This window comes from Chlorobium sp. KB01 (genome assembly GCF_001975465.1).
GTDB lineage: Bacteria > Bacteroidota > Chlorobiia > Chlorobiales > Chlorobiaceae > Chlorobium.
The window spans coordinates 1-56,992 of sequence record NZ_MPJE01000070.1; the positions used below are offsets into that span (position 1 = coordinate 1).

The window sequence follows — 56,992 nt, forward strand, 5'->3', positions numbered from 1 at the left end:
ACTTATTTTTGGAATGCAATACCCCCAATTTTGGGCGTCATGAATTATTGAGGTTATGTCATAAAAAAAAAGAAGAATTGCTATATTAGAGCGCATTGGACAAAAAGCTCAATTATCAGTTAAATCCGGATGGTTATGAATACAAGATTGAAGAGCGGGATCAGCAAATTTTTTAATACAGCACTGTTTTGTCTTCTGCTTCTTGCCGGAACCGGAGGAGATGCGTTTGCTGTCGCTCCTGTTGCGGCTCTTAATACCCCGGCACCAGCATTTTCAGCAGTTACGCTTGATGGCAAGGCGATTGGATCAGCGCAACTGGCAGGCAAGGCCTATATTGTGAATTTTTTTGCATCGTGGTGCCCCCCATGCAGAGCAGAGATTCCCGATATGGTTGCCCTGCAGAATCAATACAGTCGTAATGGATTTACTTTTATTGGTATCGCAGTCAATGAAACCTCCCCGACCATCAAGTCATTCATAACAGGGAACAGGATCAGTTACCCTGTTGTCATGTCTGATGACCAGCTTCTTGGCTCGTTTGGCAGATTTGTTCCGGATGGCCAGATCAAGGCTATTCCGACCTCCTTTGTTGTGAACGCATCAGGACGGGTGACCCAGGTCATTACCGGGGGTAAAAGTAAAGCGGAATTTGAGCAGATCATTCTTGCTGCACTCAAAAAGCCCGTAAAAGTAAAATAATACCTGACTTTATGAACAAGGGTTTTGGTGTCCGGCTCTCTCTCTATCCGGACATATTCAGTTTCTCCTCTCCACGTCCGCATTCAGTGTTGAATGCGGACGTCTTTTTTTATAACGATTAGTCTCCAAAAGAAAACAAACAATGACTTTTATGCAGATCAATGCTCCGGACTATGTGAAAAACAAAAAACTGCTCCAGTGGGTTAAGGAAACCGCTGAACTGTGCCGTCCGGGTGCCATATCCTGGTGTGATGGCTCCCAGGAAGAGTATGACCGCCTCTGTACACAGATGGTTGAGAGCGGCACCTTTATCAAGCTCTCAGAAGAGAAGCGTCCGAACAGTTATCTCTGTCGTTCAGATCCGAGCGATGTCGCCAGAGTTGAGGACAGGACCTATATATGCAGCATTCGCCGACAGGACGCAGGCCCAACCAACAACTGGGTTGCGCCAAAAGAGATGAAGGCGACTCTCAACGGGCTTTTCAGCGGCTGCATGACCGGCAGGACCATGTATGTCATTCCTTTCAGCATGGGACCGCTCGGATCACCTATTGCCCATATCGGCGTTGAAATATCCGACTCCCCCTATGTGGTCACCAATATGCGCATCATGACGCGTATGGGCCGCCAGGTTATGGATCTTCTTGATGAGCACAGTGACTTTGTTCCCTGTCTTCACTCCGTCGGAGCTCCGCTTCAGCCGGGAGTGAAGGATGTTGCCTGGCCATGCAGTGACACCAAATATATTGTCCATTTCCCTGAAGAGCGCTCTATTGTCTCTTTCGGCAGTGGCTATGGCGGCAATGCCCTTCTCGGTAAAAAATGTTTCGCACTTCGTATCGCATCCTCAATGGCTCGTGATGAAGGGTGGCTTGCCGAACACATGCTTATTCTGGGTGTTGAATCTCCGGAAGGCGAAAAAACCTATGTCGGCGGAGCCTTCCCGAGTGCATGCGGAAAGACCAACTTTGCCATGCTTATTCCTCCGGAATCGTTCAAAGGGTGGAAAGTGACTACTGTTGGTGACGATATTGCATGGATCAAGCCCGGTCCGGATGGCCGCCTCTATGCCATCAACCCGGAATACGGATTTTTCGGCGTAGCTCCCGGTACTTCGGAGAAATCAAATCCGAACGCCATGGCCACGCTGTCTAAGAACTGTATTTTTACCAATGTAGCCATGACTCCCGATGGAGATGTCTGGTGGGAGGGCATGACCGACACTCCTCCTGCAGAGCTTATTGACTGGCAGGGAAAAGCCTGGACTCCCGACTGCGGAAGGCTCTCGTCACATCCGAATGCACGGTTTACCTCTCCGGCAAGTCAGTGCCCTTCCCTTGATCCCGATTGGGAAAATCCGAAAGGTGTGCTTATCAGTGCCTTTATTTTCGGTGGACGACGGGGCGATACCGTTCCTCTTGTTTACCAGTCAGCAAACTGGAATTTCGGTGTCTACCTTGCAGCAACGATGGGTTCGGAAAAAACTGCTGCTGCGGCAGGTACGGTCGGCGATGTGCGTCGCGACCCCTACGCCATGATTCCTTTCTGCGGTTACCATATGGGCGACTACTTCAACCATTGGCTGCATGTAGGCCGAACACTCACCGAGCTGCCGAGAATTTTCGGTGTCAACTGGTTCCGCAAGGACGAAAACGGCAAATTCCTCTGGCCCGGTTTTGGTGAAAACATGCGGGTACTGAAGTGGATTGTTGATCGTGTGCACGGTGATGTTGCTGCCGTTGAAAGTCCGCTGGGATGGATGCCGAAGTACGATATGATTGACTGGACAGGTCTTGAGGATATGACGGAAGAGAAGTTCATCAAGCTGATGTCGGTAGACCGTGAAGCATGGAAGACCGAGCTCCTTTCCCATGAGCAGCTTTTTGAAATGATCTACGACCGTTTGCCAAAAGAGTTTCCTCACATCCGTGAGCTGATGCTCTCAACGCTCTGGCTCTCTCCAAGGCATTGGTCGCTGGCGCCGGAAATCTATGAGGCGGAATAACTTCCGGAGAGGATTCCTTGATCGATTAACGCAAAAAGGCGCCGGAACCGGCGCCTTTTTGCGTTTTTAAAAAAAGGCGAATCACTCCTCGTCAAGGGTGAAGCCGATTTTTACGGTAACCTGCCAGTAGGCGACCTGCTGGTCAGAGATATGGCAACGGGTTTCAAGAACCTCAACCCAGCGGATGTTTCTGATGGTCTCGGCTGCTTTTGCAACTGCATTTTTTACTGCCTCTTCAATGCTTGTCGTTGAAGAGCCGACAAGTTCAATTTTCTTATAGATGTGATCACTCATGGTGTGTAATGGTTTTAGTCCTTGAAAAAAAATCTGTTACTGATCCGGCTGAAATTTATACCTATTCAGCACTCATATTAGCAAATCAGGCGAAATCTGCAAAACCATCCTCATTCTGGTGAAGACGAAACCTCTTTATCCTGTTCGGTCGTTAGTCTGTTGATCATGGTTTCGGCAGAAAGGGAGTTGCGTGCATAGATTATCTCCATCGTCTTTACAAGGTTTTTTGAAGATCGCCAGTATTGAATTGAACCGAGGCGCTTTATCATTGTTGCTTCTACTCTTGGCGAAGAAAAGAGCATCGAAGGCTCTGGCAGGGTTGTATATTCCCAGAAGTCGCCATGTTCCGTTGGAAGTGGTTCCGGCAGAACAGCGCTCTCTTCACCACCTTCCACTGGATGCTGATATCCTGTCTGCTTGAGAAGCTGATCCCTCTCTATTCCCCGTAATGTCAGCAGCAGAAAGGGGTCACTGTCAAAAGCCTCTGCCATAAGGTAAAAAACAGCCGCGATATGCTTGCAGGGGTTTGAGTAATCAGGGCATGAACATTTGGAGCGCAGATCGTTAAATTTATATGGAAACAGAGGCGCCCCTGCTGTTTTCAGTGTGCGATCAAGGTTTTCCGGCATCTGCCCACTGATGAGTTGTGCAATGTAGATTGGTTTTGATGCGAGTTTTTCAGCAACAAGCTTTTTCTCACTTTTTGACCAGGGTGTCAGTATGATTGAAACTTTGTAGGGATTGGCTCTTGAGCCCTGAACTTTAGCTGAGACACCGTTGTCGGCAGATATGACAAGGTCGGTTACCTGGCCACTTCGGGCATAAGTTTTTCCACGGGTAAGCCTTGTGTTGGAATGAAATTTTTCAAGGGAAGTTAGCCACTGTTTTCCCCACCAGGTTTTGCCAAATGCGCCGCGTTTGTTCTGTGCCTTTATGCCGCCGGTAACTGCTTTCGGGGCGGCTGGAATATATCGCATAAACCATTCGTAAGCCATCTGTCATTATTCTCCTGTTGCGTCCTGACTCAGCATAATCAGTTTGCGCAGATCATTGTTTGAAAGTTCGGTCAGCCACTGCTCCCCTGCACCGAGAACCTGGCCTGCAACGGTTGTTTTTTTCTCAATCATCTCATCAATGCGCTCTTCAAGTGTGCCCGATGTGATGAATTTATGCACCTCAACGTTTTTATTCTGCCCGATACGGAATGCCCTGTCAGTTGCCTGGTTCTCTACTGCAGGGTTCCACCACCGGTCATAATGCATGACGTGGTTGGCTCCTGTCAGATTCAGACCTGTTCCGCCAGCTTTCAGTGAAAGTATAAAGATTGATGATGAATTGCCTGTCTGCTGAAAGGTTTCAACCATTGCATCCCGCTTTTTTTTGCTGATGCCACCATGCAAAAAAAGCACCTCTTCGCCGAAGAGATCCTGAATGTAGCCCTGAAGCATGTTTCCCATTTGGGTAAACTGGGTAAAGATCAGTGTTTTTTCCTCAGCTTCGCGAATCTCTGTAAGCAGTTCTGTAAGGCGCTCTATTTTTCCTGAGCGTTTGTTTATGGGTGAGTTATCTCCAAGGAGCTGTGCCGGGTGGTTGCAGACCTGCTTGAGTTTCAAAAGCAGTGCAAATACCAGCCCGCGCCGGTCAATGCCTTCCGCACTCTCAATTTTTCCCTGAAAGTCATCTACGACAGCCTTATAGAGTGATGCCTGCTCTTTGGTAAGCGTGCAATACTCTTTCATTTCAATTTTGTCCGGCAGGTCAGAAATAATCGATTTGTCGGTTTTCATTCGGCGTAAAATAAATGGGCCGGTCAGAGATTTCAGACGGGTCGATGCCTCTGTGTCGCCATACCACTGAATTGGCGTGTAAAAGTTCTGCTTGAAATAGTGCTGTGTGCCGAGAAGCCCAGGATTGAGAAAATCCATTACAGCCCAGAGGTCGCCGACATGGTTTTCGACCGGAGTTCCCGTAAGGGCAATACGATAATCCGCGTGAAGTGCCCTTGCGGCTTTGGATTGTTTGGTTTCAGGGTTCTTGATGTTCTGGGCTTCATCGAGAATAATACCTGACCATGAGATTTTTGAAAAAAGTGCAATGTCGCGCTGCAACAGTCCGTAGCTTGATATGACAATGGCGGAGGTGTTCGTTGCCTTGCGAAAATCTGTAATTTTCATTCGGTCAATTCCGTGATGTACCAGAATTGAGAGCTCAGTGGTGAATTTTTGTGCCTCTTTTCGCCAGTTGTTGATTACTGAGGTCGGGCAAATCAGGAGCACCGCCCTTTTTTCACCCATCTCCCGCTCTCGCTGAACCAGTGCAAGTGTCTGGATGGTTTTGCCGAGACCCATATCGTCCGCAAGGCAGGCGCCCAATCCCCATTTGCGCAGAAATGAGAGCCATGAAAAGCCGCGCTCCTGATAGGGGCGAAGTGTTCCTGTAAAGTGTTCTGATGCAGTGAGCAGCTCAAACTGAGCTTGGCCCGACAGTTTTTCGAGCAGTTCCTGTAGCCACCCGTCAAATTCAACGGAGCGAATCAGGATGTTCTCCTCTTTTTTTTGGGCGCCAAGCGCTGTTGAGAGCATCTCTCTGGCTGAAAGCTCTCCTGTCGGATGGGTTTCAAGAAAACGCAGAGCATTCGAAAGCTCCTTGCTATCAATTTGTGTCCACTCTCCGCGTACTCTCACCAGAGGAGCTTTCAACTTTGCCAATGTTTTCAGCTCCTCCAGATCAAGCTCTTCGTTGCCGAGAGCTGCGGCATAATCGCATGAAATCATGCTGTCAAGCGTAAGGCCGGAGCCGCTTGATTTCATGGCGGGCAGTTTGGCTTTTGTTTTGATCCCGATTCGGTTAACCCCTCTCTGACCAATCCACCAGGAAGGCAGCATGACCACAAACCCTGCGTTGCGCAACAGTTCAGCATACTCAAGCAAAAACCGGTAAGCACCAACGGTATCAAGGTCAAAGCCGCTCGGATTTTTCCTTTTCAGGCTTTTGGTGACTGCCGGGTAAAGGCCTGACGCCTCTCCCAGAGCCGTAAGCATAAACTCGGAGCACTCTCGGGTGAGCGATTTAGCATGTTGAGATGCTGTGCTTTCCGGTTTCCAGAGATCTTTGGCCTCAAGAATCAGGCTTGGGTCGGTTTTCGATTGCAGCAGGTAAGCCACATGCCAGCGTTCCTGTTTCGCGCCTTTCAGGGGTGGCTCTGTAAGCTGAAAGCAGAACTTGAATGGTGACCGGTTGTGGATATCAAGCGGGCGACGCCAGGCGCTGAGCTGGCGGGCAAACTCCTCAATCTCTGGTTCTCGATCCCATGCTATTTTTGGAGGATTGTTGCTCAATGCGTAAATCCATGCGTCATGGATGCTCTCAAAAGTAAAGCCTTTGATTACTTCAGATTTCTCTGCGGGACGCAGGAAAGCATTGAGTGTAAAAGCAAGAAGCTGTTTAAGAGCCAGTTGTTTTGGCAGTTCCGGTGGGGCTTGCGTTACGGTTTTACCAAGAGTGCGGCATACCGCAGGTATGGTTTCTGCAAGTTTTTCAATCGCCAGAAATGTTGTGCTGTCGGGCACAGGCAGCCATGTTGCCTCCCAACATGAAGCGGTTCTGATGATTGAGGGTAGAATCGATTGGCTACGGATAAGGTTCAGTGCAATTTTTACAACCTGCCGCATCCAGATAACAGAACTCCCGAAGATGATGCCACTTCCGGGAACGTTTCCCTTTTCGGAGAGGAGGGTCAGCTCAAAAAGCGAATTGGCGTTAAGGCGAAGTGCGGTAATCGGGAATTGATAAAGATTTTCCTTTTCGATGGTATCGCTTTTATGACCGACAAGCGGAGATGACGGGATAGCTGTTTCTCCGTTGCTCGGCAGCCAGACAGAATACTCTTTGGTTGTGTTGCCGCGCAGGCTGAACATGCCTATACCCGCCATTGCCAGCCGCAACTCTTTCAGCATACCGATCTTTTTTCCCTCACTCCAGAGGATTGGAACTCCCTCTCTCAGAGAAATATGCAGGGCAATCATGGTCATGGTTTTTCGAGTGGCAACGGTTTCGGTTCCGTCATCAGTTTATGGTTACGGGATGAAAAAAGTGTTATCAGTCGAGTTATTCATGACAGAAACTGCTGACAAGGGCGTAAAATAAACAATGGCCAGCTTAAATTCCTGCTTTTGCGGAATTCCGTGTAGTTTCTATCGTCATAAAAAGGGGGATGTAGAGCGTGCGGTTCGTGCCGCCCGAAACACTCCGTCATTTCAGGGGAATGTTTCGGGCAATCGGAGGGAGGCTCACATGCCGAGGGAGTGCATGAGGAGCGGTACGGCACAGAGGCCGATGGCCACGTTTGTTGCTCCGCAGATTTTGGTGATGATGGCGTTCTGCCTGTACCAGGCAAACGGGAGCAGAATCGTCAGCACATTAATAAGCAGCAGCACGGTGGCCAGTGGCCAGATTTTGCCGAGCAGGACGGCTTTGTAGCTGAAGAGTGTCGTAATGAAAAAGATCCCGAGAAACAGGTGCGCATAGACCTTTTTGTCGCCGGGATTGTAGAAATGCATGGCGACAACAACCCAGAAAAGCCCGTAGGTGGCAAAGATGGTACCCAGATAGATTCTCAGGTCAGCAGGCAACCCCATGTCGAAGAGAAACATGCACAGGGCAGTGAAAATCTGTGCGACCCCTCCGAACCAGAGGGCGACATGTCCAAGATTCCGCCCCAGCTTTGCATGATCGGTCTCCTTGTCCAGTCCGAACCCCAACTGTTCGAGACCGAACACCCAGACGGTGACGATGAGCCCGAACAGACCGATAGCTTCCGGATTTACTGCATTCATCGGAAGAACTCCTTGCTTTTTGTTGTTGATGAAGTTTACATTCAAGCTCCTTCAGGCGAATTCAGCCTGCATGAGCTGGCTGAATGTACGGCTTATTTATATCAATGAGTGGCACCTTTTCCTCCCTTTTTGTATCTGTAACCATCTCTGTATTCCAGGCGAAAAACAAAGGAGTTTTGTGCGCTATTATGTTGCAAATCCTGGGGTGGTATGGTTTGATCTGCCGCGAGGACGATGATTGTGTGCTTATGAAGATGCGCATAACTCCATGCGGGAATTCCCGCTTGATTTTAATACCTTGGAGCTGTCAGAAGAAGAATAACTGAAGACGACCTGCTGTAATGACGCTGCCTGCTGAAGACGCAACATCAAAAAATACGACACGTTCCGGGCTTCAAAGAGAGCGTTCACTATCGGGACGCCTCCTGATGGCGTTTCCGGCGTTTCAGAGTCCTGATTTCTGCCGCTACTTTCCCGGACAGATAATCTCCATGATCGGCACCTGGATCCAGATGGTGGCCCAGGGGTGGCTGGTGCTTGAAATTACCGGCTCAGCGTTTGACGTGGGTCTTGCAGCCGCAGCCTCAACCCTGCCTACTCTTTTTCTCTCCCTCTTCGGCGGCGTGCTTGTTGATCGCTATCCGCGCAGAACCATTCTGCTCTGGACGCAGTCATCGGCTATGCTGCTGGCTTTTGTACTTGGATATTTTGCCTTGACCGGCACCGTCACCATCGGCATCATCCTTCTGCTCTCTTTTCTGCTCGGATGTGTCAATGCCCTGAATGTTCCGGCTCTCCAGGCTTTTCTGAGTGAAATTGTGGAGCGGGAGCATCTTGCGTCGGCCATTGCGATGAATTCGGCGATCTACAACGGTTCGCGGGTGATTGGTCCGGCTATTGCGGGTTTTCTGATATCGGCAACCGGAACGGGCGGCGCCTTTCTGCTTAATGGTGTGAGCTTTCTTGCGGTTATTCTCTCACTCATCTCCATGAAAGCATCGCCTAAAAAGGGAGGCGCGACCATTTCAGGCAATCCTGTGCTGGCGATCAGGGAGGGGCTGAGCTACTCCTGGCAGCATCCGGTGATCCGCACCGCTATTTTATTTATTGCCGTAATCGCCATTTTTGCATGGTCCTATGTTACCATGCTTCCGGTTATTGCCAAACAAACATTCGGCATGGGAGCAACAGGTCTTGGCTATCTCTACGGGGTGTCTGGTCTTGGATCGGTTATCGGGACCGTGCTTGTCTCCATCTTCTCCGGAAGAGTTGACCGGCTTGTTTTCATTGCCGGTGGAACCATTCTGTTCGCTCTGGCACTAATCGGGTTTACCTTCTCTGTTTCACTGCCGGTGGCGCTTTTTTTCCTTTTCCTTGGCGGGTTCGGTCTTGTGGCAGCCGTATCCACCCTGAGCGCTACCATCCAGGGCACGGTTGATGACCGTTTTCGTGGCCGGGTGATGAGCCTCTACATGATGGTCTTCATGGGGTTTATGCCGATCGGCAACCTGGAGATCGGCTATCTCTCGGAACACTTCGGTACCGGGATTGCCATCCGGGCAGGGTGCATGGTAACCATTCTTGCTGCGATAGTTCTCATCTACACCAACCGCAGTGTCCGCAACGCTTACAGCCGTTACAACTCATCGGAAGGGGCGCAGTAATAACGGACCCTTCATATTCAGTGGGCGGAGGAGAGGTCTGCTTTTTCGCTTTTGTTGATTTTAATGAAAAAAAGCAGCGGCAGTGCAAGCGCAAAGAGCAGGGCGATCAGCATGAATGCATCCATATAGGCGAGATGGTGGCTTTGTATGGTAACCGTGCCTTCAAGAGCCTTCAGGGCTACAAGCTCCGATTCGGAGGGTGAAACACCGGCCCTCATGGTTGCGGCCTGCTTAATGGCATCAATTCTTGCCACTGCGGCTGGATCGTAGGGGGAGAGATGGCTCAGCAGTTCTACCCGGTGAGCGGCAACCCGTTTGGCGATATAGGTGTTGGTGATGGCGATGCCGAACGAGCCGCCAAGCTGACGCACCATGTTGTTGAGCCCGGTTGCTTGGCCGATGTCTTTGCCGTGCAGCCCTGCCACCGCGAGCATGGTGACCGGAATAAAGATGAAGCCAAGGGCTACACCACGCAGGAGCAGTACCCAGAAGAAGTTTTCAGAGCCCGACTGCATGGTCTGCTGGCCGAGGTTCCAGCAGAAAAAGACAAATGCGCTCATCCCGAAACTCATAAGCAGTTTTGGTGATGCACCCCTCTGAAGGGCGATGCCGAGCGGGAGTGCGATAATTCCCGTTACCAGGGCGCTTGGAAAGAGCACTGTTCCAGTCAGCAGTGCGGTGAAACCAAGCAGGCGCTGCACAAAGACGGGAAAGACAAAGAGTGATCCGTAGAGGCCGTATCCGACGACAAAGGTGAGCACAGCAGCAATAGCAAGGTTGTTGCTTCGGGCAAGCACTCGCAGGTCAACGGCGGGCTCTTCGGTGTGCAGTTCCCACCAGATAAAAGCAAGCAGCGCAACCACGGCGATAATGGTAAACAAGGTGATATAGGGGGTTTCAAACCAGTCTTTTGATTCTCCCCGTTCAAGAATAAACTGCAACGAGCCGATACCGACAGCGAGAAATCCGATTCCGGTCCAGTCGATATTTGAGACGGTATGCTTGACCTTCGGTTCCTTCAGGAAGATGTAGGATGACCATGCTGCCAGCAGTCCGACCGGAATGTTGACAAAAAAGCACCACTCCCACGTCATATAGTCAACCAGAAAACCGCCAAGCAGAGGGCCGAAAGTTGGGCCGAGAACCAGTCCCATCGAAAAAATACCGGTTGCTTTGCCCCTCTCTTCCGGGCGGTAGGTTTCGTAGAGTATTGCCTGGGAAGTCGGAAGGAGCGCCCCTCCTCCGAGTCCCTGCAGAAAGCGGAAAAAGACCAGAGCCCAGATGTTTGGCGCCATGCCGCAAAGCAGCGAAGCTGCCGTAAAAAGCAGTATGGAACCGATATAGTAGTTTCGCCGTCCGAGAAGGTTTCCCAAAAAGCCTGAAAGAGGAATGACGATAACATTGGCGATAGCATAGCTGGTGACCACCCAGGCAACATCCTCGATGCTTGCACCAAGGTTGCCGCTAATCTGCGTAAGCGCTACGTTGACAATGGTTGTGTCGATCAGTTCAAGCATCGCTGCAACGATAACCGTCAGCGTTATAATGACTTTCTTTAACCCGGTTTCATAGGCATGAGCCGGATTCTGCAGTATTGGGGCAATGGAGGTCATTTTACCTTCACCTCAACCACCACGTTCATCCCAGCTGCCAGCTTCTGCGCTTTGTCCGGGGTTTCGGTAAAAACAATTTTCACAGGAACCCGCTGGGCTACCTTGATGAAGTTTCCGCTTGCATTGTCGGGCGGCAGCAGAGAGAACTTTGCTCCGGTACCCGATGAGATGGACTCAATTTTGCCTTTGAACTTACTGTCTGGATAAGCATCAACATGGATGATGACCGGAAGTCCGGGAGTGATTTTTTGAAGCTGAGTCTCCTTGAAATTTGCCACAACCCATAATTTATTGCTTCCCACAATTGCTATGAGCTGCTGTCCTGGGGCTACGTACTGCCCCGGTTGAACACTTTTTCTTGATATATGCCCTGAAGCCGGAGCGGTTATGGTGGTGTAGGACAACTGGAGTTCGGCATTGCGCAGTTCCGCCTCACGCATTTTAACCTGTGCTGCGGCGGCACCACGCTGGCTTGTCGCTGAAGCATACTGGGCTTTCGCTGCGTCAGCACCGGCACGGACCGCATCGAATTCCGCCTGTGATACAACGTCCTGCCGCCGAAGGTTGTTGTTGCGCCCGAGATCGGCATTGAGCTTGCGCTCGGTTGCTGCAGCGGCATTTGCATTTGCTTCTGCTGCCAAAACGGAGGCGCGGGCACTCTGCAGCGCAGCCGATGCAATGTCTCGGCGCACTTCATAATCCGCAGCTTCAAGCCGGATCACTGTTTCCCCTTGTTTTACTATCCGGTTATCATCTACGAGAACATCCTGAACCTTTCCCGGAATGCGCGATATGACCGGATAGAGATCGCCCTCAATCTGGGCGTTATCCGTTTCAACATAGAGGAACGAGTGGTAGAGTCGGGCGCCGCCCCAGATCACTCCCGCAGCAAGCAGAACTACGACAATAATGATCCGCATCGGGTTTGATGCCTTTAACGTGCTGTTTTTTTCGGCAGGAGTGTTCTCTGGCATTGTTTTCGGTTCAGGTTGTTCCATGGTTTTTTGGGTTATTGTCGGGTGTTTTGAGTACCATAACCGGGCAGTGCGCATGACGCATGACCGTTTCCGCAGTGCTTCCCACAAGAAGGCGGGTAATGGATGTAGTTCCGTGCGAGCCGAGCAGAATCATATCCGCCTGCTGCTCGGCTGAATAGTCGAGAATGCAGGATGCCGGCTCCCCGTGCTGCAGGGCAAAGCGGCAGTCCGAACTGTGCTGCTCAAGGATATCGCTGTAGCGCGAAAATTCATGCAGGTGCATGCCGTGCAGACCCTTCTTTTTATCCTCTTCAGCTGCGACATGCAGTACAATGAGCTCCCTGCCTGCGCTGTGCATCTCTGCAGCATAGCGAACTACAGCGTCGGAAACAGCGGAAAAATCCACGGCACAGATGATTTTTTTGAGTGTGGATGCCATCTTACCAGAAAACCTCCCCGGTTGCCCGTTTCAGTGTGTAGCTGTTCATGATATACTCATAGGTGGCGTTCAGTCTGGCAAGTTCCGCCTGGGAAAGTGAAGCTTCCGTGTCGAGAAGGTCAAGCGTGGTTGCCATACCGTTTTCGAATCGTGCCCGGGCATGTTCGGCAGCGAGTTTCGCCTGATTTACCTGGGCATCGGTAGTCAGGAGCTTTTTCGATGAGGTCTGAACTCCGTCAAGCATCTCTTCGACTTCGTTTTTTACCTGCTGCTCGGTATCAAGCCTGCGCAACGTGGCGGCATGCATGAGCGCCGTGGCCTCCTGTCGTTCAGCACTGTTACGGAAGCCTGAAAAGATGGGGATTTCAAGATGAAGCCCGGCGGCAATGTTATTACGCATCGCCTCAATATCGGGCTGGTAGCCATTGCTCCTGCCGTAGGAGGCACTTCCGGTAATGACCGGCATCCCCTCTTTTATGGCGATGGATCGCTTTTGGCCGGCACTTTTTTCGTTTTCAATTGACAGTTTCACCTCCAGCCGCTGCTGTAACGCCTGAGCCACCAATCCGGTTTCTTTTGCTGCGGATGGCGTGACGGAAAATGAGCCATTGAGGGTTAACGGTCCGTTATCAGCGATGCCCGTCAGGCGCCGAAGGGCCAGTTCGTTCCGGCGCAGGGCATGTGCCAGATCAAGCGCTCTGCTCCGGGCGGCAGCGATACGCACTTCGGTGGAGAGGAGATCAAACCGGGTTGCTGATCCTGCCTGGTATCGTTTTGTCGAGAAGTCGAGAGCCTTGTTCAGCGCAGCAATCTCCTTCTGTTCTACCCTTATACTTTCGTGAAGCAACAGATTTCCGTAAAAGAGCTGGATACTCTGCCAGGAGAGCTCCCTGCGGGAAATTTCGAGTGCGTGTTCGGCCGATCTTTTCCCTGAGAGTGCAAGCTCGACACCGTTTCCCCGTTTTCCGAAATCAAATATTGTGGCCCTTGCGGTGACTTTGGCGTCGTAGTTGTTGTTGGGCATGAATTTGATCGGAGCGCTGCCGCCAAAACTCATTTCCGAGACCGGATCAATATAGGTGTACCCTGCACTTGCCGTTATCTGAGGGAACCAGGTGCTTCTGCTTTTGGTAACCCGGGCATCGGCGGCAGTGATCTCTTCGGCGGCGGCTTTCAGGGCCGGGTGGTTTTCACGAACAAGTCCGATTGTTTTTTCAAGTGTCAGTACCCCTTCGGGGGATTCTCCTCCGAGAGCACTCCGGCATGGCATTGCAAGTATCATTGCTGCGCCTGTCCAAACGGCAACTCTTGTCAGTATTCTCTTCATTATTTCCCGGTGATTTCGGGCCGCGCTATAAATGTATTCTCCCGACACATTCGGGACTCAAACCGTGCACAACAATGTATAGTGGAGCCCTTTATTCTTTTACCCAAGGTGTTCTTTCCTGTTATTACTTATTAAGGCAATTCGTATGCCAGAAGGAAAAGGGAGGTAAAAGAGAGTTAACATGTTATTGATAAAGGATTTAGTTTCTTTTCTCTTTTTGTTTGTTCTGAAATAATAAGAATATTCTCTATTTTGTATTCCTATTATTCAGGAATATCATCTTTCTTGAGATCCTATGAGTATCTCTTCATCCCATGAGGCACATATGCTTATGCAGTATATAAGCGATGCCGTCGGTTCCATTCGCGATCCCCAGGAGCTGTTCCGGACAGTTACAGACAAACTCCGTCTGGTATTTGAGTTTGATTCCGTCGTTATTATCACCTTTGACAAGGATCGGCGCTACAGCAGTGTTTTTTTTGAAATGCTTCGCTTTCAGCTTCCTGATGGTGTCGAGCGTAAAAAGCGGCCGATAGCCGGCTCCTGGATTGAACCCCATCTGGGAGATGTGACGGTATCCGTGCTGAATATCGGAGAGTCGATCGGCAGTTTTCCTGCGGATTTTCCTGTTCCCCAGGTGCTCTATGAACTCGGTATGCGCCAGGTTGTACTTGCTCCGCTGCGAACCGGCGGAAAGGTTATCGGCTTTCTCTGTTTTGTTTCCAAGGATGACAAAAAAAAGTGGCTGGAGAGCGAGAAGGGGCTTCTTGTAACCCTTTCTTCCCCGATAGCGGTTGCCGTCAGCAATGCGCTGGCCTACGAAGAGCTCCGGCAGCGCGAAGCGCAGACCGCCATGCAGCTTGCCGTCAACAATGCCCTGCTTACCATCAAGGATCGCAACCGGATGCTGCTTTCAGTCTGCGAGCAGATCGACAAGCTCATGTCCTGCACCTTTCTTGGCATAAGGGTTATGGGTGAGGATGGCTTTTTTCGTGTTTATGACAATTTTATGCACGAGAACAATAGCGGCTTTTTGCAGGTCACTTCGAATGAGCTGCTTGGGGTTGTCGATTCCGAAGCGATAGCACGGGAGAGTTTTTCGCTTATCACTACTCCCGGATGCTATAGCGGGGAAAGTTTTCTTCAACTCTGTTCTTCATACCGTATTCTTGCGCTTGTCCGTGAAAAATTCGGCATCTGCTCCCTGCTTACCGTTCCGCTCTGGGATATGCCGGGAAGCCGGGCAGGATTGATTATCTCCGATACCTCACGTGCTTTTGATGAGCAGGATCAGGCAATGGTCCGGTTGATTGTTCCCCAGCTCTCCCTTGCCCTGCAGAACTATCTTGCGTTCGAGGAAATTGATGAGCTCCGCAGGAAGCTTGAGGGGGAGCGGACCTGCCTTCTTGACGAGATCAAGGCGGGGCATAATTTTGAAGAGATTATCGGCAGGAGCGCCTCTCTTGGTGCAGTACTCCGGCGGGTAAGCCAGGTCGCGCCGACTGATGCCACCGTACTTATTCAGGGAGAAACAGGTACCGGCAAGGAGCTGTTTGCCAGGGCATTGCATAATCTCTCCTCCCGAAAGCAGCGCACGCTGATCAAGATCAACTGTGCAGCACTGCCGGCGCCGCTGATTGAATCAGAGCTGTTCGGCCATGAAAAAGGGAGTTTTACCGGTGCTACAGAGCGGCGGATCGGTAAATTCGAACTGGCAGAGGGGGGGACGATTTTTCTTGATGAAATCGGGGAGCTGCCGCTTGAGCTGCAGGCCAAACTGCTTCGTGTGCTTCAGGAGCGTGAGTTTGAGCGTCTTGGCGGAAGGCAGATCATCAAGGTTGATGTGCGTGTTCTTGCCGCTACCAATCGTGATCTCGCAAAAGAGGTCGCCGAGGGGCGCTTTCGCGAGGATCTCTTTTTCCGCCTCAATGTTTTTCCGCTTGTTATTCCTCCACTCAGTGAACGAAGGGATGATATTGCGATGCTTGCTGCCCATTTCGCCGCCAAATATGCAAGGGAGTTCGGCAAACCGCTTCGTCTGTTTAAAGAGAGTGATATGAAGCGTCTTGTTGAGCGGGAGTGGAAGGGCAATATCCGTGAACTGGCTCATCTCATTGAGCAGGCGGTTATCGTTTCTGACGGAGCATCACTGGATTTCTCCTCGATTTTATCTCCGGCGCAGCCTGTCGCGGGGCGACCTTCCGGGGGAGCGGTTAAAACCATGCAGGATTTTGAACTCGATATTGCCGTACTGGAGCGGGAACTGATACTTGACGCCCTTGATCGTTCAAAGGGCAGGGTGAGCGGCATCGGCGGCGCCGCCGAACTGCTTGCAATGCACCCTAAAACGCTCTACTCCCGAATCGACAAGCTCGGTCTCAGGAAACGGTATCAGTAGGGAAACGCTATATACCCTTTTACGTGATTCAATGGAATCGCTTAAGGCCTTTAACAAAGGACTGAAAAGACATCAAGGACATCAAAGACAGAGAGAAAATACGGCACATCGCTCAACTCTCTTTTCCCCCTTTTGTCGACTTGAGTCCACTCTTTTGTCCACCATTTTCGTGTCCACTTCTGTTCACTTTCTTCCACTTTTATCCGCAGATTTGCCGTATGGCGCGGGCGACAATCGGGATCCCTTCGGCAATCTGATCCGGGGTGTTGTTACAGTAGGAGAGCCTCAGCGTATTGTTGCGCACAACCGAAGGCTCCGGGTCAAAGGTGCGGCCTATGACGAACACCGCACCGCCTTCAATGGCAATTTGCAAAATCCGGGAGGCATCACACCCTTGCGGAAGGGTAAGCCAGATATAGAATCCGCCCCTGGGTTCGTTCCACTCTACATAGTCGGGCAGGTGCTCCCGGAGAGCGGCAACCATGGCGGAGGCCCTCCTCTTATACTCCTGGCGGACGCTGGCGATATAGCTGTCAATCTGGCCGGAGCGGATGAAGGTGTCGGCGATCACCTGGGTGAAGCTCGGTGAACAGGCGTCGGCAGACTGCTTGATCAGTTCACATTTATTGTAAATCTCTTCAGGTGCAAGCATCCAGCCGAGTCGAAGTCCCGGCCCGAGAATTTTGGAGAACGATCCGGTGTAGCAGATATCAATTCCGCCGGGATTGATCGACTTCATCGGCTGGAGGCGCAGACGGTCCTCTTCAAAAAAATAGAGATCCCCGAATGCATCATCCTCAATGAGCGGAATCTCCTCTCCCTGGAGTGCAGCAACAAGCGCCTCCTTGCGATTCTGAGTGTAGAGCAGGCCTGCAGGATTGTGGAAATATGGCGTGATGTAGAGAAATTTTGGTTTTACGCTGTGTGCGATTTCCTCTTGCAGCGCCGCTATCGAAATGCCCTCGCGATCAACCGGCAACCCTTTGAGCTCGGCTTCATGGGCTCGGAATGCCGACAGCGCACCGATAAAACAGGGGTTTTCAACCAGCACGGGGTCCCCCGGATCTATAAATGCCTTGGCAAGCAGGTTGAGGGCCTGCTGCGAGCCGGTAGTGATGAGCAGCCGGTTCTCCTTTACCGGCAGCCCCTTCTTTTCAAGAAACCCTCCCAGTGATTCAAGGAGCGTTGGCAGCCCCGGTGTAGGGCCGTATTGAAACGCGGACTGTTTCGTTTTTTCGCTGAGCTTTGAGAAGAGCTCTTCGATCTCTCTGACAGGAAAGAGGTCGTTGCCGGGCATACCGCCGGCAAATGAGATGATGTCCGGTCGAGAGGCGAGCGTCATAAGATCCCTGATCTCGGAAGAGCGGAGTGATGAAACAGCTTTGGAGAATCTTGGCATTATAAATCTTATCGTTTGGGAAACTAATAAAAAACGTCGAGAGCGGTTTGAGTACAAGGCAGTCGGAGCGCAGGAACCGGAGTGTACACGCAAGTACATGAGAATTCCGAGCACCGCCTGACGACGCAATCGAATCGCGCAACAGTTTTTTATTAGTTGCCTGGTTACACCTGATAAACATCCCCTTCCTGCAACAACTCCATCTTATGCTCCACCAGGACATCGATAATTTTTTGGAGTGATTCAGCCCTGATCACAACGGTTGCCTTGCACTCTCCGGAAGCGAAGGCGTACATATAGTCAATGGCAACGTTGTTGCTCGACAGCAGCTCAAGCGCCTTGTGCAGACTGCCGGGACTGTGCGGGATGATCATGCCGATGACATCGGTGATTTTGACGGCAAATCCCTGTTTTCGGAGAATCTCGGCCGCCGGTTCGGGACGCCCGACAATCATGCGAAGAATGCCGTAGTCGGCGGTATCGGCAATACTGAATGCCGAAATGTTGATGTCATTTTCTGCGAGGATGCCGGTCAGTTCGGTCAGCCGTCCGGTCCTGTTTTCAAGAAAGACTGACAGTTGTTTGATGATCATGGCCACTCCTGTTCGTTATTGAAGTTTGCGTTTGTCAACCACCCGCTGCGCTTTGCCCATGCTTCGCTCGATTGTGCCGTGTTCAACCAGGCGGATCGTTGCACTGATGCCGAGTGTGCTTGCTATATTTGCCCTGATCCGCTGGCGGAGAGCTTCAAGCTCCTTCACTTCATCGGAGAAGAACTGCTCATTGATCTCTACCTGAATCTCAACCGTGTCGAGGTTGTTTTCACGGTCTACAACAAGCAGGTAGTGGGGTTTGGTTTCGCTCATCTCAAGCAGCACCGCTTCTACCTGTGACGGGAAGACATTGACCCCGCGGATGATAAGCATGTCGTCGGAGCGTCCGACGCACTTTTCCATTCGAACCAGTGTGCGGCCGCAGTCGCATTTTTCGGCATGCAGCCGGGTAAGGTCGCGGGTGCGGTAGCGGATCAGCGGCATCGCCTCCTTGGTTGCCGGGGTGAAGACCAGTTCACCAAGCTCTCCGTAGGGGAGCACTTCACAGGTATCAGGATTGATGATTTCCGGAATGAAGTGATCTTCAAATACATGCATGCCCTTCTGGCAGTGGCACTCCATCGAGACGCCGGGGCCGATAATTTCACTCAGTCCGTAAATATCATAGGCCTTGATGCCGAGAAGCTGCTCGATTTGTGAGCGCATCCCTTCGGTCCATGGCTCGGCGCCGAAAACTCCGGCTTTGAGCTTGATGTTGCGGCGGTCAATTTTCTCTTCAGCAAGGGCTTCGCCGAGGTATGCGGCGTAGGATGGCGTACAGGCGAGGACCGTAGAGCCGAAGTCTTCCATGAGCTGAAGCTGTTTTTTGGTGTTGCCGCCGGAGATCGGAATGACCGAGGCTCCAACCTTCTCTGCGCCGTAATGCAGGCCGAGTCCACCGGTAAAAAGCCCGTAACCATAGGCAATCTGAATGATGTCGGAGTTGGTTACGCCTGCCATGGTGAGTGAGCGGGCAACCACTTCACTCCACATCTGAATGTCGTTATGGGAGTATCCGACAACGGTTGATTTGCCGGTAGTACCGCTTGATGCGTGCAGCCGGACGATGTCGGTCTGGGGCAGGGTAAAAAGACCGAAGGGGTAGTTGTCACGCAGGTCCTGCTTGGTGGTAAAGGGGAGTTTTTTTAGATCATCAATGGTGTTGATGTCACCGGGTTCGATTCCCGCTTCCTGAAGTTTTTTCCGGTAGAAAGGGACGGTGTCGTAGACCCGTTTAACCATTGATTTCACCCGTTCTCCCTGAAGTTTCAGAAGCGCTTCGCGCTCCATGCACTCATACTGCTTGTTCCAGATCATGTCGCTCATGCTTGAGTTTGTGATACTTCCTCTCCTTTTCTGAATGCCCTGATATTCATGGCTACAATATCAGCTCCTTTTGCCTGAAAGAGCCGCTCTATGGAGCTCTCTATCTCTTCTGAAGCAATGCCGATAAACGGTGATGCCGCTCCGAGCATGACCATGTTGGATACTCTTGTGTTGCCTGTCTGGCGGGCAAGTTCTGCGGCGTTGATCAGCACCGGTCGGTTAGTACGGTCAAGCTCGGCGAGAATCTCATCCATAGCCGGATAGGCTGCCATATTGACAAAGGGTTCTGTCGCGGTTACCACCCGCCCGTGCGGGGCAAGCCAGGGGAGGTAGCGGAGCGCCTCAAGCGGCTCTACCGAAAGGATCAGGTCGGCGGTGCCCCCGGCAATAAGATCGGAGTAGATCTCCGTATCGGAAATGCGGAGATGTGACTGCACCGCACCTCCTCGCTGGCTCATACCGTGCACCTCAGCCTGCCGGACAGTGAGACCGCCCTGCAGGGCCGCGTGATCGATTACGGCAGCGATGCTCAGTATTCCCTGACCTCCGACTCCGGCAAGAATGATGTTGATCTGCATGGTTTTGTTAAGGCGTTCCTTTCCGGTTACGTTTTTTTCGGGCAGCGGCTTCAATACACTCCCTGTATGCCAGCACGACCGACACGCCATCCCATGCAATCTCCTCCCTGAGGATGGCGATGTTCTCTTCAAGTCGGGATTTCAGTGGAATAATGGTTCTGATATGCTGTTCATCAACGCCGATTCCCCGGCAGATTGCATGCAGTTTCGAGCCTGTTGCTGAAGAGTTCTGGCCGCCGGTCATGGCCGTAGTGTCGTTATCAGCGATGATAACCGTGATCGGTGCCTGGTCGTTGACCGCGTCGAGCAGTCCGGTCATGCCGGAGTGCGTGAAGGTGGAGTCACCGATTACCGCTACAGCCGGTCGGAGCCCTGCGTCTGCCGCACCCTTGGCCATAGTGATCGATGCGCCCATATCGACACAGGTGCTGATCGAATTGAAAGGCGGGAGCGCTCCGAGTGTATAGCAGCCGATATCTGAAAATACATGGCGCTCACTACAGGTGCTCATCACTGTGTTGAGTGCTTCATAAAGATCACGGTGCCCGCACCCCTTGCAGAGTGCCGGGGGACGGTTTGCCACAATCTCAGGCACCGGTACGAGCTTTTTCGGAGCAATTCCGAGAGCTTTGGCTACGCTGTCGGTGTTGAGCTCTCCCGCCCTCGACAGTGTTCCGTCGAGGCGTCCCCTGATATTCCTGCCGCCGAAATAGCCTCTTAGCAGCTCTTCACAGACCGGGTAACCCTCCTCGGCAACAAGCACTGTTTCGCAGCGGCTGAAGAGATCCTCGATCGCTTTTCTCGGCATCGGATAGCAGCCGGTTTTGAGAACAGGGAACTCCATACCGTAAGCCTGCCGAACCTCCATGACATAGTTGAATGCAATACCGAAGGCAAGTACGCCTGTTGAGCCCGTTCCGGGAATCAGGCGGTTCAGCCATGACTGCTCTGAATAGGCTTCAAGTTTGTTCTGCATGCCGAGCAGGTGGTTATACTGACGGCGGGCATTATGCGGCATCAGGACAAAGCGTTCAGGAGCATGGATGGCGTTGAGTCTGTTCTGCGGGCGCACCTCCCGCTCTTCGACTCCTGCGCGTGAATGCGCAAGCCTTGTCGTAAGCCGGAGCAGTACCGGAAGTCTGAAGGACTCCGAAAGATCAAAAGCCTCTCGTGTAGCATCGTAGAGCTCCTGCTGAGAGGCCGGTTCAAGCACCGGCAGCATGGCGAATTTTCCATAAACCCGGCTGTCCTGCTCGTTTTGCGAGGAGTGCATCGACGGGTCGTCAGCTACGGCAACAACGAGTCCGCCATTTACCCCGGTAATGGCAGAGTTGATAAAGGCATCGGCGGCAACATTAAGGCCGACATGCTTCATGCAGACCAGACTCCGTTTGCCTGCATAGGACATACCGAGAGCCGCTTCATAGGCGGTTTTTTCGTTCGCAGACCAGGCAGAGCGCACCGGCTCTTTCCTTTGATGGCTGTTCTTCTGGATGTATTCGGTGATTTCGGTCGAAGGGGTTCCGGGGTAGGCGTAGACGCCGGATATTCCGCCGTCAAGAGCACCGAGAGCAATAGCTTCTGCGCCCAGTAAGAGTTCTTTTTTCATGCAGCAAACTTACGGATTATCATCGAAGATCAGAAATTTTTCGTGCTGAAGTGATGGAAAAGGGAGGGTTCTGACTCTTTTGTGCAATGTGAGCAATGCATGCTTTTCTCAGCTCTTCAAATCGACAGAATTCGGCTCTCTTTTGTTAAAAAACGAAGCAGTATGCGCGTAAATCAATCCATTTGCGGCATAGAGAATACCGTGTTTTGGGGATTTCCGGTTCGCCCATCCTGTCAGATATTGTCAATAGTCAATCGGGAGGAGCATGATTTCGGGAGCATTTCCCGGAAGGCTTCTTTGCCCCTGTGAATCAGAGGTGCCGGACGCAAGAGGCCCTCTTCATAGAATTTCAACCTTTTCACGCAATCAGGAGACGCCATATGAAAACGAATCAATTACAGAGCGCTATCGCTTCCGCATTCACTATTCCGGGAGTCATAAAGAGCATCAGCCGCTCAAAACGGTTTCAGGCAGCAGCACTTTGCGCGCTACTCTGCGCTTTTGACGGGCCGGGGGTGGCGTTTGCCGCAGATGCTCCTGCTGAAGCAAAGTCGCCGGTTAGCGTTACGATTGACGTTCCGGTATTGTCGGCCTACGTCTGGCGTGGCCAGGTGATCAATAATGAGTTTGTCACCCAGCCATCCCTGACGGTGACAAAGGGGGGATTTTCCGTCAATGTGGTCAACAATGTGAACTTTACCCATGCATTAACAGCAAAAGCTCCTGAACTCACCGAAACCGATCTTACGCTCTCCTACACAACGAAAATCCGTTCTCTTGCAACAACGTTTGGATGGATTGAGTACCAGTTTTCCAACCAGACCGTTCTTGATGCAGGCGGAAATGTAAAAGCTCTTCCGGGAACCAGAGAGCTGTTTTTAAATGCCGGACTGCCTGATCTGCCCGGCACACCGGCAGTTGCGCTCTACCACGACTTCGATGAAATCAAGGGCACCTATTTCGTCGCAAGCAGCGGATACAGCCACGCATTTGAAAAAGAGGGAGTAACCGCAGCCATATCAGGAGCAGTCGGTTACGGCACAGCAGGCTACAACAAGGGGTACTTCGGAGTCAACAGTGCGGCATTCAATGACCTGACCCTGACGGCTTCTGCAGCGATAAAAGCCGCAGATAATCTTACGCTTACACCGGCGGTACAATACGTAAGCCTGCTTAACCGCGATATCCGAAATGCAGCAAAGAGTGTTTTCAAGGATAACCATCAGGCGGTTTACAGCCTCAAGCTCAGCTACACCCTTTAATCAATCAGCTTAACACAGGAGATACTCATGAGCAACAACGATATAAAACAGGGAGCAGCTTCGCACCGGGGAAAGGAGTCCTACGGGTTGAAGAGCTCCTCACTTTCTCCGCTGGAGACCCTTGGCCAATCCATTGCAAACATAGCACCGACGGCAACGCCAACCGTCGTCATTCCGCTGGTTTTCGCTGTATCGGGAGGGGGGACGTGGCTGGCATATCTGATCGCCACAGTCAGCATTCTGCTTGTCGCATCAAGCATCAACCAGTTTGCCCGTCGTTCAGCCTCGCCGGGCTCATTCTACACATACACGATTGAGGGTCTCGGCTCCTTCTGGGGAGCTGTAACCGGCTGGGCGCTGCTTATCGCCTATATCGGTTGCGCATCAGCCGTAACTACAGGATTTTCCAATTATGCGAATGTCCTGTTTGAGAGTGTTGCCGGAATCAAAATTCCCGCAGTGATTTTCATAGCCTTCAGCGTGCTGGCTGCGTGGTATGTTGCCTACAGGGATATCAAGCTCTCGACACGTCTGACGCTTATCCTTGAGTTTGCAAGCGTCTCTTTTGTTCTGCTTCTGGTTGGAGTGACTCTTTACCATTACGGGTTCAAGCTTGACCTTGATCAGCTTGCCCTTAAAACAACCAGTTTTGATGCGCTGCGCGGTGGTCTTGTTCTGGCCCTGTTCAGTTTTACCGGTTTTGAAAGTGCAGCGACGCTCGGTTCCGAGGCCAAAAACCCGTTGCAAAGTATCCCCAGAGCGATTCTGAGAAGTGCCCTGATTGTTGGTGCGATTTTTGTTCTCTCCTCCTATGCCCAGGTCATCGGCTTTCAGGGACACAGCGAAACGCTCGACAAGAGCTCCGCACCCCTCAATGTTCTTGCCGACCGAGCAGGTCTCTCCTCTATAGCTCTTCTTATCAATATCGGCGCCATCATCAGCTTTTTTGCGTGCGTCCTTGCAAGCATCAATGCTGCAGCGCGCATTCTCTTTCTGATGAGCCGTCACGGTATCTTTCATGCTTCTGCCGGTGATGCGCATGACACCAACGAGACCCCCCATAAAGCCGTAACGATAGCAGCCATTATCGCCTTTATTCCGGCAGCAATTCTCTCGGTAAGGGGTGCGGGCGACTTTGATATATACGGCTGGGTCGGAACGGTTGCGACACTCGGTTTCATTACAACCTATATTATTGTCTCTGTTGCAGCTCCGGTCTATCTGAGGCGCCTTGGTGAGCTCAAGGTTACCAACATCATTACCTCCGTTATCTCTATCGCTATTCTCGGGCTTGCCATTCTCGGCAATATCTACCCGGTGCCTCCGGCACCATACAACTGGCTGCCCTATCTCTTTTTTGCCCTGCTCCTTGGCGGTGTAGCGTGGGTTCTTGTGATCCACAGGTTCCATCCGCATGTCATTGATGAAATTCATCGTGAGACAAAATTCAACAGTGATCGTTTCAGTACGCAGACGCAGGGCTGAGCAATCGGTAACCATTATGTAAAAAGGCACGCATGAGTAAGCAATTTGTAACAGCAGCTCAAGGTCAACAGGAGAGCCAAAAATCGACGATTGTTCTTCAGGACCGCAGCAGCCTGATCCATCCGCAGCATCATCCAAGTGAGCATCTGGATCCGCAGATCTGGGAATCCGGCGAGGGGGTGATGCTCCGGAACCTTGAGGGTGAGGAGTATATTGACGGTCTCAGCGGCATGTGGAATGTCTATGTCGGTCACGGTCGCAGGGAGCTGGTGGATGCGGCCTCAGAGCAGATGAGCAGGCTGGCATTTTCAACCGCCTATGCCGGTTCATCCCACAGACCGGCAGTAGCGCTGGCGGAAAGACTCAAAGAGGTGGTCTATCCCTGCATTGAGGCATTTTATTTTACCCTTGGAGGTTCCGATGCTACGGATACCTCTGTCAGAACAGTCCGTTTTTACTGGGGAGCACAAGGCCGTCCGGAAAAGTTCAAGATCATCTCGCGCAAGCTCGGTTACCACGGTTCAACCATCGGTGCGGCTGCTGCGACAGGTGTCGAGGAGTTTTCAGCAGTTTTCGGGCCGAGGGCCAACGGGTTTCTGCAAATCGATTCTCCTTACCCTTACCGGTTTACAACCTCAAGAACCGATGTTTCTGCGGGCGTTGCCGCAGCCGATCTGCTTGAAGAGGCGATTCTTCGTGAAGGGCCGGAGAGTGTTGCGGCTTTTATTGCCGAACCGGTTCAGGGTGGGGGCGGCGGTGTTCTTATCCCTCCGGCAGACTATTTCCCCCGTATCCGGGAGATCTGCGACCGGTACGATGTTCTCTTTATCAGTGATGAGGTTATTACCGGTTTTGGCCGCACCGGCCGCTGGTTCGCGCTTGAGCACTGGGGTGTTGTGCCGGATATTGTCCAGTTTGCCAAAGGTATTACAAGTGGCTACTTCCCTCTTGGCGGTGTCGGCGTTTCCGGTGCCATCAAGGATGTTATGGACCGGGTAGATCCGGCAAAGCGCTGGATGCACGGTTATACCTGTTCGGCACACCCTGTTGCCTGTGCTGTTGCACTTGCCAACCTGCGGATTATCAAGGAGGAGGGTCTTGTTGAGCGCTCATTGCGGCTCGGAGAGCGGCTGCTTGAACGGCTGCAACCGCTGGAGAGTACAGAACATGTCGGGGAGGTACGAGGCCTCGGCCTTCTTGCCGGAATTGAAATTGTTGCCGATAAAGCAACCAGAGCCCGTTTTCCGGAGAGCGCCGGCATCGGCAAAAAAGTTCGTGACAAGCTCCTCTCTCTCGGGCTCTGTACCCGCGTAACCGATGACATTATCTGTCTTGCTCCGCCCCTGGTCATCAGTGAAGAAGAGATTGATCGCATTGCCGATGTAGTGTGGACGGCTGTTGCTGAAACGGTCGGACTGTAACAACAGGCCACCGGTTTCGGTGCCGAATGATCATAAATAATTTCAAAGAACTGTTATGTCACGAATTACCAAAGTCAACCATGAAACAGCTTCTCCTGAAGTTCAGGAGGAGTATAACCGTGTACTTGAAAAACATGGTTCGATCTCAAACATGAAAGCAACGCTCCTGCACTCCCCTGAGGCTTCGCGTGCAGTGCTTGAGTGGTACACCCTGTTTGAGAAGGTCAAGCCTGTTATCGGTTTGCGGCTGAGCATCCTCTTCTGCAATGCCATTTCAAGGGAGAATGCCTGTACTCTCTGTGCAACCTACATGAACAAGGAGATTGTTTCCAAGGGGGAGGATCCTGATCACCTGCTCCTTGATGACCGCGACAGGACCATTATTGAGTTCGGGCGTCAGCTTGCTGCCGATCCCAACCGGGTGTCGGATGAACTGTTTTCCAGACTGCGGTCCACTCTAACGGAAACCCAGATTGTAGAGCTTACGGTGTTCGGTGCGTTGATGATTGTCAATAACATTGTGAACAGTGCACTGCGCGTTGACCTGGATGAAGCACTCTCCGCTTATGCCGTTGATCCGGAAGTTGCTTTTGCTGGCTCATCACATTTTCAGAAAAGCAGGGAGGTTTTATGAGCGAGAGAACATTGCATTTCGATACCCTGCAGGTTCATGCAGGGCAGGTTCCTGATCCGGCAACCGGTGCCTGCGCAGTCCCGATCTATCAGACGACCTCCTTTGTTTTCAAGAACTTTGAGCAGGCAAAGGCTATCAGTTCGGTTGAAGAGTTCGGGTTTGATTACACCCGCATCACCAATCCGACCAATGAAGTCCTTGAAAACCGGATTGCCATTCTTGAAGGCGGCAGCGGAGCGCTCTCTGTGGCATCGGGCTCGGCAGCCACAGCATACTCCGTCCTGAACATTACCCATGCCGGTGATGAACTGGTTGCCGCAAAAACCCTTTACGGAGGCAGCTTCAATCTCTTTCAGAATACCCTGCCGAAACATGGGGTACGCACGCATCTCGTTGACGCAGTTGACCCGGAAAATTTCAGGAAGGCGATCAATGAAAAAACCAGGGCGGTCTTTATCGAGACCATCGGCAATCCCGATATCAACATTATTGATTTTGAAAAGGTGGCGCGCATTTCCGAAGAGAACGGTATTCCCCTCATTGTTGACAACACCTTCGGTACGCCCTATCTTTTTCGGCCTTTTGACTACGGGGCCAATATCATTGTGCACTCTGCTACCAAGTATATCGGAGGGCATGGTACCAGTATCGGCGGTCTGATTGTGGACGGCGGCAATTTTGACTGGTCCAAAAGCGGCAAGTTTCCGGACTTCACCACTCCGGACCCGGCCTACAACGGCTTTATCCACTGGGATCGGTGGGGGAATTACCCCGGTGCGGGTAACATTGCCTACATCATCAAGGTCAGGCTCCAGTATCTGCGTGATCTTGGCGCCTGCATGAGCCCTTTCAATGCATTTCTTTTTCTACAGGGCCTTGAAACCCTCTCTTTCAGAATATCCCGTCAGGTGGAGAGTGCCCAGCGGATTGCGGAGTATCTGGAGAGCCACCCGGATGTTGCCTGGGTCTCCTATCCGGGACTCAAAAGCAGCCCGTACCATGTTCTCGCCAAAAAATATCTGCCGAAAGGTCCGGGCGCTATCCTTGCGTTTGGCGTCAGGGGAGGCTTTGAGCGTGCGAAGAAATTTATTGAGGCCATGAAGGTTTTCTCATTTCTGGCCAATGTCGGCGACTCAAAATCACTGGTTGTGCATCCTGCCACCGTTACCCATGGTCAGCTGACCGAAGCGGAACAGCGGCTTGCCGGGGTCAAGCCCGAACAGATCCGCTTTTCGGTGGGGACAGAGTATGCCGAAGACCTTCTCTGGGATATTGCCCAGGCGTTCGAAGCCTCGGCGCTGTGAAGTTAATGCTGTTCATTTCTCTCTCTTTTGGCTGGCTGCACATTGGTATTTATCCGGAGTCCACTCTGATTTGAATGGGCCATATTTGTTCATAAGTGCAGGATATGGTATACTTAAACTATGCGCAGCTTCGGCGCATAGGCGCGCTGTACCGCAATCAAACTTCTTATCACCGCAGGAGGTGCTCTATGAATAAACGTGCAGAAGAACTGCAGGCTAAAGCAGAAAAGGTATTTGCCGAACTTAAGGAAATTCATGCCGAATCGCTTGAACTTGAATCGGCACTTTCCGCTGATCAGGATGTGCTTGATAGGGTGAGGGGTATAAAAGCAGAGCTTGGCCTCCAATCCGGTGCAACAACCAAGGTGCCCACATGGCCGATTCAGGGTCCGGGGAGTGCTTCATGCGGATGGTGCACTGCGGGTAGCGGACGATAGGTTTGCCTGCTGCTATAGAATCGATCACCCGGGGTAACGGATGGCGGCACTGAGTAATTCTACATGGTTTAAAGTGCAGCAAGAGGAACGCCGTTTTCTTGTTCACATTATCATGACAGAGCGCTGCAACCTCAAGTGCGCCTATTGCTATCAGAAGAAGGGTCGTGAGGGCGGTGATCTTGATGTCGAAAGGGCATTGGAGACTCTTTTTGCCATCATTGACGGCATCGATCCCTCGACCGATACGTCCATCCGTTTTTTCGGTGGAGAACCGCTGCTTGAGTTTGAGAAGATCAAACAACTCACCAAGGTCGCCCGTACCTACTGGCTCAAAACAGCACGGGATCCCGCAAAGCTTGTTTTCGGTATTACAACCAACGGGACCCTCCTGAATGAGGATATCAGGAACTGGCTGCTTGAAAATCCCGATGTCTCGCTTGCTGTAAGTCTGGACGGTACACCGGAGATGCATAACGCCAACCGTTCAGATTCCTACGCTCTGATTGAACCGCATCTTGAGTTTATAAAGCGTTATCGGGTTCCTGTGAAAATGACCATCGGACCCGCCTCTATCCGGCGTTGTGCAGAAGGGATCATGTTTCTTGATAACCTGGGATTCTCGTGCCAGGCGAACCTGGTTTTTGAGGATGTGTGGGGTGGAGAGGCAAGCCGTCACGCATATCTGCAATCCTTCGGCAGGGAGCTTGACAATCTGGTGCGTTACTATTCCGACAATCCGGTCATTCCACGAACAACACTTCTTATTCCGCTTGAGGCAAGCCTGCCGCTTCCTGAAAACTACCACTTCCTTGAATCCTATCTGTGCGGTATCGGCAAAAATATGGCAACCATCGGCACCGATGGCAAGCAATACACCTGTGAACGGGCAATCCCTTTTTCCAGGGACGGATCAGAGGCTTTTTTTGATCTTTCACGCAAGAAACTGAAGCCCGAAACATGTGCAGCATGTCCGCTTCTGCCGCTTTGTCCTGAATGCCGCGCCTATAATTTTGAGCACTATGGCGACGCAAACCATAAAACCACCTATCACTGCGAATTTCTTCAGCTTCAGCTCCGGGCGTCAGCGTTGCTGCTTTTTAATGATGTGTGCCGGATAAAAAAAACAGGCGAGATGCTCTCACTTGGTGAAGAGGAGATCGCACTGCTTCAGCGGCAGATCGATACCGCCCTTTTTATTGAACAGTTTACCCGACCACTTCACGACCGGCTTTTTGGCCGGTGACGGATGCATCAAGGTTTGTCCATGCTGACGGTTTTGCCTGATCATTTGTGTCAAGGCAGTTATACTGGAAAGTGAAAAGCATCCGTATTCCTTATATTGACGAAGATACCCACACAATAAGGATTTTACTGAGAGTCCGGTTAAAAACATCAATTGATGATCGGGCTTATGGGCACCTCTATTTATTGTCGTGAGAAGCCCGAGTACATGAGGATTTCGGGCACCACCCAACGAAGTAATCGGGTTTTGGAATAAATAAATAGAGGTGCCCTTATTTGAAATTATTGATTTAGCAGCACTATGGCAGATGACAGTTCAAGGCATTCGTACAATGGATTTAACTTTCTGGTGACGTTTGATGCTGTAACTCTTTCCTTTCAGGAGGTCACCGGCCTTGACATGGAGACTGAGCCCATCGAATACAGGCAGGGCGAAAAACCTCCCGTCACATCAACCTTTGCCACGATCAAGATGCCCGGAATCCGTCGAGGTCATGTGATCCTGAAAAAAGGGGTATTCAGGGGTGAGCGCAGCCTTTTGAGCTGGTTTGATGATAGCAAAACGAACACGATCAAGCGTAAAGCAGTCACCATCACCTTGCTTGATGAGCAGGGAGAGCCGGTTATGGTCTGGAAGATGAGCAACGCATGGCCGGTTAAGATCGAGGGTCCCGGTTTCAAGGCTTCAGGAAACGAAGTGGCGATCGAGAGTATCGAGCTGGCCCATGAGGGAGTAACCATCGAATGATTTTTGCGCATGCCGAAGATTGAACCCATCCGTTTTCAGCGCGGTAGCCCGATGCTTCTTTGCGGGTTGAGGCGCTATCACCTTTACACGGAATCTTCACGGAGTATTCCTGAACAGTGGGAGGTGTTTCGTTCACTTGGCAAAATTCCCGGTCAAGTCGGCTCAAATTGTTATGGTGTGATGTGCGGTCATGATGCCGGCGGCATTGAATATCTGTGCGGTGTCGAGGTTGACTCGTTTGCCGGAGTGCCTGCCGAACTGGGCAGAATGCACATTCTGGAAGAGGAGTATGCGGTTTTCGGCCATAGCGGTCAAATTTCGACCATCAGGACAACCTGGGAGCGCATCCTGCACGAATGGTTTCCGAACGGTGGTTACCGGTCGGCGAATAAGCCCGATTTTGAGGTTTATGATCAGCGATTCGATACCCGCACCGGTTCGGGAGATGTCGAGATATGGATAGCCATCGAGAAAGAAAATCGTCCGGACGCTTAACCTTTTTGCCTTCAAAATCTGAAACATGAATACCGGCAGGCAAAGCAAGAGATCCACAATCCGCAATCTGTGGATTTTTGCATTTATCGCACTATCAATCGGGTGGATCGGCCGGGGGCTGGATTTGGTATCGGGAACTCCCGAAGGGTCGGAAGGGGTGGGCCAGCTCCTCTGGATTGCTGCTCCGCTTTTGACCGCACTGCTTCTGCGAAGGTTTGGCGGTGACGGCTGGAAGGATTTCGGTTTCTGGCCGGAGCTGAAGCAGCGAGCTGTATGGTATTTTCTGGCTCTTGTGCTGTTTCCCCTTTCTGCTGCACTTATTCTTTGTATCGGTATGGTTACCGGGCTGACCACGTTGCCGGATCTTTCTTCAGCCGGAGCAGCTCTTTTCCTGCATCTTTTTCTGGTTACTCTCGCCCCTTCATTTGTCAAGAATATTTTTGAGGAGTTTGCCTGGCGCGGCTATCTCGCCCCGAGGCTCTCTTCGCTGGGAGTGCATGATCTGGCCGGGCATTTTCTGGTGGGCGGGGTCTGGGCGGCATGGCATATTCCCTACTACCTCTTCTTTCTGGACCGGGCCTCCTTTACGGCCTATAGCTCACAGGGGCCAATGCTCTTTTTTTTCATGCTCTTTGCCGGGGTTATCGCCATGTCACTGGTTTACGGGGAGATCAGGCTCTTGACCGGCTCAGTATGGCCTTTGCTGCTTCTGCATACGGTCAGCAACGCGGTCGGAAACCCGCTGCTGCTTCATGACTTTATCCGTATAGCTCCCGGTGCGGATATTGTCGTTTCTCCGGCTCCGGGCTCCATTGTCAGCATTGTGCTGAACTGCGCTGTCGGGTTTGGTCTGTACCGATTCAGAAAGGGAAAGGGAGAGCGCCTGTAGGTCTTATGGGACTTATAGTACCTATAGGCGTTATGGAAGATGAAGAGTCGATTGGAGAGTTGTGCTGGTAGTTTCAGGTAATCTTTCAAAGAAACTCAACAATCTCTTCCAGCGCTTTGCGGTTTTTTTGCATGGGTAGAGCATCAGGTGCGGGATAGCCGAGTGGGGTGAAGGCAAAGATCTCATCGCTCTCGTCCAAATGAAGTGCTTCATGAAGGATTGCGGGGTCAAAGGCGGCAATCCAGCAGGTCCCGATACCTTCCCATGCGGCGGCAAGGATCAGGTGATCCATGGCTATGGTGAGGTCGGTTTCGAGGGAGTTGTAACCATCTTTGCTGCGCACCCATGCCTGATCGCGCCTGCCGGTAACAATGAGCAGTGCTGGTGCGCTCTGGATCCAGTCGCGGGGATAGGCCGGGTAGATTTTTTGGAGCAGTTCCAGTGATCTTACCACAAGAAAGCGCCATGGCTGAAGGTTTTTAGCCGAGGGAGCCACTCTTCCGGCGTTGAGAATTCTGCGGAGTACCTCTTCGGGAATGGCTTTATTGCCGTCAAAGCTTCGGATACTGCTGCGCCGGGTAACGAGGTCATAAAAGTCCATTGGCCGTTCTCCTTCTTATAGATGCACGATTTTTACAAAGTCTTTTGATATGGCGCTGAATATCCGGTTTGTGGAGGTCTGCATAATCATGGACATACCTGCGTTGATCATGGAGCGGGTGATTTTTTTCGGGATGATCCGGAATGCAGGGTAGAGCAGAAAGCGGACATCAATCTTCAACTCAAAGTGAACTCTGGTTTTATTGCCCTCCTGGCGATGCATATCAAGCATACCGGAGGCTTTGCCCACGAAGAGGTAGTTCTCGGGATCATCAGCCTGCTTCGGCATAGGGTAGTGCTTCCAGCGGACCTTTCTTCCGACAGTATAGCGTGAGATCACTTCATCGGTCAGATTGTTCGGGTCGGAGCACTCCATATTGTCCGGTAGTTCTACGAGCAGTTCATCGGTCTGTTCGACATAAAAGATGACATCGAAGGGGTTGTTCTGGGGGTCGGTAACACGGAAATGCCATCGGTAGACATTTTCAATATCGGTATGCTCAACGCTGTGGCAGAATGGGTTGAATCCGAGTATTTTTTTCTGGTCGGAAAGATAGGCAGCTGTCCGGTCAAAATCCCCGTAAAAAATCCAGTTGCCTTTGCTGATTCCAGTTGCATCCATTTCCATTGTCAGAGTCCCACAGGTTTTGTTTGGTTCAGAGTGCTGATGCTGTTGCTGCCGGGAAGCATCCGGAAAAATACAAACAGTTGAGATGAAATCTCTATTCGCTCAATTGCTGATTACTCAGAGGAGTTCAGCTTTCAGTCGTTCGGCCTGGTCATGCATTTTGAGGGCATCGATAATGTCCTGAATTTCACCCTGCAGAATCTGCGGAAGCGCATGACTGGTAAATCCTATCCGGTGATCGGTTACACGCGATTGCGGATAGTTGTAGGTGCGGATCTTGGCGCTTCGGTCACCGGTTGTGACCATTGAGCGGCGAAGGTCGGCCCGTTGTTGTACCTGCTCGGCAAGCAGGATGTCGTAGAGTTTCGTGCGGAGCATTTTCATGGCCCGCTCCTTGTTCTGGAGCTGGGAGCGCTCCTCCTGGCAGGCAGAAACAATACCGGTCGGCATATGCGTGATCCGGACTGCGGTCTCCACCTTGTTGACGTTCTGACCTCCTTTCCCCCCGCTTCTGTAGGTATCGAAACGGAGATCCTCCCTTCGGATCTCTACATCGACCTCTTCGGCCTCAGGCAGTACAGCAACGCTTACCGCCGAGGTATGGATACGCCCCTGCGTCTCCGTGTCGGGGACGCGCTGCACCCGGTGCACTCCGCTTTCGTATTTCATGGTACCGTAGACATCGTGGCCGCTCACTTCGAGCGTGATTTCGCGGAATCCTCCCGGCATGGAGCTTTCATTGTAGTGCAGCACCTCACACTTCCAGCCCTGTTTTTCGGCATAGCGCTGATACATTCGCAGGATATCAGCTGCAAACAGTGCAGCCTCCTCACCACCGGTACCGGCTCTGATTTCGACGATAACGTTACGTGAATCTGCTTCATCTTTCGGCAGAAGCAAAACCTTCAGATGCTGCTCAAGTTCCGGCAGTTTTTTCTGGAGTTCGCTGATTTCCGCCTGGACAAGCTCCCGCATCTCCGGATCGCTTTCGCTGTCGAGCAGCTTTTTCGATTGATCAAGCTCTGTTTTTGTCTGGCCGTAGGCATCATAGGCCTGCACGATCTCCCGGAGGTCGCTGTACTCCTTGTTGAGTTTTCTGAATCGGGCCTGATCAGTTGCTGCATTCGGATCAGCCAGCAACTGTTCAAGATCGAGATGTTTTTCTTTTATGGATTGCAGTTTATCAAGCATCGGGTCGGGCTGTCAGGCTCAGGGATTGAAAATATCGTTTATGAGAATGAATGCAAAGAGTGCCAGCAAAAGTGCCATGCCGATCTGCTGGATACGCATCTTTGCCTCGAAAGGTAATTCCCGTCCAATAATCCCTTCCACGGCGTTGAGCACAAACTGGCCTCCGTCAAGCGCAGGAACCGGAAGAATGTTGATGATAGCAAGCGAGATCGAGAGCATTGAGAGAAAATAGAGGAAGCTGACCGGGCCCTGTTCAGCACTTCTGCTCGCTATTTTGGCAATCTTGATGGGGCCTCCTACCGATTTGCGGAAATCCTCCTCACCGGAGAAAATTTTTCCAAATCCCTGGACGGTCATGACGCTCATTTTCCAGCTCTGGTTGATACCGCTGAGTATTGAGCCGCCGACACCGAGTTTTCTTCGTTCGCTGGCGATTGTCTGTTTGAGTGAAATACCTATTTTTCCGGCTTTGCTCGGTACAACAGTGGTTACAAATGCGCGGCCTTCAGTGCGGAGTTTTTCAGCACTGATCTCTCTGCCCTGCACAGGCGCCATATAGTACCAGGTAATGCTGATGGGTTTGGAGGCATTTGCGGAGATGATTCCGACAACTTCGGTCCAGTCTGTTACCGGGAATCCATTGATGGCGGTAATGAGTCCTCCGGATTTTATTCCTGCCAGACTGGCAGGCTGCTGCGCCAGCGCTTCATCAATGACCGGCGGAATGGTTGGTCGTATGCCGAGCCCCTGCTGATCGTTGATGCGCGACATGATGTTCGACGGCGCATTGATCGTGATGTTTTTCCCGTCGCGATCAATCGTATAGGCGAGTGTTCGGGCGGTCAGCAGTTCAGGATCAAGCACCTCCTCCCAGCTTGGCAGGGATTTGCCGTTCACAAGAACAAACCGGTCGCCTGTTTTCATGCCCATCGTTTCAAAAACCGAGCCTTTTTCAACGAAAGCCGGGCTTTTGATGCTTGTTCTTGATTCACCGAGAACAAGGGTAAGGCCGATAAAGATGAGGGTAGCAAGAATCATGTTCATGGCTACTCCGCCTGCAAGCACAATCAGACGCTGCCAGGCTGGTTTGGCACGGAACTCCCATGGTTCCGGCTTTGTGTTCTGAAAGTCTGTATCGAGGCTTTCATCGACCATACCGGCAATCTTGACATAGCCGCCGAGAGGGAACACGCCTACTCCGTATTCGGTCTCACCGATCTTCTTTTTCCAGAGCCGCATGTCGAAAAAATCGAATCCGATGTAGAATTTGTCGACCCGCATGCCGAAGAGTTTCGCCGTCAGAAAATGACCGAGTTCATGGGCCGTTACCAGAATGAAGATGGCGAGAATGAAAAAAAATGCCGTACTCAGATTGTCCATAGGTAGCCTTCGTTTCAAGAGAGCACACCATTCGCCCCTCGTTTATGGGCGAATGGTGTGCTCTTGTTGGTTTGCTCGGTTATGAGATAAATTTGGTTGCCGTATCCCTGGCCCAGCGGTCAGCCATCAGGTACTCGTCAAGTTCGACCGGTGTGAATGCATCGTGGGCCTGCATGGTTTTTTCGACCGTGGCGGCAATATCGACAAAAGCGATTTTCTTGTCAAGAAATGCGGCTACGGCAATCTCATTCGCAGCATTCAGTACTGCCGGGTAGGTCCGGCCGGCTTTCAGTGCGTCAAATGCGAGTCGAAGAGCCGGGAATCGAACCATATCGGGTTCCTCAAACGTCAGGGTTCCGATTTTTATCAGGTCCAGTTTCTGGATGCCGCTTATGCACCTTTCCGGGTATGAGAGGGCATAGGCAATCGGAGCGCGCATGTCGGGTGCACCCAACTGGGCAATGACGCAACCGTCTATATATTCAACCATGGAGTGAATGATACTCTGGGGATGAACCACAACACCGATCTTTTCCGCAGGCATGTTAAAGAGCCAGTGAGCTTCAATCACCTCAAGGCCTTTGTTCATCATGGTTGCGGAGTCAATGGTGATTTTTGCGCCCATGCTCCACTGGGGATGTTTCAGCGCCTGTTCGAGGCCGACGTTTTTCAGCTCTTCAGCTGATGTATTCCGGAACGGTCCCCCTGAAGCCGTCAGAATGATGCGTTCGACATCCTCGGTGCGGTGACCTTCAAGCGACTGGAAAATGGCTGAGTGCTCACTGTCAACAGGCAGAAGCTGCACCTTATGCTTTTTTACAAGATCAGATACCAGCTGCCCTGCAACCACAAGCGTCTCCTTGTTGGCCAGAGCGATATGTTTTCCGGTCTTTATGGCGCTTACCGTAGGCAGCAGGCCTGCTGCGCCGACAATAGCCGAGACCACCATATCCGGTCCGTCTGCGGAGGCAATGGCTGAAGCGCCGTCACTTCCTGACAAAATAGCAGGTTTGTACTCCCCCAGAAGGGCATGCAGTTTTGCTATGGACTCTTCATCCCTGACGGAAACTGCTTCAGGTCTGAACTCCCTGATCTGTTCAGCAAGCAGAGTGATATCCCGGCCAGCGGCAAGACCGGTTACGTTGAATTTATCCGGGTGCTGCCTTACAACATCAAGGGTACTGACACCGATGGAGCCGGTAGAGCCGAGAATGGCTATTGATCGCATAATGATGAAGAAAAAAGGTTGCCGCTGTATGCTGGTCCTGCAATTTATTTGTTCTGCACGTCGAATGCTTCATGCTCCCAAGAATGTCAGGATGCATGATAATAAACAGGGGGACCCTTGAGTAATAACATGGTTGGCCTGAATTTATGCTTTTTCGTGAAGGCATACAAATTGCCGGAATGGAGAGCTTGCTTTGAGTGATTTTTCTGTTTGTTCTTCCGGGGAATTTATACTATACTTATGACCTTTCACGGGTTCCTAGCTCAGTTGGTTAGAGCGGCTGGTTTACACCCAGTAGGTCGGGGGTTCGAATCCCTCGGGACCCACACACATCACTACATGATAAAAAAGGCAGGTGATCTCCTGCCTTTTTTATTGCCATTTTTTCTGATCGGTTACATTAAAACGGTAAAGCCGCAAAACGAGTGGTCCGGAGCCATCTCCATTCGTTTTATTCCGGTGACCCGGGCGCGGGATGGCCCTTTTTCTGCCCGTCTGAACAGCTCATCAAGCGTTTCCTCTGCTCCCTGAACCTCGATTTCAACGGTGCCGTCGGGCCTGTTTTTTACCCACCCATCCAGATGCAGCTCATTGGCAACCCGGTCAATGAACATTCTGAACCCTACACCCTGTACAAGACCGGACACGGTCAAATGCATCCTTTTCTGCATAAACCTGAATGCTCAGTTTTCAGGTATGTTTCGAGCCTCTTTGAGTCGTGCGACAGCGGCTTCAAGTTCAGCCTGCTCGGTATCGCTGAGAGGCGCAGAACCATTTGCAGGCGATTCTTTCGGATCGGTTGCTGTTTCAGCGCTCTCTTCATCAATGTCCGGGAGTGGCTCCTCTTCGAGATGAACAGGAAAAAGTCCCTCCGGTCGTTTCCCGAGAATCTCCTCAATCTGACTGTACTGCAGCATCTCCTTCAGCAGCAGTTCAGAGGCGAGCTTTTCAAGTTTTTCGCGGTTCCGGGTAAGGAGCTCGGTGACTTTGATACGGGACTCTTCGATGATAGTCATGACCTCCCTGTCGATAAGTCGTGCGGTCTCTTCACCGTACTTTTTGTCGATGCCGGGGCTGCCGTAGTAGGGGTTGTTGCTCTCAAAGAAGGAGAGGTTGCCGAGCTTGTCACTCATGCCGTAAACCATCACCATGTTGTAGGCTATACTGGTGACCTTTTCAAGGTCATTCTGCGCTCCGGTCGAGATTTCATTGAAGATGATCTGTTCGGCAATGCGGCCTCCGAGCAGACTGCATATTCGCGCAAGAAGCTCGTTTTTCGTCATGAGATAACGATCTTCAAGCGGGATATTCATGGTATAGCCGAGTGCGCTCATTCCTCGCGGAACGATGGATATTTTCTGCACCGGATCGTTCTCCGGCATCATCCAGCCGACAATGGCATGGCCGGCTTCATGATAGGCTACGATCTGCTTTTCACGCGGGTTGATCACCTTGTTCTTTTTCTCAAGTCCGGCCACAACCCGTTCTATGGCATCTTCAAAATCTTTCATTTCAATGCTCTGCTTGTTTCGGCGTGAGGCAAGCAGGGCAGCTTCGTTTGCAGCATTGGCAATTTCCGCACCGGCAAACCCCGGAGTCTGCGAGGCGAGTGCCTTCAGATTGACATCTGCAGAGAGCGAAAGCTTTTTGGTGTGCACCTTGAAAATATCGATACGTCCTTTCAGATCCGGTTTATCGACCATGATCTGACGGTCAAAACGGCCGGGCCGGAGCAGGGCGGAATCGAGCACGTCAGGCCGGTTGGTTGCAGCCATCAGGATTACCCCCTTGTCGGTTGCAAATCCGTCCATTTCGACCAGCAGCTGGTTGAGGGTGTTCTCCCTCTCGTCATTGGCGCCCATCATGGCACCTTTGCCCCGGCTGCGGCCCACAGCGTCAATTTCATCAATAAAGATGATACAGGGGGCTTTCTCCTTGGCCTGCTTGAAAAGATCGCGGACTCTTGCGGCACCGACACCGACAAACATCTCAACAAAATCCGAGCCGCTGATGCTGAAAAACGGTACATCGGCCTCTCCGGCTACGGCCTTGGCAAGAAGGGTTTTTCCGGTACCGGGAGGGCCCACAAGCAGTACCCCTTTCGGCAGCTTGCCGCCGAGCGTGGTATACTTTTTCGGATCCTTGAGGAAATCGACTACCTCCATGACTTCGGCTTTTGCCTCATCAAGTCCGGCTACATCCTTGAATGTTATGCGGGTATGCTCATCCAGGTTTTCATAAAGTGCAGCCTTGTTTTTGCTGATATTCATGAACTGTGAGCCTGGTCCACCCATACGACGGAATACAAAAAAGTAGATGCCGAGAAGCAGGGCGAACGGGAGAATCCATTGCAGCAGTTCGCTGATCCAGGTGCTGCTTGGCAAACCCTGGTATTTGATTCCCTTGCTTTCGAGCAGTTCAATCAGGCCGTCATCGCGTACCGGATTAACGAAAATTTCATCCGGCTTCGATGATGACTGGGGCAGGATCCCCGGCCCCTCTTTTTTCGGCTCCTTGACTGCAACACCGGTAACCGAACCCGGTTTGAGCTTGACATATATTCTTTCCGGCGCTATCTTGACCGATTCAATCTTGTTTTCAGCGATAAGTTTGCGGAATGTGCTGTAAGGTATTTCCTGTGTGGAGCCTGACCAGAAAAAGGCAAGCTGAATTCCGATGAGAAGAACAATAACAACCACATAGTACATTATCGAGAATTTCGGCCGCGGCAGGTTGCTTTCCGGTTCGTTTTTATAGGGATTTGAAGGTCTACTCGTTTTTTTTGACATCAATCAACAATCATGGTTATAATGACAGGCCTTGCTTCTCAGGGTATTAATGGCCTTTAATTTACGGGATTCTTTCATTTAATGAAGCATATCGCAAGAAAACATATTATATATTACAACTCTTAAAATGTATTCCTGCAGCTATAAGTTTCATTGCCGGCGCGGGTTTCATACCCGGATCTCTTCTTTCCATAGAGTTTTCTCTGCCCATGAAGGAGCGTTCCGGATTATTACAAAACGTGAGAGAGGGTGCTTATGAGTTCAGTTCGGGATAAGGCAAACCGCAGGATATCATCGTTGAAATCGCTCCTGTGTGTCGGGCTGGACAGCGATCCTGATAAAATCCCCGAACTTTTTTCGGTTTATGCAAATCCGGTTCTTGAGTTTAATCGTGCTGTTATAAGGGCAACCAGTGATGTAGCCGTCGCCTACAAGATCAATACCGCTTTCTACGAAGCAAGGGGTATTTCAGGCTTGCAGGATATGGAAAACACGCTCGGCTCTATTCCTGATGCCATTATGACTATTGCCGATGCCAAGCGTGCTGATATCGGCAATACCAGCAGAAAGTACGCCCGGGCATTTTTTGAACACTGGCCTTTTGATGCGGTGACGGTAGCCCCGTACATGGGATTTGATTCCCTTGAGCCTTTTTTTTCCTATGAGGAGAAGCTGGTTTTTGTTCTTTGCCTTACCTCAAATGAGGGGTCAGCTGATTTTGAGGAGAAGTTGATGCAGGATGGCAGCCCACTCTACCGGTCAGTTCTTGGTAAAGTTGCCTCCTGGAGCCGAAATGCAAATGCCGGTATTGTTGTTGGGGCGACAAAAAGCTCGCAGCTTGGCGAGATTCGCCGTGAAGCACCGGGTCTTTTTTTTCTTATTCCCGGAGTTGGCGCCCAGGGTGGATCTCTTGAAGAAGCGGTGGATCTTGGTGTTGATGCCGATCGCCAAAGTGCGCTGATCAATGTCAGCCGTGCGCTTATCTATCCCGAAGTTTCAGGATCGGGGCTGTTTTTATCCATTGACGACTATGAACTCGCTGTCGCTGAAGAAGCGAAGAAGATTTACGATGGGATGCGGCGTGTTTTATAGGCGGTGATGCGTTTGAACCGGAATCATTTTATATTGTTCTATTAGGAGACAAGGCCGCAACGTTGATTTTCGATCATTATTGCGGTTACAAAAGAGAGTTAAAAAAAACAGAGTATTATGTGTGGAATTGTTGGTTATATAGGCTGGCAGGAAGCTGCCCCTGTACTTTTGAAGGGCTTGAAAAGACTTGAATATCGTGGTTATGATTCGGCGGGAATCGCCCTCCTGAACGGCACCATTTCAGTTATGAAGCAGAAGGGCAATGTCAGCGGTCTGGAAACCGATACTGCCAAGCTCAGGGAAAAGATGCCGGGTGCGACGATTGGTATAGGCCATACCCGCTGGGCGACCCATGGTGATCCGAGTGACCGCAATGCACATCCCCATTTGAATGCCGCAGGGGATATTGCCGTTATCCATAACGGTATTATTGAAAATTACTCAGCCCTCAAGCAGGAGCTCATCTCCGAGGGCTATCAGTTTATCAGCGATACGGATTCAGAGGTGCTTGTTCATCTTATCGACTGGTTATGGAAAAAAGATGCCTCCCTTGATCTTGAGTCAGCGACCCGCACGGCGCTTCGTCATGTTGACGGAGCCTACGGTCTCTGTGTTATCTCATCGCGTGAGCCCGACAGGATTGTTGTTGCACGCAAGGGCAGTCCTCTGGTGATCGGTATCGGCGAAGGGGAGTTTTTTATCGCTTCCGATGCGGCACCTATCGTCGAGCATACCAATAAGGTCGTTTACCTCTCTGACGGAGAGCTTGCCGTGGTGACCAAGGAGGGTTATTCGGTCAAGACCATCGAGAATGTCGAACAGGAAAAGCTGGTTACCGAACTTGATTTTTCCCTTGAAAAAATAGAGAAAGGCGGTTTCGAACATTTTATGCTCAAGGAGATCTTTGAGCAGCCGAGCGTCATGCATGATGTGATGAGAGGGCGTGTTCGTCTTGAGGAGGGACGAGTCTGTCTTGGCGGAATTGAGGATTATCTCGACCGCCTCAAACAGGCCAAGCGTATTGTAATATGCGCCTGCGGTACGAGCTGGCATGCAGGCCTGATCGGTGAGTACCTTATTGAGGAGTTTGCCCGGATTCCTGTTGAGGTGGATTATGCCTCGGAGTTCAGGTATCGTAACCCTATTGTCGGTAAAGATGATGTTGTGATCGTTATCTCCCAGTCGGGTGAGACTGCCGATACGCTGGCGGCTCTGCGAACGGCAAAGGAGAAAGGTGCTCTCGTTATGGGTATATGCAACGTTGTCGGCTCCACCATTGCCCGTGAAACCCTTTGTGGTATGTACACACATGCCGGTCCGGAGGTCGGTGTCGCCTCGACCAAAGCGTTTACAGCCCAGGTTATCATGCTCTATATGCTGGCCATGGCGCTCAGTAAAGGGAGGACCATCTCCCACGATGAGATTATCCTTAACCTCACAGAGTTGGCCGACCTGCCGGCAAAGGCAGACAGGATTCTCAATCTTGACAGCCAGATCAGGGATATCGCTGAACGGTTCAAGGACGCAAAGAACTTTCTCTATCTTGGTCGCGGTTATAACTTTCCTGTTGCACTTGAAGGGGCGCTCAAGCTCAAGGAGATCTCCTATATCCATGCGGAAGGTTACCCTGCCGCAGAGATGAAACACGGGCCGATCGCCCTGATTGACGAGGATATGCCGGTAATTTTTATTGCAACCCGCGACAGCACCTATGCCAAGATTTTGAGCAATATCGAAGAGGTCCGCAGCCGTAAAGGAAGGGTCATCGCTATTGCCAGCGAGGGAGACAAGGAGGTTGCCCGCCTGGCCGAGCATGTTATCTATATTCCCCAGGCCTCAGGCCCCATTACGCCGCTCCTGACGGTGATTCCTCTGCAGTTGCTTGCCTATCATATCGCGACACTTCGCGGCTGCAATGTTGACCGTCCGAGAAACCTCGCCAAATCGGTGACTGTGGAGTAAGCATGCTCCTTTATAAGAGGAGAGCAGGTGTTTTAACGGCAGAAAGCCGGGAAGGGTAGCCCCCTGCTCCCGGCTTTCTTGTTTTTATCCGAACCCTGTACGGGAATTATTATCAATAGTTACCCGTTCAATAATCACTTGAACAACGATATTTTGTCATCAAATCCTATAATTCTATGCAAGGTCATATTGTTATTACCGGAGCTACCGGAGTGATCGGTGTTGAACTTGCTCGGAAGTTGATTGAGCGGGGAGAGAAGGTTGTTCTGTTTGCCAGATCGCCTGATACTGCTGAACAAAAAGTCCCCGATGCTGCCGGATATGTCAGATGGGACTCGGATATGGCGGATGGCGCGTGGAGCGGCTTTATCAGCGGCGCTAAAGGTGTGATTCACCTTGCAGGAAAGCCGCTTCTTGAAAGCCGCTGGAGTGACGAGCACAAGAAGGAGTGTTATAATTCCAGAATTTCAGGTACCCGCCACATTGTTTCGGCGATTGCCGGTGCAGAGGAAAAACCGGGGGTTTTTATTTCCGCAACGGCGATTGGTTACTATGGTTCATTTGAGCGGTGCGCCGATACATCCGATTTGTTTGAATCTGCTCCCCAGGGAAGTGATTTTCTTGCTAAAATCTGTATTGACTGGGAAAAAGAGGCGCTCGCTGCCGAAAAAACCGGAGTACGACTTGTGCTGCTGAGAACCGGAATAGTCCTTTCGACCAAAGGGGGTATGCTGCAGAAGATGATTACCCCTTTCTCCTGGTTTCTTGGTGGGCCTGTAGGTTCCGGCCTCCAGTGCATTTCCTGGATTCACCTTGATGACGAGATCAATTGCATTATTGAAGCACTTGATAACCCTGCATACAGGGGGGCGATTAACGCAGTCAGCCCGGAACCTGTTACCATGAAAGAGTTTGCTGCTCAGCTTGGGGCGGTTCTCGGCAGGCCATCCCTTTTTCCGGTACCGAAGGTTGCGGTTCAGCTTCTTCTTGGAGAGGGGGCTGAGTACGCCGTGAAAGGCCAGAAAGTCAAACCCGGTTTTCTGCTTGAGCATGGTTTTGCTTTCAGCTATACCGGCCTCTCCGCCGCGCTGAGAGAGCTTATCGACAATCAGAAGTAAACGTTTTATTAAAAAAATAACGGAGTATGCCATGGGAACCAGGGGACGGGAAATAGTCGGGGAGCATCTTCCTCGAGTTCTTGAACTGCTTAACAAGGCATTTGCTGATGAGTGGCTGGCCTATTACCAGTACTGGGTTGGATCCAAGATCGTGCAGGGGCCGATGAAGGATGCGGTGATTTCCGAGCTTGTCCTGCATGCAGCTGATGAATTACGGCATGCCGATATGATTACGGCAAGGATTATTCAGCTTGGAGGCACACCCATTGCCTCGCCGCGCGATTGGTTTACCTTTGCAAACTGTGGATATGCTGTACCCGATGACCCCTTTGTGAAAAAGATTCTTGAACAGAATATTTCGGGAGAGCAGTGTGCTATCAATGTCTATAACAGCATTATCAGTGAAATAGGGCTCAAGGATCCTGTTACCTATAATCTTGCAGTACAGATTCTCCAGGATGAGGTGGAGCATGAAGAGGATTTACAGGCGCTTCTTGAAGATCTCGGCGTCTTTCTTGTCCGGCAGTAGCGGGTATCATATTTCTGCAATAAAAAAAGCCAGGCGGTTGCCTGGCTTTTTTAGTAACAAAAAAGAGTGTAACGAATTAATAGCGATCTCTTCTTGCCGGCCTTTCTTCGCGAGGCCTCGCTTCGTTTACCTTTATAGTGCGGCCTTTCAAATCTTTGTCATTCATTGATTCGATGGCTTCACGAGCTTCACTGTCATTAGGCATATCAACAAATCCGAACCCTTTGGAGCGGCCTGAAAACTTGTCGGTAATGATGTTTGCGCTATCGACCTGTCCGAACTGGGAGAACGCATCGCGAAGATCATCTTCAGAAACAGTGTAAGGCAAATTGCCAATGTAAATATTCATTGTTAGTCTGAGTAAGCATGTGCATTGATAGAAAGAGACGCCGGCAAGTAACCAAAGCACAAATTACTTGCATAGCGATCAGCCAACCATTGGCTGATTTCTGAGCACAATTTACCGTAATTAATAATGTATTTCAAAAAATAATTACAACCACTGCCGTAATACGCCCTTGCTTTACAGGGAGGACTATCGTGAATGTTTTGCCCTGCATGTTTCTGTTTCCTTCAACCTGACAGAGACTATTCTGATGGTCTGAGAGAAGATGCCGTATTCACATCTTCTGGTGATGTTCAGGAATTCCTGTTGATAAAAGAGACTGAAATTCTACTTATTTGTAATAAAATGTGACTAATTTTTTGCTTTACATTAAAAATTAATTACATTTTTGTTGTTATCATTAAAAATTAAGGTTTAAATAATTACAATTAATCCGGTTATGAGGAAAAAAGTTTTAACGGCCCTGCTGCTTTTACCGGCAGCATTGTTGTTTCAAAGTAGTGCCTGGGCCGCTGATGCTATAGCTACTGACAGTGGAACCACATCGTGGATGCTGACGTCTACAGCTCTGGTGTTGCTCATGGTTCCTGGACTTGCCATGTTCTATGGCGGACTTGTCCGTACCAAAAACGTTATTGGTACCATGATGCACAGTTTTGCCGCAATGGTGATTATTGGTGTTCTCTGGCCGCTGGTCGGCTATTCGTTGAGCTTTGGTCCCGGTATTCTTGGCGGTTTTGTCGGGTGGAACGATAACTATTTCATGTTGCAGGGGATTGATGAAACGATCATGCCCACCCATATTCCTGAGTATGTGTTTGCCATGTTCCAGGGAAAATTTGCCATTATCACACCGGCCCTGATTGCCGGTGCCTTTGCCGAGAGGGTTAATTTCAAGGGGTATGCTGTTTTTATAGCGCTCTGGTGCATACTTGTCTATAGCCCGATTTGCCATTGGGTATGGGCCTCAGACGGCTTCCTTTTCAATCTTGGTGCTGCCGGAGCCATTGATTTTGCAGGGGGCACGGTTGTTCACATCTCTTCCGGTGTGACCGCTCTTGTTGCTGCGCTCTATCTTGGCAAACGGCGTGGTTATCCGAAAAACGTCATGCACCCTAATAATCTTGTCATGACTCTGATCGGAGCAGGGCTTCTCTGGGTAGGATGGTTCGGTTTCAACGCAGGAAGTGCTATAGCCAGTGACCTTGCCACCGCCAGAGCGCTGACGGTAACCCAGGTTGCCGCTGCAGCAGGCGCCTTTACCTGGATGGTTATTGAAATGTTTCAGCACGGCAAGGCAACCAGTCTCGGTGTTGCGTCCGGAATTCTTGCCGGTCTTGTTGCCATAACTCCGGCAGCAGGAGTTGTGCAGCCTTCAGGCGCCTTTGCTCTTGGTGCACTTGCGGCCATCTTCTGCTACAGTGCAATTTTGCTCAAGAGCAAACTTGGTTACGATGACAGTCTTGATGCATTTGGCGTGCATGGTGTTGGTGGTATTGTCGGCGCTCTTGCTCTTGTGTTTTTTATTCGTCCGGCATGGATGGAGGCAGCGGCAGAAAAAGTCGGGGGTAGCTGGACAATCTGGCAGCAGCTTGGCGTTCAGGCAACTGCAGTGGGTGTTACTATTGTGTATGCTGCGGTTGTTTCCTTTATTCTGCTCTTCATTGTAGAAAAAACAATCGGCTTGCGTATCAGCGAAGATGATGAAATGTCCGGTCTCGATCACAGTATGCATGGTGAGCATGGATATGGTCTTATCAACCTTAATTAATTTCTTTACATGAAACTGATAACTGCAATCATAAGGCCGGACCGTCTCGACCATGTTCGGGAAGCACTGATCCAGGCCGATATAACAAGAATTACCGTAAGCCGGGTTACCGGTCATGGCAGGCAGGAGGATATTGATATCTATCGGGGCCAGAAAATAGCGCCCAACCTGATTCCGAAAATCAGGCTTGATATTGCGGTCAATGATGAGTTTGTTGATATTACGGTGGATACCATCATCAATGCAGCAAGTCATGGTGAAGGCGAGATCGGTGCAGGAAAGATTTTCATTTCGCCGCTTGAGGAGTGCATTCGTATCCGTACCAAGGAGCGGGGCGGCAAGGCGATATAGTAAACGTCACCGATTACACTGACGGTGAAAAAGGGGCAGAGGGGGATTCTCTCTCTGCCCTTTTTGTGTTTAGCGGCTCTCTTTATTCATGCTTAAGAGCAGTATGAGTCCCGACCATCGAAGTAATTGTACGGCGGAATAAGGTAACCAGAGAGGCCCTATTTTACCGGTTCAGACGGGGCCTGAAGTGGGGCTGATAGTAACGGTGGCAATTTCCAGTCAGGAAAATAGGTATTCAGAAATGCTTCGGCATTACTGTCACCAAGCCTTGCCGCCTGACGAAAGTCATCATAGCGCCCAGCAAGATCGCCGGTTTTGCTTTTGGCAATGCCCCGGTGAAAAAATGCACCGGCCATTTTTTTGTCGAGTTCAATAACCTTGGTAAAGTCAGCAATAGCTTCATTGTAAAATCCGGTCATATTATAAATAATGCCCCGATTGAAATAGCCGACAGCCTTGAAGTATGGCTCACCGTATTCGATGACCAACGTGTAGTCGTTGATAGCCTGCGGATATTTTTTCAATCGCTGTTGTGCTGCTCCGCGCATCTGGTAGGCCATGGCGAACACCGGATTGCTTTCAATAGCTCTGGAATAGAGTCTTATTGCTCCGCTCAGATCACCTTTCTGATGCTGGGCAAACCCTTCATCAAACAGGGTATTTGCTGAGTCCGCAAGGGCGAAATGGCCGGAATAAAGCAAACATGCCACAGTTAGAGATATGGCATACAGGATCCTTCTCATGAAAAGCCGCTCAATGGTGTCTTTGAAAAAAAGAGAGATTGCGGGGTTTGATTGCCGCACTATCAATATCTGATACTTTTCGGGAATTTGAAGTTTTTTTTTCTCCACGGGTAATGAACGCCGTCAAGGGGGTTTATTTGCGCATTTTCTGCCGCTTTTTCTATCTTGTTTCATTCAATATTTGTCAAACGGGCATCTCTTTAAATTGTCGTGAGCGGTTTGAGTACGAGGCGGAAGGAGCGCAGAAACCGGAATGTACATGGAGTACTTGAGGATTTCGAGCACCTGCCAGCGAAGTAATCGAATCGCGGAACAAATTAATAGAGGTGCCCCAACGTACCAGCCCCATAATGTTCAGGATCAGCCTTGACGAGTTTGAAGGGCCGCTTGATTTGCTGCTTTTTTTTATCAAGCGTGATGAACTGGATATTTATAATATTCCTGTTTCAAAGATAACTGCGGACTTTATCAGCTATATCAGCGAGGTCAGGATTCTGAATCTTGAAATTGCCGCAGAGTTTATCTATATGGCATCAATGCTGATGAGCATCAAGGCCAACATGCTGCTTCCGCGTCCGGCTGAGGATGGGACTCCATCCGATGAGTTTGATCCCCGTACGGAACTTGTGCAACGGCTTTTGGAGTATAAGCGTATCAAAGAGGCTTCAACTGCCCTGGATCAGCTTGCCCGGGAGCGGGAAACGCTTTTTGCCCGGAGTTTTTTTGAGGAGTTTGAACCTGAGGTAATTGACGAGCTGGATGAACCGGTCAATCGGCCGACACTCTACCATCTTATGCAGGCCTACAAGTCTGTGCTTGAAAACATGCCCCGTACGATGACCCGCAGCGTTTCGGATGCACCGGTAACGGTTGAAGAGCAGACCCTGCTCATTCTGAAGAGACTTGAAGCAGAGGTTCAGGTTTCGTTTACTTCCGTGCTTGAAGGCATCACGGAACGCATTATCCTTGTTGTTACTTTTCTTGCCGTGCTCGAAATGTGTAAAAACCGCCGAATTACTGTGCTGGTCAAAGATGGCCATGATGATTTCTGGATTACCCAGAGAGCCGGGTCTTGATACCCGGAGACAACCTTGTAATACTTTTGATACATGCCGGAAATTACCCCTTTCAGGGCCATTCTCTATAGCCCCGATCTGCTGAAGAGTGCAGACGCACTGATATGCCCGCCCTACGATGTAATCTCTCCCGAATTTCAGGCGCAGCTCTATCAGGGCTCTTTTTTTAATGCCATCCGTCTTGAGTTGCCGATGGAGTCTGATCCCTATGCCGCGGCGGCTGAGCGTCTGGCTGAGTGGCTGCATGGGGGTGAACTGCTGAAGGAGAGAGAGCCTGCGATCTACCCCTATTTTCAGACCTTTGAGGATTCTGAAGGCAGAAAACATACCCGGAACGGATTTTTTTCGGCGATGCGCCTTTATGACTTTTCGGAAAAAAAGGTACTGCCGCATGAAAAAACCCTCTCAGGCCCGAAAGCCGACCGTCTGAACCTGTTCCGGAAAACCAGAGCCAACATCAGCCCCATTTTCGGTCTCTACGCCGATGAATCCAAAACGGCTGATCGTGTGATGCAGGCCTTTGCCGAATCAAATGAACCGGTTGTTGATGCGCTCTTTCAGGGAGTGCGAAACCGGATGTGGAGGATAACTGACCCGGCCCTTATCGCTACACTCCAGGCATCGCTCCTGAACCGGCCGGTCTATATTGCTGACGGACATCACCGTTATGATACCGGAGTAAACTATCGCAATGAGAGTGCATCCGCAAACCCCTCTCACAGCGGCAGTGAACCCTATAATTTCATCCTGACCTATCTGGCCAATATTTATGATGAAGGGCTGCTGATTTTTCCGATTCACCGGCTGGTGCACAGTCTGGAAGGATTTGATCCCGCCAGTTTAAAAACAAGGCTTGAGGAGTTTTTTGCTGTGAGCGAACTCAAGGATCGGGAAGCCCTGAAAGCATTTCTTGATGGTGAGCCATCCAGCTATGCCTACGGCGTTGTTTCAAAGGGAGTGGTGCTCGGCATCGCTCTGAAAACCGATCCAAAACCGCTGCTTGATCCTGCCCGTCCGGAGGCTCTCCAGCGTCTCGGTCTGGTGCTTCTGCACGATCTCATTCTTGGCCGCCTGCTTGGCATCACGCAGGACTCAATGGCAAAACAGAGCAATCTGACCTATGTGAAGGATGACCGTGAGGTGTTTGCTGCGGTTGACTCCGGCAAGGTGCAGGTGGGTTTTGTGGTCAAGCCGACTACGGTTGAGCAGGTGCTGGCTGTTTCGGAGACAGGCGAGGTTATGCCCCAGAAGTCAACCTTTTTCTATCCGAAACTCATGACCGGCCTTCTTTTTAATCCGCTGGATTGACCGCTTATGATCCGGGAGTTCCACTCGCACTCTGCCGATGAGACCCGCCGATACGCACGGGAGTTTGCTGCAGGATTGCATGACGGTGATGTTGTTTCGCTCTGCGGTGACCTGGGTGCGGGTAAAACCAAGTTCATGCGGGGAATTACGGAGTTTTTTGTTTGCGAAGATCAGCTTTCAAGCCCGACATTTCCTTTGTTTAATATTTATGAAGGGACACTGCGCGGAGAGCCGGTTACCCTCCATCACTTTGATCTCTACCGGATAGAGTCACAGAGGGAGCTTGAGGCTATCGGGTTTGATGAATACCTCTCCTCGGCCTTTCTCTCCGTTGTGGAGTGGGCAGACCGCTTTCCTGAGTACACCCGATTCTACACCGCAACGGTCAGGCTTGAACGTACCGGTGAAGAGAGCCGCAAGATTGTTATAAATAGAAACCATTGATGAATATCCTCGCTATAGAGTGCACTCATGCACATTTGAGCGTAGCGCTTTTGACCGAAAGCGGAGCTGTTACGGAAGTGTTAAGTGCAGAGTGGAAAAAGGCGGCGGAAACGCTTGTGCCGCTTATTGAACAGGTTATTGGTGACTCGGGGCTTGACCGGCTCGAGCTTGATGCCATTGCTGTCTCATCCGGGCCGGGTTCGTTTACCTCACTGCGTATCGGGATGTCGGTTGCCAAAGGTGTTGCCTACGGTCTCGGTTTGCCGCTCATTCCGGTGCCCACCATGCCGACAATAGCTGCATCGCTTCCGGATAAAGCAGGTAAGATCATGGCGGTTGTTCCTTCCCGCAAAGGGGAGTACTACTATGCAATCTATAATCAGGATGATCTTGCTTCAGGCCTCTGGCACGACGAGGTTGAGAGAGGTTCCGCTGCTGATGTTGCAGCCGCAGCCGCCGGAAACCCAGGAGTTGTTGTTGTCGGTCGCGGGCTTTCCGAGATTATCCCGCTGCTTGCGGGTTCATGCGCAGTATACAGAGAGGCCGATTTCTTTACCGCCAAATCCCTTATTCCCCACGCCCTTCGACTCTTCTCCGGTGCCGATGCCGCAGAACTTAACGCCGTTACCCCCGATTACCGCCAGATGTTTACCCCCAATGGAGGCAAAGGGTGAGGTTTTGTTCGAAAGCATTTTGACAATTGCAGGTTATTTGACTGCGAAGTTTGCCTCCAATCTCAGGCAATGGAACTAATTCCTTTTCGTGATATAAGAGAAAGGAGTTTCAATGTTGTGCCTGCTGGTTTCTTTTGTCCTCGTTCCCATTGGCTTACTGACTCTTTTGAAACGTTCAGGTAAAGTGCAAAAACCATTTGGCTAACCTCCTCTCGTTCACGCAAGGCCTTGATTTCCTCTGCGCTGAATGGATGAACTGGAGTCAAACAAGATTCATCAAAATGGCGCATTGTACGCTTGTCAATCACGCCAGCCTCGAACATGTCAGCAACGGTTTCGTGAACCGCTGCAAGGGCATCGCTTTTGTATGTTTTAGTCTTACTCATAACATTTAACAGCCTTGAGGGCGCCCGTCTGAATTAATTTGTTAAGTTTGTCATCGGAAAGGGCAAATGTGATTTTTGCCAGTTCCTTGTACTCTTTGACATCAGCCTTGGATATGTTTTCCTGTTCATTTTTGGGGAACCCGTAAACGAAAAAAGCCTTTTCTCCATGACGGTAAAAAATGATAGTCCGAAATCCGCCTGATTTACCTTCATGAAGTCGAGCAATTCTCTGCTTGATGACTCCGCCTCCATAATCAGCATCAATTAGTCCATTTTCGGCATCCTTTACTGCCTTGCAAAGCCTGCCGTCACTGATGCCTTCATCCTTGGCGAACTTGGCAAACCATCTGTTTTTGAAAATCCGCACGGTTGATCTTAAGTATTGGGATTTTTTTATCCTTTAAATGTATAAAACCAGGTTCTACTATTCAAATTTATTAAGATTTGACAACCGCCGGGCGTGCTTCCGTCGCTGATCGACGTAAGAGCGTAACACAGCGTTGATTTTTGTCTGGTAGCCCTTTCCCTCACTGCGGAAAAATTCTATGATGTCGTAGTCAACGCGCATGTTAAGTACAACCTTCGGCTGAGGCAGCTCAACCGAAGTTGTTGACCAATCAACCACCATACCTGCTTCGTCGGGATCGTCAGCAATAGCAGCTTCAATTTCCGCATAAGTCATAGCCGCAGCTACAGCCCAGTTGCTTTTGCTTTCACCACGCTTCTGCATTGCAATCAACTCTTCATCCGTATATCTGACGATTCGCCCGTTCTTCTCCATGTCGTGCCCTCCTGAAATAATTCTCCGGTTCTTTTCGGCTTGTTCAAACAAGGTACATAATCCATACGCATTGTGTATACACGATAAACCAATGGCAATCCTTATTTCGTAGCGCTTTTTGCTTGGTCAGCTTATAGTCTTACATTTATTTTGATTTAGTCAGTCTATAAGATTACAATTATGGAAAAAAAGTCATTACAGATAGAGCAACTCAACAGCAAAATGCAGGTCGTTGCTGAAATAAAAAAAATCACCCCCCCTCCAACCGGCTGGATAAAAGCAGTGCGTTCAGCGCTGGGGATAACGCTGCAGCAGTTGGGCAATAAGATTTCTATTACAAAACAAAGCATTCAGGATATTGAGCGAAGGGAAAAAGAGGGCTCTGTTACGCTCAAAACCCTGAGGGATGTCGCCAATGCTTTGGATATGGAGATGGTTTATGGTTTCGTACCAAGAGATGGTTCACTGGATGCTCTTATTGACCGGAAAGCAAAAGAGCTGGCCACTCAAATTGTGTTGCGTACGTCCAACACCATGATGCTCGAAGAGCAGCAGAACTCCCCGCAGCGTCTTCAAAAAGCCATCGAAGAGAAGACGGCTGACCTTAAATATGAAATGCCCAAACAGTTGTGGGATTAAAATGTCCATTCATCATGCATATGCTTTTCGCCTGAACGCAAACCATTCGAGGCCGGGGAGAACTCCCTGGCTTTTTTTGTGTCAGTGAGCGGGCTTTTTTGTATGTTCACGTGATACTTATTCTTGCCGCTTTGCAGCTTTTTTGTTGCTTTGTGGCTATAAGTTGTTATAAAATATGGTAAATATATGAACAGCGGAGTTTTATGAGCAGTCTGAAAAAGAAAGGAAAAGAGACGGCAGATCAGGTAAAAGAGGTGGCGATCAGTGAATTGCTGGCAAAAAGAAGTGCCGAACTGGCGCTTGAGAAAAAATGTGAGGATGTAAAGATTCTTGACCTCCGGGGTCTGACCTCGATAACGGATTTTTTTGTCATTGTAACTGCTGATTCGGAGCGCAAGGCAAAAGCTGCGGCGGAGCATATTGTTGATGAGCTGAAAGAGGATGATGAGCGTCCGATGCACGTTGAGGGTATGGATTCAATGCATTGGATACTGCTTGATTATGTCGATGTTGTTGTCCATATCTTTATGGAGGATGAGCGTCGTTTTTATGATCTTGAATCGCTCTGGTCTGATGCCCCGTCAGTTCTTGTGAGCTGAGATTCAATCTTATTTTATAAAGCTTTCTCGTGTTGCAATTGGATGCATCATGAGAGAATTATGATGGATTTATATACATTTAGAGGTTGAGTTATTACTATCAATTATCTCCCAGGATTTAGCTATGCAGCGTGAAAGAATACTCCCGATCAGTATTGAAGAAGAAATGCGGGGTTCTTATCTCGATTATTCTATGTCGGTTATTGTCAGTCGAGCGCTGCCCGATGTTCGGGACGGTCTGAAACCGGTTCACCGCCGGGTACTTTACGGCATGCACGAGCTTGGCCTGCAGGCAGGCAAGCCGCATAAAAAGTCAGCCCGTATTGTCGGTGAAGTGCTTGGAAAGTTCCATCCCCACGGTGATACAGCCGTATATGACAGTCTTGTACGCCTTGTACAGGACTTCTCCATGCGTTACCCGCTGATTGACGGACAGGGTAACTTTGGCTCTGTTGACGGCGACTCTCCGGCGGCCATGCGATACACCGAGGTTCGCATGAAGGCCATTGCCGGTGAAATGCTGAAAGATCTCGATAAAGGTACTGTTGATTTTGCACTGAACTTTGATGACTCCCTTGAGGAGCCGACGGTTCTGCCTTCCGCTATCCCTAACCTTCTTGCCAACGGTTCATCCGGTATCGCTGTCGGTATGGCAACCAACATCCCGCCCCAGAATCTCAGGGAGATTGTTGACGGCATGATCGCCCTGATTGCCAATCCGGAGCTTGAGGTTGCCGATCTCATGAAATTTGTCATTGCTCCTGATTTTCCGACAGGAGGTATTATCTATGGTTATGAGGGTGTCCGGAACGCCTACATGACCGGCAGGGGCAAGGTGGTTATCCGTGCCCGTGCTCTTGTTGAAGTTACCCAGAAAAACGGGCGTGAATCCATAATCGTTACCGAGCTGCCCTATCAGGTCAACAAGGTTCGTCTGATTGAGAAAATTGTTGAGCTGGTTCACGATAAAAAGCTTGAAGGCATTGCCGACATCCGTGATGAGTCAGACCGTGACGGTATGCGTCTGGTTATAGAGCTGAAGCGTGATGCCGTAGCCAAGGTTGTACTGAACAACCTCTACAAGCATACTCCGATGCAGGATACCTTCGGGGTGATCATGCTTGCTCTTGTTGACGGTGTGCCGAGGGTGCTCAATCTCAAAGAGATGATGATCTACTACATCAAGCATCGCAATGAGATTGTTTTGCGCCGCACCCGCTACGATCTTGATACCGCAGAAAAGAGAGCCCATATTCTTGAAGGACTGAAGATCTGTCTGGACAATCTTGATGAGGTGATCACCACCATCCGCCACTCTCCCGATGCGAATACGGCGCAGGAGAAGCTCATGGAGCGTTTCGGTCTTTCCGAGTTGCAGTCAAAGGCTATCCTTGAGATGCGCCTGCAGCGTTTGACCGGCATGGAGCGCAAAAAGATCGATATGGAGTACACCGAGACACTTGCCCTTATCGAGGAGCTTAAATTTATTCTCAGCAGTCCCGAGAAGCAGATGGAGATTATCCGCGAAGAGCTGCTCAAGGTCAGAGAGGTCTACGGCGATGCCCGCCGCACGGAGATTGTTCCCCAGGAGGGCGACTTCTCCATAGAGGATATGATCGCGCAGGAAGATGTGGTGATAACCATTACCCATGACGGCTTCATCAAGCGCTTCCCGGTTTCGGGATACCGCCGTCAGGCGCGTGGTGGCAAAGGGGTAACAGGCGCACAGGCAAAGCATGATGACTTTATCGAGCATATGTTTATTGCCTCGACGCACAACTATATTCTCTTTTTCACCAATCGGGGTCGCTGCTACTGGCTTAAAGTCTACGAAATTCCGGAGGCCGGAAGAGCGGCAAGGGGCAGGGCTCTGGCCAATATCATGGAGCTTCAGCCGGGTGAAAAGATCAGGGCATATATCAACATCCGTAATTTTGACGAGCCGGGATTCATTGTAATGGCGACGAGCAACGGTATTGTTAAAAAAACACCGCTCGACGATTTTTCACATCCAAGGCGTAACGGTATTGCCGCCATCACCATAGAGGAGCATGACGAGCTTCTCGATGCCCGTCTGACCGATGGCGAGCACCAGATTATACTGGCCAAGAGCTCCGGTTTTGTTGTTCGTTTTGCCGAGGCTGAAATCCGCTCCATGGGCCGTACCGCCATGGGCGTCAAGGGCATCACGCTCGACGAGGGTGAAAAATGTATCTCCATGGTCACCACCAAGCGCTTTGACACAGCACTGCTTGCTGTAACCGATAACGGCTTCGGCAAGAGGAGCCGTGTCGAGGATTATCGTCTTACACGGCGAGGCGCAAGAGGGGTCATTACACTCAAGGCGCATGAAAAGATCGGAGCCCTTGTCGGCCTGCTCGATGTCAATGATGATGATGATCTGATTATCATCACAACGCACGGCATTGTCAACCGTCAGCATGTATCCGACATCCGCCTCACAGGAAGGAACACTTCCGGTGTTCGTCTTGTCAGACTGATGGCCGGGGATGTAATTTCCGCGCTGGCAAGAGTGCCGAAGAGTGACGATGAGGGGGACAGTGATTTCCCGATTGAAGATGCAGATGGCCAGATCGATCTGTTTGTCTGAGGCCGAATTGTTGAAGAATCGAATTTTTTCTTAAACAGGAGCAGAACTATGGAACAGAAAAAACCTTACATCATCAAGGAGCAGCCGGGTACAAAGTACTATTGTGCATGCAGCAAGTCGAAGAATCTGCCCTACTGTGACGGTTCCCACAAAGGGAGCGGCCTGCATCCGGTGAAGGTTGAGATTGATGAGGAAAAAACCGTCGCAATTTGCAGTTGCGGCCTGTCAGCAAATCCGCCTTACTGCGATGGCTCCCACAAGAGTGCGCAGTAGTTGATGCGGTTATCTTACTATTAAATCAACGACGAACGATTCCATGGCTCGACCGAAAAACGTTAAACATATTTTTGTTACCGGAGGAGTGATCTCCTCGCTCGGCAAGGGAATCCTTTCTGCATCATTGGGCATGTTGCTCAAGTCACGCGGCTTGAGGGTGGCCATACAGAAATATGATCCCTATATCAATGTGGATCCCGGTACCATGTCCCCCTATCAGCACGGAGAGGTCTATGTAACCGATGACGGAGCTGAAACCGACCTTGATCTTGGTCACTACGAGCGGTTTCTCGATGAATCTACCTCGCAGTCCTCCAACCTGACCATGGGACGGGTCTATAAATCGGTCATTGACAAGGAGCGCAGGGGAGAGTACCTTGGCGCAACGGTCCAGGTTGTTCCTCATGTGATTGATGAGATCAAGGACCGGATGGCCGAACTTGCCAAAAACGGCAATCTTGATGTCCTTATTACCGAGATCGGCGGCACGATCGGCGATATCGAGTCACTTCCGTTTCTTGAGGCAATGCGCCAGATGAAGCTGGAGATGGGCGATCGCAACATGCTCAATATCCATCTCACCTTTGTCCCCTACATCAAGGCGGCCAGTGAACTGAAAACAAAGCCGACGCAGCACAGCGTAAAAATGCTGCTCGAAACCGGAATCCAGCCGGATATCCTTGTCTGCCGCAGTGAAAAACCGCTGTCACGCGAAATCAAAAACAAGGTGGGTCACTTCTGTAACGTCAACGATCTCGATGTTATCGGTCTGAATGACTGCGACACCATCTATGATG

Annotated in this window: 54 protein-coding genes and 1 tRNA gene (1 of these 55 cut by a window edge); 30 read left to right on the plus strand and 25 right to left on the minus strand. The window is 50.7% G+C overall.

Annotated elements, in window-relative coordinates:
- Positions 1-135: 135 nt before the first annotated feature.
- Both BOO20_RS07680 and BOO20_RS07685 read left to right on the plus strand, forming a co-directional pair.
- On the plus strand, positions 136-699 hold the full coding sequence (locus BOO20_RS07680) for a TlpA disulfide reductase family protein (protein WP_233120921.1): 564 nt from the start codon (positions 136-138) through the stop codon (positions 697-699).
- 142 nt (positions 700-841) lie between these two features.
- Positions 842-2,704: a phosphoenolpyruvate carboxykinase (GTP) gene (locus BOO20_RS07685; RefSeq protein WP_076791826.1), complete on the plus strand. Its 1,863-nt coding sequence runs from the start codon at positions 842-844 to the stop codon at positions 2,702-2,704.
- Positions 2,705-2,785: 81 nt separating this feature from the next.
- Here the strand turns inward: BOO20_RS07685 and BOO20_RS07690 are convergent, their stop codons facing one another.
- The 4 genes from BOO20_RS07690 to BOO20_RS07705 all read right to left on the minus strand — a co-directional run bounded on the left by BOO20_RS07690 (position 2,786) and on the right by BOO20_RS07705 (position 7,833).
- On the minus strand, positions 2,786-2,998 hold the full coding sequence (locus BOO20_RS07690; RefSeq protein ID WP_076791828.1) for a dodecin: 213 nt from the start codon (positions 2,996-2,998) through the stop codon (positions 2,786-2,788).
- 110 nt (positions 2,999-3,108) lie between these two features.
- Positions 3,109-3,993 (minus strand): SWIM zinc finger family protein, encoded by an 885-nt coding sequence (locus BOO20_RS07695; protein WP_076791829.1) that lies wholly within the window; start codon positions 3,991-3,993, stop codon positions 3,109-3,111.
- Between the two features lie 6 nt (positions 3,994-3,999).
- A complete protein-coding gene (locus tag BOO20_RS07700) occupies positions 4,000-7,029 on the minus strand; it encodes a DEAD/DEAH box helicase (protein ID WP_233120922.1) in 3,030 nt (1,009 codons plus the stop codon).
- 258 nt (positions 7,030-7,287) lie between these two features.
- Positions 7,288-7,833: a hypothetical protein gene (locus tag BOO20_RS07705; protein ID WP_076791831.1), complete on the minus strand. Its 546-nt coding sequence runs from the start codon at positions 7,831-7,833 to the stop codon at positions 7,288-7,290.
- A gap of 341 nt (positions 7,834-8,174) precedes the next feature.
- Here BOO20_RS07705 and BOO20_RS07715 point away from each other — a divergent pair, with 341 nt between their 5' ends.
- Positions 8,175-9,497, plus strand: coding sequence for an MFS transporter (locus BOO20_RS07715; protein WP_076791832.1), 1,323 nt, complete (start codon positions 8,175-8,177; stop codon positions 9,495-9,497).
- Positions 9,498-9,514: 17 nt separating this feature from the next.
- Here BOO20_RS07715 and BOO20_RS07720 read toward each other — a convergent pair whose 3' ends face one another.
- From BOO20_RS07720 to BOO20_RS07735, 4 genes are read right to left on the minus strand one after another with little or no spacing between them, the layout of a single operon-like run.
- A complete protein-coding gene (locus BOO20_RS07720) occupies positions 9,515-11,110 on the minus strand; it encodes a DHA2 family efflux MFS transporter permease subunit (RefSeq protein ID WP_076791834.1) in 1,596 nt (531 codons plus the stop codon).
- Positions 11,107-12,108, minus strand: a complete 1,002-nt coding sequence (locus BOO20_RS07725) for an HlyD family secretion protein (protein WP_076791835.1) — start codon at positions 12,106-12,108, stop codon at positions 11,107-11,109. Before BOO20_RS07725 ends, BOO20_RS07720 begins: the two co-directional genes overlap by 4 nt.
- A complete protein-coding gene (locus BOO20_RS07730; protein WP_076791837.1) occupies positions 12,095-12,526 on the minus strand; it encodes a universal stress protein in 432 nt (143 codons plus the stop codon). The genes BOO20_RS07725 and BOO20_RS07730 overlap by 14 nt, the downstream gene beginning before the upstream one ends.
- A 1-nt stretch (position 12,527) precedes the next feature.
- Positions 12,528-13,853 carry a TolC family protein gene (locus BOO20_RS07735; RefSeq protein ID WP_076791838.1) on the minus strand — a complete coding sequence of 442 codons (1,326 nt, stop codon included), beginning with the start codon at positions 13,851-13,853 and terminating at the stop codon, positions 12,528-12,530.
- Between the two features lie 295 nt (positions 13,854-14,148).
- Between BOO20_RS07735 and BOO20_RS07740 the strand changes: the two genes are divergently transcribed.
- Complete coding sequence (locus BOO20_RS07740) at positions 14,149-16,251, plus strand: sigma 54-interacting transcriptional regulator (RefSeq protein ID WP_076791840.1); 2,103 nt, start codon at positions 14,149-14,151, stop codon at positions 16,249-16,251.
- A gap of 199 nt (positions 16,252-16,450) precedes the next feature.
- On the opposite strand, the gene BOO20_RS07745 is transcribed toward BOO20_RS07740, so the two are convergent.
- The 5 genes from BOO20_RS07745 to BOO20_RS07765 form a co-directional block, all read right to left on the minus strand.
- Complete coding sequence (locus BOO20_RS07745; RefSeq protein ID WP_076791841.1) at positions 16,451-17,650, minus strand: PLP-dependent aminotransferase family protein; 1,200 nt, start codon at positions 17,648-17,650, stop codon at positions 16,451-16,453.
- 164 nt (positions 17,651-17,814) lie between these two features.
- On the minus strand, positions 17,815-18,243 hold the full coding sequence (locus BOO20_RS07750) for an ACT domain-containing protein (RefSeq protein ID WP_076791843.1): 429 nt from the start codon (positions 18,241-18,243) through the stop codon (positions 17,815-17,817).
- A 15-nt stretch (positions 18,244-18,258) separates the two neighbouring features.
- Complete coding sequence (locus BOO20_RS07755) at positions 18,259-19,560, minus strand: phenylacetate--CoA ligase (protein ID WP_076791900.1); 1,302 nt, start codon at positions 19,558-19,560, stop codon at positions 18,259-18,261.
- A 5-nt stretch (positions 19,561-19,565) separates the two neighbouring features.
- Positions 19,566-20,147: an indolepyruvate oxidoreductase subunit beta gene (locus BOO20_RS07760; RefSeq protein ID WP_076791844.1), complete on the minus strand. Its 582-nt coding sequence runs from the start codon at positions 20,145-20,147 to the stop codon at positions 19,566-19,568.
- 7 nt (positions 20,148-20,154) lie between these two features.
- Positions 20,155-21,756 (minus strand): thiamine pyrophosphate-dependent enzyme, encoded by a 1,602-nt coding sequence (locus BOO20_RS07765; RefSeq protein WP_076791846.1) that lies wholly within the window; start codon positions 21,754-21,756, stop codon positions 20,155-20,157.
- Positions 21,757-22,136: 380 nt separating this feature from the next.
- Between BOO20_RS07765 and BOO20_RS07770 the strand changes: the two genes are divergently transcribed.
- The 10 genes from BOO20_RS07770 (at position 22,137) to BOO20_RS07815 (ending at position 31,673) form a co-directional block, all read left to right on the plus strand.
- Positions 22,137-23,018 (plus strand): TorF family putative porin, encoded by an 882-nt coding sequence (locus BOO20_RS07770; protein ID WP_076791847.1) that lies wholly within the window; start codon positions 22,137-22,139, stop codon positions 23,016-23,018.
- 27 nt (positions 23,019-23,045) lie between these two features.
- Positions 23,046-24,503: an APC family permease gene (locus tag BOO20_RS07775; protein WP_076791849.1), complete on the plus strand. Its 1,458-nt coding sequence runs from the start codon at positions 23,046-23,048 to the stop codon at positions 24,501-24,503.
- Between the two features lie 32 nt (positions 24,504-24,535).
- Positions 24,536-25,924, plus strand: a complete 1,389-nt coding sequence (locus BOO20_RS07780) for an aspartate aminotransferase family protein (protein ID WP_083694598.1) — start codon at positions 24,536-24,538, stop codon at positions 25,922-25,924.
- A gap of 55 nt (positions 25,925-25,979) precedes the next feature.
- Positions 25,980-26,558: a carboxymuconolactone decarboxylase family protein gene (locus BOO20_RS07785; RefSeq protein ID WP_076791851.1), complete on the plus strand. Its 579-nt coding sequence runs from the start codon at positions 25,980-25,982 to the stop codon at positions 26,556-26,558.
- The gene (locus tag BOO20_RS07790; RefSeq protein WP_076791852.1) at positions 26,555-27,862 is read left to right on the plus strand and encodes an O-acetylhomoserine aminocarboxypropyltransferase/cysteine synthase family protein; all 1,308 of its coding nucleotides are present in this window, start codon (positions 26,555-26,557) and stop codon (positions 27,860-27,862) included. Before BOO20_RS07785 ends, BOO20_RS07790 begins: the two co-directional genes overlap by 4 nt.
- Before the next feature lie 188 nt (positions 27,863-28,050).
- Entirely contained in the window at positions 28,051-28,299 is a 249-nt protein-coding gene (locus tag BOO20_RS07795; protein ID WP_076791854.1) for a hypothetical protein, read from the plus strand.
- Positions 28,300-28,372: 73 nt separating this feature from the next.
- Positions 28,373-29,542, plus strand: a complete 1,170-nt coding sequence (locus tag BOO20_RS07800) for a radical SAM protein (protein WP_158068735.1) — start codon at positions 28,373-28,375, stop codon at positions 29,540-29,542.
- Between the two features lie 300 nt (positions 29,543-29,842).
- A complete protein-coding gene (locus tag BOO20_RS07805) occupies positions 29,843-30,289 on the plus strand; it encodes a phage tail protein (RefSeq protein ID WP_076791857.1) in 447 nt (148 codons plus the stop codon).
- A 9-nt stretch (positions 30,290-30,298) separates the two neighbouring features.
- Positions 30,299-30,784 carry a GyrI-like domain-containing protein gene (locus tag BOO20_RS07810; protein ID WP_076791859.1) on the plus strand — a complete coding sequence of 162 codons (486 nt, stop codon included), beginning with the start codon at positions 30,299-30,301 and terminating at the stop codon, positions 30,782-30,784.
- 25 nt (positions 30,785-30,809) lie between these two features.
- The gene (locus BOO20_RS07815; protein WP_076791860.1) at positions 30,810-31,673 is read left to right on the plus strand and encodes a CPBP family intramembrane glutamic endopeptidase; all 864 of its coding nucleotides are present in this window, start codon (positions 30,810-30,812) and stop codon (positions 31,671-31,673) included.
- A gap of 85 nt (positions 31,674-31,758) precedes the next feature.
- On the opposite strand, the gene BOO20_RS07820 is transcribed toward BOO20_RS07815, so the two are convergent.
- The 5 genes from BOO20_RS07820 to BOO20_RS07840 all read right to left on the minus strand — a co-directional run bounded on the left by BOO20_RS07820 (position 31,759) and on the right by BOO20_RS07840 (position 36,700).
- Positions 31,759-32,274: a nitroreductase family protein gene (locus BOO20_RS07820; RefSeq protein WP_076791862.1), complete on the minus strand. Its 516-nt coding sequence runs from the start codon at positions 32,272-32,274 to the stop codon at positions 31,759-31,761.
- 15 nt (positions 32,275-32,289) lie between these two features.
- The gene (locus BOO20_RS07825; RefSeq protein WP_076791863.1) at positions 32,290-32,901 is read right to left on the minus strand and encodes a DUF1997 domain-containing protein; all 612 of its coding nucleotides are present in this window, start codon (positions 32,899-32,901) and stop codon (positions 32,290-32,292) included.
- A gap of 117 nt (positions 32,902-33,018) precedes the next feature.
- Positions 33,019-34,092, minus strand: a complete 1,074-nt coding sequence (gene prfA, locus BOO20_RS07830; protein ID WP_076791865.1) for a peptide chain release factor 1 — start codon at positions 34,090-34,092, stop codon at positions 33,019-33,021.
- A gap of 18 nt (positions 34,093-34,110) precedes the next feature.
- The gene (rseP, locus tag BOO20_RS07835) at positions 34,111-35,472 is read right to left on the minus strand and encodes an RIP metalloprotease RseP (protein WP_076791866.1); all 1,362 of its coding nucleotides are present in this window, start codon (positions 35,470-35,472) and stop codon (positions 34,111-34,113) included.
- Between the two features lie 79 nt (positions 35,473-35,551).
- Positions 35,552-36,700 (minus strand): 1-deoxy-D-xylulose-5-phosphate reductoisomerase, encoded by a 1,149-nt coding sequence (locus BOO20_RS07840; RefSeq protein ID WP_076791868.1) that lies wholly within the window; start codon positions 36,698-36,700, stop codon positions 35,552-35,554.
- Between the two features lie 252 nt (positions 36,701-36,952).
- Between BOO20_RS07840 and BOO20_RS07845 the strand changes: the two genes are divergently transcribed.
- Positions 36,953-37,026: transfer RNA gene (locus BOO20_RS07845), tRNA-Val, on the plus strand.
- Positions 37,027-37,095: 69 nt separating this feature from the next.
- Here the strand turns inward: BOO20_RS07845 and BOO20_RS07850 are convergent.
- Together BOO20_RS07850 and ftsH are read right to left on the minus strand one after the other, a co-directional pair.
- Positions 37,096-37,371, minus strand: a complete 276-nt coding sequence (locus BOO20_RS07850; RefSeq protein WP_076791869.1) for an acylphosphatase — start codon at positions 37,369-37,371, stop codon at positions 37,096-37,098.
- Between the two features lie 12 nt (positions 37,372-37,383).
- Positions 37,384-39,489 carry an ATP-dependent zinc metalloprotease FtsH gene (gene ftsH / locus BOO20_RS07855; RefSeq protein ID WP_076791871.1) on the minus strand — a complete coding sequence of 702 codons (2,106 nt, stop codon included), beginning with the start codon at positions 39,487-39,489 and terminating at the stop codon, positions 37,384-37,386.
- Between the two features lie 255 nt (positions 39,490-39,744).
- On the opposite strand from ftsH, the gene pyrF reads away from it, so the two are divergent.
- The 4 genes from pyrF (at position 39,745) to BOO20_RS07875 (ending at position 44,190) form a co-directional block, all read left to right on the plus strand.
- Positions 39,745-40,581, plus strand: a complete 837-nt coding sequence (gene pyrF, locus BOO20_RS07860) for an orotidine-5'-phosphate decarboxylase (RefSeq protein ID WP_076791903.1) — start codon at positions 39,745-39,747, stop codon at positions 40,579-40,581.
- 117 nt (positions 40,582-40,698) lie between these two features.
- Positions 40,699-42,543 (plus strand): glutamine--fructose-6-phosphate transaminase (isomerizing), encoded by a 1,845-nt coding sequence (gene glmS / locus BOO20_RS07865; RefSeq protein ID WP_076791873.1) that lies wholly within the window; start codon positions 40,699-40,701, stop codon positions 42,541-42,543.
- A gap of 176 nt (positions 42,544-42,719) precedes the next feature.
- Positions 42,720-43,661 carry a TIGR01777 family oxidoreductase gene (locus BOO20_RS07870; protein ID WP_076791874.1) on the plus strand — a complete coding sequence of 314 codons (942 nt, stop codon included), beginning with the start codon at positions 42,720-42,722 and terminating at the stop codon, positions 43,659-43,661.
- Between the two features lie 31 nt (positions 43,662-43,692).
- Positions 43,693-44,190: a ferritin-like domain-containing protein gene (locus tag BOO20_RS07875; RefSeq protein ID WP_076791876.1), complete on the plus strand. Its 498-nt coding sequence runs from the start codon at positions 43,693-43,695 to the stop codon at positions 44,188-44,190.
- A 76-nt stretch (positions 44,191-44,266) separates the two neighbouring features.
- Here BOO20_RS07875 and BOO20_RS07880 read toward each other — a convergent pair whose 3' ends face one another.
- The gene (locus BOO20_RS07880; RefSeq protein WP_076791877.1) at positions 44,267-44,539 is read right to left on the minus strand and encodes an RNA-binding protein; all 273 of its coding nucleotides are present in this window, start codon (positions 44,537-44,539) and stop codon (positions 44,267-44,269) included.
- A gap of 436 nt (positions 44,540-44,975) precedes the next feature.
- Here BOO20_RS07880 and BOO20_RS07885 point away from each other — a divergent pair, with 436 nt between their 5' ends.
- A complete protein-coding gene (locus tag BOO20_RS07885; RefSeq protein ID WP_076791879.1) occupies positions 44,976-46,307 on the plus strand; it encodes an ammonium transporter in 1,332 nt (443 codons plus the stop codon).
- Between the two features lie 9 nt (positions 46,308-46,316).
- Positions 46,317-46,658, plus strand: a complete 342-nt coding sequence (locus tag BOO20_RS07890) for a P-II family nitrogen regulator (RefSeq protein WP_076791880.1) — start codon at positions 46,317-46,319, stop codon at positions 46,656-46,658.
- A 158-nt stretch (positions 46,659-46,816) separates the two neighbouring features.
- Here BOO20_RS07890 and BOO20_RS07895 read toward each other — a convergent pair whose 3' ends face one another.
- Entirely contained in the window at positions 46,817-47,401 is a 585-nt protein-coding gene (locus BOO20_RS07895) for a tetratricopeptide repeat protein (protein WP_076791905.1), read from the minus strand.
- Positions 47,402-47,751: 350 nt separating this feature from the next.
- Here BOO20_RS07895 and BOO20_RS07900 point away from each other — a divergent pair, with 350 nt between their 5' ends.
- From BOO20_RS07900 to tsaB, 4 genes are read left to right on the plus strand one after another with little or no spacing between them, the layout of a single operon-like run.
- Complete coding sequence (locus tag BOO20_RS07900) at positions 47,752-48,477, plus strand: ScpA family protein (RefSeq protein ID WP_076791882.1); 726 nt, start codon at positions 47,752-47,754, stop codon at positions 48,475-48,477.
- A gap of 33 nt (positions 48,478-48,510) precedes the next feature.
- The gene (locus tag BOO20_RS07905; protein WP_076791883.1) at positions 48,511-49,785 is read left to right on the plus strand and encodes a DUF1015 domain-containing protein; all 1,275 of its coding nucleotides are present in this window, start codon (positions 48,511-48,513) and stop codon (positions 49,783-49,785) included.
- Between the two features lie 6 nt (positions 49,786-49,791).
- Positions 49,792-50,229, plus strand: coding sequence for a tRNA (adenosine(37)-N6)-threonylcarbamoyltransferase complex ATPase subunit type 1 TsaE (tsaE, locus tag BOO20_RS07910; protein WP_076791885.1), 438 nt, complete (start codon positions 49,792-49,794; stop codon positions 50,227-50,229).
- Positions 50,229-50,903: a tRNA (adenosine(37)-N6)-threonylcarbamoyltransferase complex dimerization subunit type 1 TsaB gene (gene tsaB / locus BOO20_RS07915; RefSeq protein ID WP_076791886.1), complete on the plus strand. Its 675-nt coding sequence runs from the start codon at positions 50,229-50,231 to the stop codon at positions 50,901-50,903. The genes tsaE and tsaB overlap by 1 nt, the downstream gene beginning before the upstream one ends.
- Positions 50,904-50,965: 62 nt before the next feature.
- On the opposite strand, the gene BOO20_RS07920 is transcribed toward tsaB, so the two are convergent.
- From BOO20_RS07920 to BOO20_RS07930, 3 genes are read right to left on the minus strand one after another with little or no spacing between them, the layout of a single operon-like run.
- Positions 50,966-51,289, minus strand: a complete 324-nt coding sequence (locus BOO20_RS07920; protein ID WP_006367370.1) for a DNA-binding transcriptional regulator — start codon at positions 51,287-51,289, stop codon at positions 50,966-50,968.
- Positions 51,282-51,656, minus strand: coding sequence for a type II toxin-antitoxin system RelE/ParE family toxin (locus BOO20_RS07925; protein WP_076791887.1), 375 nt, complete (start codon positions 51,654-51,656; stop codon positions 51,282-51,284). Before BOO20_RS07925 ends, BOO20_RS07920 begins: the two co-directional genes overlap by 8 nt.
- 57 nt (positions 51,657-51,713) lie before the next feature.
- Positions 51,714-52,121 (minus strand): BrnA antitoxin family protein, encoded by a 408-nt coding sequence (locus BOO20_RS07930; protein ID WP_233120925.1) that lies wholly within the window; start codon positions 52,119-52,121, stop codon positions 51,714-51,716.
- A 129-nt stretch (positions 52,122-52,250) separates the two neighbouring features.
- Here BOO20_RS07930 and BOO20_RS07935 point away from each other — a divergent pair, with 129 nt between their 5' ends.
- The 5 genes from BOO20_RS07935 to BOO20_RS07955 form a co-directional block, all read left to right on the plus strand.
- Positions 52,251-52,709 carry a mobile mystery protein A gene (locus BOO20_RS07935; protein ID WP_076791890.1) on the plus strand — a complete coding sequence of 153 codons (459 nt, stop codon included), beginning with the start codon at positions 52,251-52,253 and terminating at the stop codon, positions 52,707-52,709.
- A gap of 203 nt (positions 52,710-52,912) precedes the next feature.
- A complete protein-coding gene (rsfS, locus tag BOO20_RS07940) occupies positions 52,913-53,308 on the plus strand; it encodes a ribosome silencing factor (protein ID WP_076791892.1) in 396 nt (131 codons plus the stop codon).
- Positions 53,309-53,432: 124 nt separating this feature from the next.
- On the plus strand, positions 53,433-55,919 hold the full coding sequence (gene gyrA / locus BOO20_RS07945; RefSeq protein ID WP_076791893.1) for a DNA gyrase subunit A: 2,487 nt from the start codon (positions 53,433-53,435) through the stop codon (positions 55,917-55,919).
- Between the two features lie 48 nt (positions 55,920-55,967).
- Complete coding sequence (locus tag BOO20_RS07950) at positions 55,968-56,192, plus strand: CDGSH iron-sulfur domain-containing protein (protein ID WP_076791895.1); 225 nt, start codon at positions 55,968-55,970, stop codon at positions 56,190-56,192.
- Positions 56,193-56,235: 43 nt separating this feature from the next.
- Positions 56,236-56,992, plus strand: the beginning of a protein-coding gene (locus BOO20_RS07955; protein ID WP_076791896.1) for a CTP synthase. 941 nt of this gene lie beyond the right edge of the window; the window shows 757 of its 1,698 coding nt (coding positions 1-757); it begins with the start codon at positions 56,236-56,238; its stop codon lies off the right edge, out of view.

Bases quoted from the DNA above. Each gene is read 5' to 3' on its own strand.
- BOO20_RS07680 (WP_233120921.1), top strand. From the start codon at position 136: ATGAATACAAGATTGAAGAGCGGGATCAGCAAATTTTTTAATACAGCA.
- BOO20_RS07685 (WP_076791826.1), top strand. From the start codon at position 842: ATGACTTTTATGCAGATCAATGCTCCGGACTATGTGAAAAACAAAAAA.
- BOO20_RS07690 (WP_076791828.1), bottom strand. From the start codon at position 2,998: ATGAGTGATCACATCTATAAGAAAATTGAACTTGTCGGCTCTTCAACG.
- BOO20_RS07695 (WP_076791829.1), bottom strand. From the start codon at position 3,993: ATGGCTTACGAATGGTTTATGCGATATATTCCAGCCGCCCCGAAAGCA.
- BOO20_RS07700 (WP_233120922.1), bottom strand. From the start codon at position 7,029: ATGACCATGATTGCCCTGCATATTTCTCTGAGAGAGGGAGTTCCAATC.
- BOO20_RS07705 (WP_076791831.1), bottom strand. From the start codon at position 7,833: ATGAATGCAGTAAATCCGGAAGCTATCGGTCTGTTCGGGCTCATCGTC.
- BOO20_RS07715 (WP_076791832.1), top strand. From the start codon at position 8,175: ATGACGCTGCCTGCTGAAGACGCAACATCAAAAAATACGACACGTTCC.
- BOO20_RS07720 (WP_076791834.1), bottom strand. From the start codon at position 11,110: ATGACCTCCATTGCCCCAATACTGCAGAATCCGGCTCATGCCTATGAA.
- BOO20_RS07725 (WP_076791835.1), bottom strand. From the start codon at position 12,108: ATGGAACAACCTGAACCGAAAACAATGCCAGAGAACACTCCTGCCGAA.
- BOO20_RS07730 (WP_076791837.1), bottom strand. From the start codon at position 12,526: ATGGCATCCACACTCAAAAAAATCATCTGTGCCGTGGATTTTTCCGCT.
- BOO20_RS07735 (WP_076791838.1), bottom strand. From the start codon at position 13,853: ATGAAGAGAATACTGACAAGAGTTGCCGTTTGGACAGGCGCAGCAATG.
- BOO20_RS07740 (WP_076791840.1), top strand. From the start codon at position 14,149: ATGAGTATCTCTTCATCCCATGAGGCACATATGCTTATGCAGTATATA.
- BOO20_RS07745 (WP_076791841.1), bottom strand. From the start codon at position 17,650: ATGCCAAGATTCTCCAAAGCTGTTTCATCACTCCGCTCTTCCGAGATC.
- BOO20_RS07750 (WP_076791843.1), bottom strand. From the start codon at position 18,243: ATGATCATCAAACAACTGTCAGTCTTTCTTGAAAACAGGACCGGACGG.
- BOO20_RS07755 (WP_076791900.1), bottom strand. From the start codon at position 19,560: ATGATCTGGAACAAGCAGTATGAGTGCATGGAGCGCGAAGCGCTTCTG.
- BOO20_RS07760 (WP_076791844.1), bottom strand. From the start codon at position 20,147: ATGCAGATCAACATCATTCTTGCCGGAGTCGGAGGTCAGGGAATACTG.
- BOO20_RS07765 (WP_076791846.1), bottom strand. From the start codon at position 21,756: ATGAAAAAAGAACTCTTACTGGGCGCAGAAGCTATTGCTCTCGGTGCT.
- BOO20_RS07770 (WP_076791847.1), top strand. From the start codon at position 22,137: ATGAAAACGAATCAATTACAGAGCGCTATCGCTTCCGCATTCACTATT.
- BOO20_RS07775 (WP_076791849.1), top strand. From the start codon at position 23,046: ATGAGCAACAACGATATAAAACAGGGAGCAGCTTCGCACCGGGGAAAG.
- BOO20_RS07780 (WP_083694598.1), top strand. From the start codon at position 24,536: ATGAGTAAGCAATTTGTAACAGCAGCTCAAGGTCAACAGGAGAGCCAA.
- BOO20_RS07785 (WP_076791851.1), top strand. From the start codon at position 25,980: ATGTCACGAATTACCAAAGTCAACCATGAAACAGCTTCTCCTGAAGTT.
- BOO20_RS07790 (WP_076791852.1), top strand. From the start codon at position 26,555: ATGAGCGAGAGAACATTGCATTTCGATACCCTGCAGGTTCATGCAGGG.
- BOO20_RS07795 (WP_076791854.1), top strand. From the start codon at position 28,051: ATGAATAAACGTGCAGAAGAACTGCAGGCTAAAGCAGAAAAGGTATTT.
- BOO20_RS07805 (WP_076791857.1), top strand. From the start codon at position 29,843: ATGGCAGATGACAGTTCAAGGCATTCGTACAATGGATTTAACTTTCTG.
- BOO20_RS07810 (WP_076791859.1), top strand. From the start codon at position 30,299: ATGCCGAAGATTGAACCCATCCGTTTTCAGCGCGGTAGCCCGATGCTT.
- BOO20_RS07815 (WP_076791860.1), top strand. From the start codon at position 30,810: ATGAATACCGGCAGGCAAAGCAAGAGATCCACAATCCGCAATCTGTGG.
- BOO20_RS07820 (WP_076791862.1), bottom strand. From the start codon at position 32,274: ATGGACTTTTATGACCTCGTTACCCGGCGCAGCAGTATCCGAAGCTTT.
- BOO20_RS07825 (WP_076791863.1), bottom strand. From the start codon at position 32,901: ATGGAAATGGATGCAACTGGAATCAGCAAAGGCAACTGGATTTTTTAC.
- prfA (WP_076791865.1), bottom strand. From the start codon at position 34,092: ATGCTTGATAAACTGCAATCCATAAAAGAAAAACATCTCGATCTTGAA.
- rseP (WP_076791866.1), bottom strand. From the start codon at position 35,472: ATGGACAATCTGAGTACGGCATTTTTTTTCATTCTCGCCATCTTCATT.
- BOO20_RS07840 (WP_076791868.1), bottom strand. From the start codon at position 36,700: ATGCGATCAATAGCCATTCTCGGCTCTACCGGCTCCATCGGTGTCAGT.
- BOO20_RS07850 (WP_076791869.1), bottom strand. From the start codon at position 37,371: ATGCAGAAAAGGATGCATTTGACCGTGTCCGGTCTTGTACAGGGTGTA.
- ftsH (WP_076791871.1), bottom strand. From the start codon at position 39,489: ATGTCAAAAAAAACGAGTAGACCTTCAAATCCCTATAAAAACGAACCG.
- pyrF (WP_076791903.1), top strand. From the start codon at position 39,745: ATGAGTTCAGTTCGGGATAAGGCAAACCGCAGGATATCATCGTTGAAA.
- glmS (WP_076791873.1), top strand. From the start codon at position 40,699: ATGTGTGGAATTGTTGGTTATATAGGCTGGCAGGAAGCTGCCCCTGTA.
- BOO20_RS07870 (WP_076791874.1), top strand. From the start codon at position 42,720: ATGCAAGGTCATATTGTTATTACCGGAGCTACCGGAGTGATCGGTGTT.
- BOO20_RS07875 (WP_076791876.1), top strand. From the start codon at position 43,693: ATGGGAACCAGGGGACGGGAAATAGTCGGGGAGCATCTTCCTCGAGTT.
- BOO20_RS07880 (WP_076791877.1), bottom strand. From the start codon at position 44,539: ATGAATATTTACATTGGCAATTTGCCTTACACTGTTTCTGAAGATGAT.
- BOO20_RS07885 (WP_076791879.1), top strand. From the start codon at position 44,976: ATGAGGAAAAAAGTTTTAACGGCCCTGCTGCTTTTACCGGCAGCATTG.
- BOO20_RS07890 (WP_076791880.1), top strand. From the start codon at position 46,317: ATGAAACTGATAACTGCAATCATAAGGCCGGACCGTCTCGACCATGTT.
- BOO20_RS07895 (WP_076791905.1), bottom strand. From the start codon at position 47,401: ATGAGAAGGATCCTGTATGCCATATCTCTAACTGTGGCATGTTTGCTT.
- BOO20_RS07900 (WP_076791882.1), top strand. From the start codon at position 47,752: ATGTTCAGGATCAGCCTTGACGAGTTTGAAGGGCCGCTTGATTTGCTG.
- BOO20_RS07905 (WP_076791883.1), top strand. From the start codon at position 48,511: ATGCCGGAAATTACCCCTTTCAGGGCCATTCTCTATAGCCCCGATCTG.
- tsaE (WP_076791885.1), top strand. From the start codon at position 49,792: ATGATCCGGGAGTTCCACTCGCACTCTGCCGATGAGACCCGCCGATAC.
- tsaB (WP_076791886.1), top strand. From the start codon at position 50,229: ATGAATATCCTCGCTATAGAGTGCACTCATGCACATTTGAGCGTAGCG.
- BOO20_RS07920 (WP_006367370.1), bottom strand. From the start codon at position 51,289: ATGAGTAAGACTAAAACATACAAAAGCGATGCCCTTGCAGCGGTTCAC.
- BOO20_RS07935 (WP_076791890.1), top strand. From the start codon at position 52,251: ATGGAAAAAAAGTCATTACAGATAGAGCAACTCAACAGCAAAATGCAG.
- rsfS (WP_076791892.1), top strand. From the start codon at position 52,913: ATGAGCAGTCTGAAAAAGAAAGGAAAAGAGACGGCAGATCAGGTAAAA.
- gyrA (WP_076791893.1), top strand. From the start codon at position 53,433: ATGCAGCGTGAAAGAATACTCCCGATCAGTATTGAAGAAGAAATGCGG.
- BOO20_RS07950 (WP_076791895.1), top strand. From the start codon at position 55,968: ATGGAACAGAAAAAACCTTACATCATCAAGGAGCAGCCGGGTACAAAG.